This is a genomic window from Bradyrhizobium sp. USDA 4486, assembly GCF_054057995.1.
This window is the reverse complement of the sequence record NZ_JBSRZV010000001.1, coordinates 2256429-2310899: the sequence shown is the minus strand read 5'-3', so window position 1 is coordinate 2310899 and position 54471 is coordinate 2256429. Positions and strand designations below refer to the sequence as shown.

Here is a 54471-nt window from a genome sequence, read left to right as displayed (position 1 = left end):
CGAAATCTGAGCCGGCTTGAGCTTCGAGAGAACGATCGGGCCGAGGGCAGGGATTAGGTTTTGCTTCACGATGCCGGAATAGCGCTCGAAGGTCTTTGGTGAGACCTGCGTCTTTGCGTGACCTAGCCAGGCGGTCAGATAGACCTCCACGGTTTCGCGCGAGGGTTCGACATACTGCCCCTTGGCAAGGTCCGCGATAATCAGGGCGCATTTTTCCTGCGCCTCGCGCTTGCCCTTACAGCCCGGGAGGGAGTGCCATTTTTTCTTGCGCTTGCCCGTGACGGAATCCCGAATGTCAACGACGGCGTACCAGTGCCCCTTACCGCGTTCTCGAACGTGCCCCTTCATGACGTCACCGCCTTCTTTTGCTGATAGTGGAATTCGTTCCTGCAGGCATCGCTGCAAAATTTCGAGCCGACGCGCTTGGCGCCGCGCCGGCCGCCGACCTCAAACCAGTTTCCGCAGTTCTCACAGGCCTGCAGGCCTCGGCCGCCTGCGATCGATTGCGCGAGCTGTAGACGCATAGCGTCCAAAAGCACCCGCGGACGCAGCACCACTTTGGGCTCCGGCTTGCCGGGCAGCAGCATCACGCCCACGTCGGTTATGGCCGCGCCGGCTCGCGGGAGGGCATTTTCGTTCTTGGCACGGCGCAGCCCGTGCATTGTTTCGTTCATGAACTCGACGGCACTGCGCCAGCTCTCTAGCGTCTCAAACTCACCGTCGTACCCGTATGTTTGCACGAAGCCGTAATCGTGAGCGAACCGCAGACATGCCTCCGCGAAGGGCTTGCCTTCGGGGTAATTTTTTAGGGCCGCAAATCTCAAATATAGGTCAGCTGTCGTGGCCAGGGGCTGGCGTGGTTCGGACTTTCCGATTTGTTGGATGACCGGCTCGCGGATGGCCGCGAGCGCATTGCTTTTGTCGTCAGGTCCAGGCTCGACGAGCTCATAGCGCTCGGCCACCGGCCAAAGAAATTCGATGTTGATAGCTGACATTCTGGCCCCATAACGCGAGTTCAACGGATATTCGCGAATGTCAACGTAATACGTTTAATTTTCGAACGCAACAGGATACGTTGAGCCCTGTCGATAACCGATCAAGGAAATCGAGAGGCCATGACCCAAGACGTTGAATTGCCAGTGACTTTGCCGGTGCGCACGTTCTGCCGAGCCGCGTACGGAATCGGAGAAGTCGGCGCCTATGCTGCCGCGCGCAGCAACGAGGTTCCGACCATCCGCGTCGGCGGATTGATCAAGGTGCCGGTGCGCGTCGCTCTCGCGAAGATTGCAAACGGCGACCCTGAAATCCTCAGGGCAGTAACCGCCGACTTTGCCGCGAAGCTCTCCCAGATGAAGGCCGAGCAAGCAGCGTGACCGATCGCACCCGCTTCAACCGAAGCAGGGGCGACCGGTGGACGATATCGGAACGGACCTTTGGCAGGGGCCATCTGGATATCGCGCTCGCCCCCAAGCTCGCAACGTCCCCGCATCGACGCGCCCGCATTTGTGCGGCGATCAGCCGCGAACTGGCGATCGAGGAAATCAGCGGGGCCAATCTCAAGCGAGAGATTTGGGCCCGCATGGTTATCGGCCTGAAAGCGTTTCCGGCTCACCAGGAGGCGGTGCGGTGACAGCAAAATCCACAACGCTCGCTGAGCCGATCGAGATTGCCAAATTCTGGAAAAATCGCGCGCGCAACGAATCCCTGCGCGTCTCGCTGAGCGAGTACGAGGGCCACGCGCTAGTCAACGTCCGCGTTTACTCCACCGGCACCGACGGCGTCGACCGGCCAACGACCAAAGGCGTTGCCATGGGAATCCGTAAGCTGCCGGAGCTTGCCCGCGCGATTGCGAAAGCCGAGATCGAGGCTCGCCGGCTCGGCCTCCTCGACGGGGAGGGCACGCAATGAACGCGCACGTCAAAGCCGAACGCCTGGTGCTGGGCGACATCAACGATTTTGCCGAATGCTGCGGTTATCAGGCCTGGTTTCTGTCGAGGGGCTGGATCGATCTGCAAACCGCTGTCGACAACATGCAGCGGCTCGCCGAGCTGTGGGGTCTCGTCGACGAGGTCGGACAGGATCACGTCCAGGCGGCCATGGCCGCGCCGTTCGCGGCTTATGCTGCCGCTGAACTTGTGTCAGGAGCGCGCGCCTGATGGATGCCCTCACCGATAAGCCATGGCTGCAAGATCCGCTGTACGGCGGAATGTCGGCCGATGCCGCTGAGGCCAGCTGGCGTGCGGCGGAATCGCGCCGGGAAGCAGACGCAGAGTGGGACCGCCGATTTGGCCCACCGCCTGAAACCTATCCTGAGAGCGCCGACGGACAACCAGATATTCCCGTTTCGAGCACCGGCCCGCGGCTCGCTTACGAGGCGATCACGCCCGGGGCATGGAGAGGTACCGAGCTCGAGCAACAGCGCTGGCTGGCGTCCGCACGTATTCCCAGCGGGGATTTGACGATTGTGTCCGGCAACGGGGGCAGCGGCAAAACCGAGATATTGGTTCAGTTGCTGATCTATGTCGCTGCCGGCCTCGGCGATTGGCTCGGCTGCACCGTCGATGCCGGCGCCGCGCTATTACTGAGTTGCGAGGAGCCGGAGCATAACATCCGCGATCGCGTCGAGCGCATTTGCAAGCACCGCTGCATCGACCCCTACAATCTGCCTGACCTGCATATGCTGTTTCCCGACCTTGAAAGCACGTGGCTCGTGCACGCTGGCAAGGACGGTCGCCTATCGCGCGCGCCCCTCCTGGACTGGCTGGAGGCCTGGATCATCGAGCACAATCCGCGCCTGGTCGTGATCGACAACGTCGCGGCAGTGTTCGACGGCGAGGCCATTGCCCGCCGGCAGGTTCGCGCATTCCTCGCGATGCTGCGGAGGATCGCCCGCGAGCATGACACCGCGATCGTGCTGCTTGACCACCCCTCGGTCCGCGGCATGGCCGACGGCACCGGTACCGCAAACTCGGTGGACTGGCGCAACTCAGTGCGCTCAATGCTGCACCTGTCGGATCCGGAGAAGGACGATCCGGATGCGCGCACCCTCACCGTCACCAAATCAAACCGCGGCCGTACCGGCGAGAAGGTCACGATCCGCTGGGAAGGGCTGACATTTACCACCGCGTCAGCCGGCGAAGCCTCACCGTATCGTGCCGCGGCCGAACGCGACGTCGAGGAGGTATTCCTGCGACTGCTCGACCGACGCAACGCCCAGGGCCGGCCGGTTCACGGTAAGACCGCCAAGGGCAGCGCGCCGGCCGAGTTTGTGCTCGACCCCGAGGCGGCTGGCATCACCGCCGACGCGTTCCGCAAGGCGATGGAGCGGCTGTTCGCCCGCGGGGCAATCCGGAACGTCGAGACTGGCCCGCAGAGCAAGCGGCGCCAACATATCGAGCGGGTGACCCTGTGAGATTTGCCGTAGTTGTCCGGATACCAACGCCCCTACCAACGCTCCCGCAGCACTTCCAACGCCCATGGCAACGACGCTGTCAACACCATTCCAACGCCTTCCAACGCTACTGCCAACGCCTGTTCTCCAACCCCCCATACCCCCCTAGCGTTGGAAGCCCTCGCGCGCGGCTCCGGGCACCGCTCGTGCGGCACGCATTCGGACGCTGCTGCGCTGGCGCTCCGCTGCGTCCAAACGCTCGCACCGAATGTGCATCACATCGACAACGACCAGCCTGCATCACGCCAAAAGCGGTCACATCAGGCCGGTCTCACGTCACCACCGTGATCATCTGCTGCCAAGCAGCAATCCCATATTTTCCCGAGCAATCCCGCGGAGCAGGCATTGCGAGCACATCACGAATTGGCGGGTGGCACGTATCGGGCACCCGAGGACGAGCCCCGGAAAGCTCGGCAGCGCCGCAGCGGCGGCCCGTGCGCGCTGGCGCATCTCAACGGCGCACCCACAGCCGGCTAGCTCGGCCAAGCCTCTCAGCAGCCCGCGCTGTCGGTCCCGAGGCGGTGCCGGCATGGTTGCGGTTGCATGGGCGGTAGCAAAGCGGCGGTCATCGAACAAAACCGCAAGTGAATTCGAGAAGTTGCTGCGGTGTACGAAACGGTTCTGCAATCCGTCTCGCTCTCTCAACGGCTATTGCGCGGATAATCACGATCACTGTGCGGCAACCGTGCAAGATCGATTGCGAGCACGGCGCAAATCGCCACTGATGCACGGCGCAACGTCCTTCGCGATCGGAGAACCATTTTGCGCGCGGGTGCCAACTCAGTCTTTCACTCTGTTGAAGCAGACCAGGCGCGGCCGCACGCGCGCGAGGGGCGGGGGGCGGGGTCGCGATCTGGCGCGGGCCAGGGCCGGCACCCGGGGGGAAAGATTCGCCGCCGTCCTGCTACGCTCCTATTCCGCACACGCGCTTTTCCTCCCAAACCTCTCACCCCGTATTTTTCCCAGGTCCAAAAATCTTTGAGGTCGCCTGATGTCTGACCCCGCCGTTGCTCCGCCGTCAGCCTCGCCCTTTCACCAGCCGGCAGTGTCGAATGACGGCACGCCGCTGCAGCCGCTAGCGAGCCACACCCAGCGCGCCGACCCTCAGCAGCCGATGACGGCTGAGAGGCACCGGCTCGCCCAGATGTCCGCTGGGCAGCTCGCCGAGCTCGAGATGGCAGATGAAATCCGGGCCGCACAGTCCGTCGTCCACAAGCGGCTTCCTGACGGCTCTGTTGTCATTGAGCCTCGGAAGCCCGACAGTGGCCCGCAGGTCGGCCAAGAAGCGGCGGCCCCGCAGGCACAGCCGACGGACAAGGTCCGCGTGGGCCAATACGAGATCAGCGAGGCCGAGCTCGGCGATCTCCTCCAGCGGACCGGCCAGCAGGATCTTGGCGCTGCCACCGCGCCGGCGCGCGCGGAAGACTATCAGGCACGCTTGCCGGAAGGATTCAAACTGCCGGACGGCATCGAGTTCTCGATCGATGATGCATCGCCGCTGCTTGCGGATGCTCGCCAATTTGCCTTCGACTACAGACTTCCCCAGGCCGCTTTCGAACGTATGGTCGCAATGCATGCTGCTGCGATAGGTGCCGATGCCGCGCAGCTCAATGCCGCGAAGGCATCTGAGATATCGAAGCTGGGCGCTACCGCTAACCAACGTGTGACCGCGGTCAACACATGGCTCGAGGGCGTTCTCGGCACCGAGCTCGCGAAACCCATGAAGACCGTGATGGTCACCGCCGGCATCGTCGCGGGCTGGGAGCGGATCATGGCCAAATTCCAGAGCCAGGGTGCGGCCTCGTTCTCGCAGGCGCACCGGGAGCCGGGCAATGGCAGCAAGGTCACCGAGGAGCAGTGGGCCGGGATGAGCGAGGCGGCCCGGTTCGAATACGCACGATCACATAGCCAGGGAGCACGCTGATGGCGACGGGGTTAGACAGATTTGGCCGGCGGAACCCGAATCCCGGAGCAGCAAAGACTTGGGTCTGGGATTTTGGCCAAGTCCCGCCCAAAAAGGTGGAGATGTGGGCGACGGATTTGCGCGATGCGCTTGAGCGCAGCCCCGAGCTGTTCGCGTTCGCCAGCTTCGCGGAGACCGAGCCTCCGAGCGATGAGCAGCCGAAGCCCGAGCCGGAGGCCGGCGCGTGATGCCTGCGCTTCGGCCCATTGCCATCGCGCGAGACTACAGCGGCATTCACGCCGCCTTTCGCAGCTATGTCGAAGAAATCAACCTGTCTCGGCCTGCTTTGGATGACTTGGTCGGATGGGCCGCCGGATACAGTTCGAAGGTGCTCGCGCCGGAGCCGATGAAGTCGCTCACCAGCAGGACGCTCGGCGAGTTCATGCAGGCAACGGGTCTCGTCCTGGTGGTCGCGCAAGACGTCGAAGAATTCGCACGGCGGCAGAAGCGGTTCACCTCGCGCCAGAGCTATCAAGTGCGCTTGAACCATCGCAACTTCAAGGACCGTGGCGTCTATTCCGATCGAGAAATAGCAAGGATCTACGATGAGCACATTCGTTCTGACGGTTGACCTGCCTGGGCACGATCATTCGCCTCGCGCGCATCGGCATGAAATCGGCCAGTACCTCGACATGGTGAAGCAGCAGGTCGGCGCCACCGATCAGGCCGAGGGCATCATCACGCGAAGCGAGCCGTTCAAACAGACGCCGATCGGCTCCTGGTCATTTTTGAGCGACACGAGCGAGGAGAAGCGACCGTCGCATTGCCTCGCCCTAATTGTTACCAGATGCTGAGCCGTTGCCTCACGTAAATTGCTCCCTTGGATCGGGAGCGAGCGGGGGCGAAGATGGGCTGGCTAAGCATGGCAACGCGGAAGGAACTGACGGCGGCAGCAGGCGCGCGCTATCGGCGTTCGGATCGCGCGAAGAAGACGCGGATATTGGACGAGTTCGTCGACATCACCGGATTCCATCGCAAGCATGCGATGCGACTACTTCGAGGTCAGGAAGACGCGCGCCCAAGCCGAAGAGCGCGACGTCGAATGTATAATGAGGTAGAACACAACGCGCTCGTGCTCCTTTGGGAGGCGTCAGACCGGATCTGCGGGAAGCGGCTGAAGGCGTTAATGCCTGCGTTGATTGAGGCGATGGAACGGCATGGCCACCTCGACCTTACCCCCGAGATCCGCGACAAACTTTTGGCAATGAGCGCTGCGACGATCGACCGCGCATTGGTGGGGGTCCGAGAAGGATTAGGTCGCAAGCGTCGGCGGCACGCGACGCACTCGTTGCGTCGCAGTGTTCCAATAAGGACGTCGGCGGATTGGAATGATCCGGCGCCCGGATTCGTCGAGGCCGACCTTGTCGCGCATAGCGGTCCATCTGCGCGCGGCAGCTTCATCCAGACCCTCGTGCTCACCGACATTGCTACCGGCTGGACGGAGTGCGCTCCTCTGATCGTGCGCGAACAAACGCTGTTGAGCACGGTGCTGACGGAATTGCGCAAACAATTGCCGTTTGCGCTGCTCGGCTTCGATACTGACAATGATACGGTGTTCATAAACGAGACGCTGAAAGCCTACTGCGAGGCGGCCAACATCGTCTTCACGCGTTGCCGGCCCTACCGAAAAAATGACCAGGCGTTCGTCGAGCAGAAGAACGGCGCCGTCGTGCGCAGGATAGTCGGCTATCGTCGGTTCGAGGGCCTGGAAGCGGCCAAGCTGCTGGCTGAACTCTATCGATCGGCGCGGCTGTTCGTGAACTTCTTCCAACCCTCGTTCAAATTGATAGCCAAGCAGCGCGACGGTGCCCGTGTACGCAAGACATACAGCGCGCCGGCTACACCACACCAGCGCCTGGCAGCGGACGCCCGCACGCCTGACGCTGTCCGCCATCATCTCCAAGAAATCTATGCCGCTCTCGATCCAGTCGCGTTGTTGCGCGACATCCGCGACGTGCAGGAGCGCCTCGCGGCCCTCGCTGATACCCAACCAATCGGCCATCCTGCTGTGGCATCGCAACCGATCGATCGCTTCCTGGCAAGCTTGCGCACGGCCTGGAAGGACGGAGCCATGCGACCGACGGATCGGCCACTCGTGAAGGCGAAAAGAGGCCGACGTCGTCCCGACCCGCTCATCCGAGCAACGCCAGATTTGCGAAAATGGTTTGAAGCTGAGCCTTGGCGGACTGGCAGCGAACTGCTCTCGCGCTTGCAGATGGAATATCCTGGAGCCTATCCGAACAAGCTTCTTCGAACCCTTCAACGTCGGCTGAAATCCTGGCGCAGCGAGCAAGCGAATGCGCTGCTGTTCGCTCCTAGCGAGAAAATGCCGCCAGGGTACGAGGTCACAACACCCCAATGACGTGCGAGGTACCAGCGGAGGAGGCCGGGCGCTCCGAAACCCCGGCCATCTCCGCACCCGGCCTCCTCCTCAACTCAAGCCAGGAGCAAAATAAATGAGGCAACCGATCGCACCCGGGAGCATCAGTACATGAGGCAATACGCCGTGAGCGACAATCAGAACGTCAATCTCACCGGCTGGACCAGCAGCTACGGCACGATCTACGACACCGGCAATGGCAACGCACAGCTGCGCATGTACAGCGTCACCGCACGCGAGTTCATGGCTCGTGATGCGAGGTACGTCAGCGTTCGGCCTGCCGGCGCATTGGGCCCAGTAATCATCGTCGAGTGCGGGATGCTCACCTGATGGCGAACCAGCCAGCTCTCTGCTGCTGCATCTGCCTCGTGCGCAACGAGAGCGCGCCCGCGGTTGAGGGCTGGGACGGCGCGCCGATCTGTCGCCGGCATCTGATCGAATGCGGCGGCCCCGATCATCTGCGGCCGCCGCCGCCGCGCCTCACCCTGATAGAGGCTCAAGCAAGCCGATGACCGAAAGGCAAGCCAAGCCCAAGCGCATCAGCAAGAAGATCATGGCCGCGATCGATGCCATGGTGCACGGGGACGCCGGCACCATCACGGAAGCGGCCGAGAGCGCCGGATGCAGCCGCGAGTACCTGTCCCGGCAGCTTGGCAAACCGCACATTGCCAAGGCGCTGCACGACAAGACAGCCCGCAATATCGCCATCAACGCCGCGAAGGCCGGTGCCACGAAGGTAAAGCTGCTCGACAGCAGCAACGAGCTCGTCCGCGATCGCGCGAGCAGCTTCATTCTGGGCGTGGCGGGCATCAGCCCTGAGAATGCGCCCGAGGCTCCGGGGAGCCGCCGCATGCTGCCCGGCCTGCAGATCGTGATCCATACCAGCGACGGTGGCGCTCGCCTTGTGGCAGGCCCCAGCGGTCCGCAGGAGCCGCGGCTGATCGAGCACGAGCCCGTGCCTGCCTCTGCCAATCTCGAGTGACCGCCCAATGGCTGCGTTCATTCTTTCGTAACCTAAATCAGAGCTGATGCCCCGACAGGGGAGCCGGGGATGAGCGGATTTTCGATCTATCTGTTGTTTATCACGGCAGGCCTGATCGCCGCTCCACGCCGCGTGTCATGGTTCGCCGTGCTCGTGGCGATCACAGTTTCAGCCTATTCGTTCAATCGCGACATCGAGGGCCGACCGCCGATCCAAAACGTGGAAACCAGCGAGCGGGTGATGCCTGATCAAAAGCAGGCCGACCGGGCTGCACCCCTCAGCCCCGGCCGCAGTTGAAGCCGCGCCAGGGTGCGGCGCTGGTTTACATGGCCATGCACGCGAGCGGGCGCCGTTCTGAGGGGCAGTCGATCTTGCGGTGCTACATCTGATACGACTGCAGTAGCGTCGACAAACCGCCGCATACAACGCCGATGGCTGAGAAGATCGCTGCTCTTCTATTCAATCTTGCACTTTCCGTAGCCTGCGCGTCCAATCCTCCGACCGAAACAGGGCCACCGGGCGGAGGTGGAGGCATAGGTGGCAAGCCCTCTGGAGCTGTGGGCAGCGGCGTGACCTCCGGCCGTTTGACCAGTCCAGCTCTCAACCAATCCGTGGCGGAGCCCAGACCAAAAAGCACCGCGCCGATCGCGCAAATGGTGGAGAATTGCATTTTCAGATCCTTGATGCTGCGCTTTGGGCGATGGTCTTCAATGAGCCTGCGGAGCTATTTGGACGATTGTCTCCGCGTCTCCCGGTGTCACCGTGATGCTCTCTTCTGGGGGAGGAGAAAGGGTGCCTATGATATCGCGGTTTGTGATCTGGAAGCCGTGTGAGGTTAGGTAGTTCCCGTACTGCTCCGCGATCGCGTGATCGCTTGCCGAGCCGATGGAGCGCAGTCGTATCGGTTTACCTGGAGGCAGTTTTTCTAGGAGGCTTGAGGCAACTTCATTGGTAAAGCTCAAGCGTTGCGGCCCATTGAAGACGTTGTTGATCGTCCCGCTGTTTAGCGCTGCTCCACCGGGACCAACGTGGATTGGACCATTGAACACCGGACCAGTTGCTTGCGAACTAGCTTTCTCCGATTTGGGTTTGAATAGAGGGGGTAAGGCAACAGCCGCCATTCCACCTAGCAGAGCACCAACTGTAGCACCGGCAAGCCCGCGGACGATCCAAGTTTGCCCGCCAAGGCTGGTGAGCAAGCCCGTGAAGATGGTTTCCGATATGGACATCGCCAGCCCCCCCGTATTACACCTACAATAATTGCCACTGCTAACAGAACCAGCATGCAGATCAGCGTGCGATGGCCGATGCGGTTCATGGCCTAATATCGACGGCAGGACAGCTGGTAAGTCGACACGGCCAATTCGAAACTATCTTGAGCCGAGCGAAGGCGCCGAAACTCTGATGAGCAATCATCGTTGCCTTTACTGTAGCTGAGGCAATTCGTGTAACGGTTCAAATAGGTCTCGATCTCGCCAATCGCCAAGTTCAATGACGTGATTGCGAGATTGCAGTCAGCCCATGCCGAGCTTGTGCAGACAAAGACCGCGAAAGTTAGCACAATCGCTGTGGACGTCAGTTTGCGCATCTTTGTTTTCCCAACCCCTCGGCCATCCAACCGCAACCGGAGGGCGCGCGCGAGGAGTTCCTCCCACAAGTGGAGCGTACGCGTCAACGACAGCGGAAGGTGTATGTCTTAGTACGCTCTGCGAGCCCCTCGCGCGTCAATCGGTCAGGTTCGGGACCATTCACGAAATCAAATCCTTTTGGACACGTCTGCGCCGCAAAGGTCGTACCAAAGACCTGATTCCTTTGGCTCATAGATGTCTCGGTCTCTGCTAGTCCAGGCCGCACAGTAACCATCACCATGTGCGTGTTGGCACCTAAATCACGGTGGTCGAATACAATGTCGCCAGTACTGCCCACTTGGCTTCCAGGAGCAACTTGAGGGGCCGACGAGCTGTAAGAGCAGTTCGTGAGAGCGAGCAATAAAAAAACGAAACTTCGCGAACCATACCTCTGCATATCGATTTCCCCCAGCCAGCCGCACTCTTTCGCAACCTCAAGGCGCGCGCAACCACTTATCCCCCGGTGGGGGAAGTTAATTGACGGTTAGGGCAAATCATCTGATGATGTCCGTGGGCTTGGAAACCCGGACCAGAGCTATAGCCGCACATCCTTGGTCAGGATGACACCGATTGGCGTCGGTGGTGATGGCTGAATCGTGCGGCGGTGCCGCATGAACGGACGCACTTGGCGGTGCGGCTCCGAACCCTGCCTTTATGGCCGGGGTCGGGCGTGCTGTCCAGCCCTTACGGGTAAAAGCGCTCGGCGTGTCGCTCTGGCACGTTTCCAAACCCCGGCTGCAGTGGCCGTCCCGCTGCGCGGGCCTTGGAAAGCCCTTACTCAGAGCAACCACCATGACCATCGAAAGACCCATGTTTCCGCCGCGAGCGGAGTCCGTGGATTCGTTTTATGCTAGACCCGCTACCGGACAGCCCGAAACGGAAAAACGCACCAGCGACTCGCCTAAGCCCATCGGGAGGCTATCCAACGTCATCGACCTGTCCGCCCGGCGGGAGGCGCGAGCCCTGCCTTCCGAGAAAGTCAGGCCTGTCGAATTTCCGGTATCAGGCCGTCAACGCGCCGGCCGCAAGATGAACCCCCTGCGGCATCCTTGCAATAGGGTTTCCTCGGCCGTGATAGTCGCAGGCAAACTCCAGAGGGGCGAAGCGCTCCGGGTCGACCCCTACTTCGACGAGGGCGCCTTGCTCTGGAAGGGTGTGGAGGCCGCTCGCCTCCTCGTCGAGGAGCTATTCGAGCTCGCGGTGAAGCATGGCGGGAGGCCGCAGCAATGAAAAACGTTGTTGGATTTCCCGGTGAGCGAGCGGTGGCCGACGAGAACATGCGGCACGCCCAGGCCTTCCGTGATCTGGAGGGCGATATCTGCGATTGCCTTAAGATGATCCAGGTCACTACTCGCGTGATGCCAGACGAAACTGACGAGCACCTGGTGTTCACCGTGCTTCAGACCGTCGAAATGCTCGAGCGACTCAAGAAGCGATATTACGCCCTCTGGAAGGGCGAGGAGCGTCCGACATGAAGCGCCGGCGCCGATCGCACAGGAAGCGCGACCGGCAGCGGCTGCGGCGGTAACACACAGCAGGCGCGGGGGGCTCCGGCCCCGCGCGTTTGGCCGATCTCAGTTCACCAGCGTGAACTGCTGCTTCTCACACTCCTCGAGAATGACCGACAGCCTTGAGCTTACATAGTCGTCATTGAAGAACACGGAATATACGCGGAGTGGCTGGCCCGGAGGCGGATTGACCTCGCGAAGGCACACAAGGTAAGCGCCGGGACCGACACGGGCTTTGCGAACGTCTGATATCTCGACGGGCTTTGTCAGCTTCGTCTCAGCAATAGCCCTTGCGACGCCTTTTTGTATTGCGTCTTGGCTCGGTGGTCCCGCGGTCGCCGGAGCGGGCGGTGGAGTCGAAGATGTGTCCGGCCACAAACCAAAGCTTGAACACGCTGACAAGAGCAAGCCGAGGAGCACCGGCACAAAACGCATAAGCGGACCGTTCCGTCGGTTGGCGATCTTCGCACCCTGGGACGCCATTTGGAAGTGCTTCAGCTGGCCGCGTTTCATGGCTCTGTCATGGGAAAATTTACGGGTGCGCCGGTTCACGCTGGCGGGCCTGTACCCTGTTTGATCACGTGTATCGAAAATGGATACACACTCTGGTTTCTCTGCTTGTTCCGATTTTTCTTAGCGCAGGTTACTTTTCCCGCAGCCTATAACCTCGCTCCATCGCTGGATGATTGCGGTTCTACACCTTGATCCAAAACTTCTGTCGGCCGCCGCGGTACGGGCCTATCGCGATGCTTGGATACCAAGCCATCGAGGGCTGGCTATGTGGCGGGCCGCTGATGCGATAGCCGCCGGCCAACAGCCGGAATGCAGGCCACTGCCACTAATATTGTCGCGCTCGCTCCTGCAGGTTTCACGAACAGTATGCTTTCGCTTATGTTTGAAACTGCGAGATAGGTCGCTAGGGCAAGAGCTCCGGAAAAAGGCGCCGCTGGCATGCTGCCTTCGGATCGAACGGCTGCACGCATCACCACAACTAGCAGGGCGGTCATCAGAAGTGCGCCAATCACGCCAAAGTTAACCAGCATCTGCAAATAGCCGTTGTGAAATTGTGTCCGAGATTTCACCCCGCTCGACTGCGCGAAGAGCTCCGGCAGCCGAGAGGCATCGGGTCCCCATCCGAACAACGGCATCTGCCGGATCAGGTCTACCGCCAGACCGGCGAGGGCGAGCCGTTCCTGGTTGGACTCGCTGAACTCATCAAGCGGGCGCCCCGTCTCGATTGAAGCCGTTATAAGTCCACCAAAGCGTTGCGTCATTGTGGACCAATTCGTCACGCAAACGATCGCGATAGATGCGAAGAGGACAACGGCAGCATACCGATATCGACGGCCGCCCGCATCGCGGCCGAGTCCGTATTTAAGCTGCGCGCCGAACCAGACTGCCATGGCGATGCTGGTAGCTATAAGACCTGTTCTGCTTTGGAGAGAGATCAATAGAAGCTCAGAGAAGATAATTGCAGATCCGAGGGCGGCGGCTGAGCAAACCGTGAAGACAAGCCTCGACGGTTTCTGAAGCAGTACAAATCGGAGAAGGGTGGCTGCGGATATCATCAAGAGCCCGCAGGCTAGACTGGCAGAATTGCGGTTGATGTGTCCGAGAAATGTACGGTCTGCCACCCCTGGGTCTCCGGAGAGCATGGAAATCGCCCCATTGCGTAACAACAGAACCGTTGCACCAATCGCGAGGCCGCTGACGAAGGCGACAAAAATCGTTTCCCGGCGCAATCGCCAAAACGCAAAAGGGACCGCCAGGACAGGCCCAAGAGCGATCGGCAAATGTTTGCCCAGGGCCTTGAAGTGATCACCAGGCATACCTTCGGCAGAGGCGTATGTCGCGCTCAACAGGACGAAACCAATCCAGGCTAGGCTCAGGATCATAGGCGCCTCGCGGAGGGGATTGCGATCGCCGGTCAGTACGATGATTGCCACTATGACGAGAGCGGCCGTTATGATCTCGGCGACAGATGGCGCAATGCAGCACGCAATACCTAGTAGAAATACGGCCGAATTGATGAGGTGATTTGACCATAACCGTTTGATATTATTGACTATTATACTCATCAACTGCTGCTGGATATTGCGGCTGCTGCAACTTTTTGTTTTGCAACCGGCGGTTTGGTCCATTAGAATGTATTCCTATTGTGAAAAACAAATAATCGGGGCCGGGGGGCTCGCAATTGAGGGCTGTGCTAGCTGTGTTCCAGCTTGTCAAGCTGGGAGGCAAGGAGCGTGATTGTCTTGCTGTCGCTCGGTACTTGCTGGGCCGCGGTCATGTGGTCACAATCGTCACGACGGCGGTTGACGAGAGGCTTCCGGTGCCATGTCGGGTTGTGCTCCTGGATACGCCCGGACAATTCAACCACGTCAGATCTCGCGCATTCAGTCGGGCCGCTCTCGAGTGGTCAAAGGTTGCCGAAGCTGAGGTGTTCTTGGCTTTCGAACGTATACCCGGGGCCGACGCACATTTTGCGGCCGATGGTGTCGCCTGGCGCGGAGGCCCCCTGAGATGGCTCCCGCGGTACCGAACGCGCGGCGCTCTCGAGGAGGGTGTCTTCGGTCCGGACTCAAATACAAAACTTTTCTTCCTCACCGAACGCCAGCGGGACGAATATGCCAAAGCATATCGGTTCAACCGGAGCCGCGGCATCGTTCTGCCCCTTATTTTGCATGAGGAGCGGATAGAGGCTGCAAAGGTGAGGGTGGTTCGATCAGAAGTCCGTAACGCGCTGAACATTCCTTTGGGCGCAACTGCAGCGATCGCCGTGGCGGTCGATCCGTTTCTGAAAGGCGTCGATAGGGTCCTTGCCGCTGCGGCCCGCCATCCCGATCTTTATGTCGTGATTGTCGGCTCAGAAAAGAGATGGCTACAGCGTCAGATCAAAAGACTTGGGCTCCAGGACCGGGCTCGATTAGTGCCATACACCTCCGATGTCATGCGGTTGCTGCGCGCTGCCGACTTCCTGGTGCACCCTGCTCGTGTCGAGGCGGCTGGACAAGTGATCGTGGAGTCCTTGCTTGCCGGCGTTCCGGCTATCATCAGCGAGGTCTGCGGATATGCGACAGAAGTGGCGCGCTCAGGTGCCGGCCTCGTTATCGAAGAGCCTGTCACTGATGAGGCGCTTGTCAGTGCTATTCAGGATGCGATCGAAAGGTTGCCTGCGTTGCGCGCCGCAGCAGCCACGGAATCGAACCGCTTGAGAACGACCGGATGCAACTGGCTTGAGGTCATCGCTAAGGAGTTGGAAGCGCGCGAGCCGCCGCGGCAGGGCGCTGTACGGGCGACGGCGTATGAGGATGCTGGCTCCCCGGCCTCGACTTAGGCTAGAACACGAATGCTACCAATGCGAAGAAAACCCACCAAGCCCGCTGCGCGCGCAGCCGAAGAATTGGTGCTCCAATTTCGGATGGAACGAATGGCAAAGTGGGTTGGGAGGATCAGCGCTGTACTGTTTCCTCTTGTTATTATCTTCGCGGCCTTGATTTGGCGCCGCCCGCGATAGCCCGCGGGCCAGCAACGAATTCTGCATCCGCGGATAAAGTCGGCGTGCTCGTATCGCAACGTCCAGCCGAGAGCTTTGCCTTAGGTTGTAATCAGGCGATGCCGCGCAGGGGCACGGCGAGCTGCGCGTCAAAGCGCCGCGTCGCGTTGGCATTGATGAAGTCCTGCGAATGTTTCTGCAGTCGGCCTCGTCAACCCGTGCCCATCCGTGTCCGATCGAAATCCGGCCGGACGTCGGCGCCGCGGTTGCCGCAACTGGCGCAGACGAAGCGCGGCTCGATATCAGACAGGCGAACATCGTCTGACCAGCGATCCAGAGAGCGATCAAGGGCGCCGCTTATATCCAAAGGGATACAGACCCGATTGCCGAATCACCCTAGACCTCAGCTTGCCTCGGCGGCGCCCCATAACTATTGAGGCCTCCAACAGCGGCTCCGGCGGGTTGTGCCGGGGCCGTTTCTTTGCGACTGCAAGAATGAGCGCGCGAGCTACTGCGCGTCGTGGGTGTGAAAGCTACGTCCCGAGCCTGGTTGGCTTCTATATGCAACTGACCATGCCGAACATCGCGGCCAGGGACCTCCGGCTCGCGCATTACCTGTTTCTAGGCGGGTCGCGGACGGTAACGCCAGGTGGGGGTACATAGGGCGTTCTGACTTGCTCGGCAAACTCGTAAGTCATGAAGTGCGCCTTGAAGCGGATCAAATCGAACATCTTTGCAAAAGCAGGATCTGCAAACTGCTTCGTCGCGACGTAGGTGAGCACATCGGCGATCTGAAGACCCGGGTGATCAGCATCGTCCGCGAGAGTGATTTTTGGCCATATTGGAAGAGCTGCGTTCATCGCAAAACGTTCCAGAAGTCGGCTCGCTTGTGCGCGCTCGTTAAACCATCGAACCACAGATTTGTTCTCGTCGACCACAACTTGCGTGGCGGGGTAGCGAAGCGTGTCGCACGCACGCGTCGCAGCAGCGCCGTAGGCAAGATATTGCAGATGCTCGAGCTCAACTTTCATCTTGTGATAGGTGACCACATCGGGCTCGTCACTGATCATTGGAACGTGAAGAACCTTAGGCGCGTCGCCGCGGCTTAGGTGACCGAAGAAAAAGGTCGAAGTCATTGCGGCCACGCCAGCGATCAGATTGAGACATGCCGCATGGACATCTTGGCGCGTCGCGTTGGCAAAGGCAGACTTTTGTCGTCGATCTCGGTGGAACAGCACTTTGCAATGAAGCGGGGCGTCGGCCTTAGCTTTCAAAGTCGCCTTCGCTGTGGATACAAGCTGAGCGACCCTGGGCAGATCGGCTTCAAGGAATGCAATTAGCCCGTAAGTAGCAAGAGAGCTGGAAGAGCTTTCGTCACCAAACACCCAGACCTTCATGGCGCGTGCGACAGTCTATTCGCGGACGTCATAGCCAAATCGCCTTTGAGCGGCGAGTTCAACCCCGGGCGGAAGGCAGTCTGCCAATCTCGCCCAGTGTGTGACGATCGGCCGCTCACCATCCTCCAAGTGTCGAAAGCTGTCGCCAGTCCAAAAGCCAACTGTCACTTCGCTTTTGCCCAGCAGCCGGGCGTCGGGCGGCTGACCAGCCGCCGAGATGATCAACAACAACCGTTCCTTCATTGGCGGCTCTACGGTAGTCCTGTTCCATTTGAGCGATGCCAAGGAAACCTCCACAAGCTGCCCAGCCTCCCGAAGGCAACCACGCCGCAAGCTGAGTCTGCAACCAAGGCTTGTTCATTTTTGATCGGCGGGAGTCTGATCACCGGCATAAGGAAGCGGTCACAGCATATCGTCGATGAGCGCGCGCCACCTGGAGCGCGCCGGCCTGCTCGAGATGCCCGAGAACTATCGCGCCGCCTGCTACCGCGACTGCTACCAAAACCCTCATGGACGGCCATCGAAGGCGAGGGAATGGCAGCGCTGGCGAAGCCAAGAAACGCAGGGAAATAAAGAGGATTATCGAACCGCGGGGTCAAGCAGTGCGCCAATCAGCGCACTGCAAAACCGTGTACACCAGTTCAATTCTGGTCGTGGCCTCCATCACAAGCTTCTGATCTTCCAGGCATAAGTTGCATTTCGGCGCGAGTTCCGCCGTAGCCTGTCGGGGGAGGCGAGACGGCACCACCGGGTTCGCCCGGGGCTTGGCGAACACCCGGGATTCAGGCCCGATGGCATAGATTTCGCATCTGCGAAGTGATGCATCCCCATCACCAAGAGCTGGAGCAGCCGTGGGCGACATCGTCCGATTTGTCCCGAAATCCGAACTGGAGCGGGCCCGTCTCATCCGCGAGGCCCGCGCGATCTATGACAGCATCTTTCCGCCGGCTGTGCCCCACCCGGTGCCGCAGGACGGCGAGGAGCGCGTCAAGAGCTGATCGCGGCCGCGCCGGGTTCGGCGCATGGCCAAAAGCAAAACGCCCGCAGCTCGCGGGCGTATGGGCTCATCGGGAAAGTGGCCTCAGCCGGCCGCGTACCAGCCGTCCGGAAACGGGAGCAGGGGCCAGGCGCCCTCGTTGTCATTCGCAGCCTTGGGCGCCGCGTTCAAACTCCACGAGCGGGGCACGAATTCCTCCTCCGGCTCGGGCGCAAAATCCTGATGGACCATGGCGTCCCGGACGGCATCCAGCAGCAAGTTGAATTCGGCTTCGCTCATCGCACCCTCCGGCAATTCGGAGTGCGAATGTCGCAAAGCCGGTTTGTTTCCTAATTGAGCCGATCGTTCGAATTTTAACGATCCGACGATCGCGGCCCGATTGGTTAGCGATTCCTGAAAAATCCCCGGGCAAATCTAGGCAGGCTGGGCGCGCCGCCAGCGTGAAAGAGATCACATTCTCGGCCGCTTATTTCTCCTACGCCTTCACACACCGGCCAATGCAGGCCGGTCGGGCAGAGCGGGAGACTGGTCATGAAGGCGAGGTTCTTGCGGTTTGCGGGTGTGAAGAGCCGGGCGCGTCGCGCCTCGACCATCGGACTGTTTCTCACACTGTTTGCCTCCGCCGCCCAGGCTCAGGGCACGCCCGAGCAGCGCCGGGCCTGCACCCCCGACGTCTACCGGCTCTGCGCCGGCGAAATCCCCAACGTCCGCGCGATCACAGCCTGCCTGCGCCGTAACCGGTCAAGCTTGAGCGAAGCTTGTCGCACCGTGTTCGATCAGGCCGGCGGCTGAGCAGCCGCGTTGTGGATGTGTGCGCAGCAAGTGCGTCGACCGAGCTCGCGAATCCGCCACGGTCACCCTGTGGATATGCTGCGGACAGACTGTGGACGAGCGGTGATTTGCTGCGGATCCTAATCTGGATGCTTCGCTCCATCGTCGCATCTGGGTCGGGGCGTCATATCTCTGTCAAATGACTTCACCGAATGATTCGCCGTCCATCAGAATTGCAGCGCCGTCCGATAGCATTTGGTTTCTCAGAATCCATCGATGGTATGGCCGCGGAGGAGGATGGGCCGCCCGGCGGCCCGTCCCCGGGCGGGTTGCGGATGATGACGAATTCGTCCTTTGCAAGCGCAAGCGGCTTTGTTATACGCACCCCGCGCGAACGACTGGTTCGCCCTTTTCCTCGGTAGCTCAGCGGTAGAGCATCCGACTGTTAATCGGATGGTCGCTGGTTCGAATCCAGCCCGGGGAGCCAAATTTCATCGCATTTGTAATGTCTTACATCCGCATCGTGATGCGGCGGGCGACGTTGCTTCAGCGCGGTCTCAAGACCGATTGACGGCGTAGAATCGCTCAAGCTCTCGTGTGGACGCTCGCCGTCGCGCCACGGAGGCGGCGCCAAATCGACTTAATTCAAATCGAGGTTCCCAGGGCCGGACTCTTACGGAGCTGCTTCCCATGCCCGACATCGACCGAGCCCACATGGCCCCCTCGATTCTCCCGGCCGACCTTCCCGAGCTCAGCGACGATGAATGCCTTGCCCGCTTGGCCCGTGCAGTCGAGACCCCCGATTCGGCCCGGCTCGACGAGGTTGCCGCGCTGATCGGCCGGCTCGCGGTGACGATCGAATAGTCCAGCGTGCTCATGCCATGACTTGCGCAGCCCTGGCTCGCCGGGGCACACGGACGTGTTGCGTTTTCGCGGAGCCTGTTCCAAAGATGCCGCCAACTTCCGTCCGCGGCATCGTCCGCATTGCAGGGTCCGCAAATGTCCGGTTTTTCGACCGCGCGCCTCAAAATGGTCGATGGCCAGGTGCGCACCAATGACGTCACCGATCGCCGTGTCCTCGACGCCATGCTCACGGTTCCGCGCGAGGCGTTCGTGCCGCCGGCGCGGCAGGCGTTGGCCTATCTCGACCTCGATCTCGACGTGAGCGAGGGTGGCGCCAAGCGCTTCCTGATCAAGCCGGCGCTGACCGGCAAGCTGCTCCAGGCCGCCGAGATCGGCGAGGGCGACAACGTGCTCGTCGTCGGCTGCGCCACCGGATACCTCGCCGCGCTGGCCGCAAAGCTCGCCCGCCACGTCACCGCGACGGAATGCGATTCGGTCTTGGCCGCCAAGGCCAAGGAAGCCCTCTCCGGCATTACCAACATCACCTGCAAGGCTGCGGCTTGCACCGAGGGTGATGCGTCTGCCGCTCCTTACGACGTGATCATCCTCAATGGCGCCACCGAGGTGACGCCGGAAGGGCTGCTCGGGCAGCTCAGGGCGGGCGGACGACTGCTCGGCGTTTTCGCCAAGTCCAGGCCGCCGCGGGCCATGATCGTGACCCATACCCACGGTGAATTCGGCCATCGGGCGCTGTTCGATGCCGCAGCCCCGGTGCTTCCCGGGCTGGAGCGGGCCGCCAGCTTCGTCTTCTGACGGCCCAAGGCCCGTTAAAATACCGTTCCGAATCAGAAGTGTGGCCGGGATGCTGCACGTGAAGAGTTTCCGTCGGGAACCCCCTCTAGGTAGTTCCGTCGCGCCAATCCGCGTCCTATGTTGCGGCGGGGCAACGACTCCACTCGGTAGATGGTAACCCAGCTCGCGGGCACGAGTCGGGCGTTAAGATGAACGGAATTTTTGGGATGCATGGGGTGAAGCTCTTCACCGGAGCTGCGGTTTCGGTCCTGCTGCTGGCGCTCGCCGGGCCGGCGCCTGCGTTGGCGGACACGATCGAGGCGGCCTTGGTGCGCGCCTATCAGAACAACCCGCAGCTCAACGCACAACGCGCCCAGGTGCGCTCGACCGACGAGAACGTGCCGCAGGCCTTGTCGGGTTATCGCCCGAGGGTCGGGCTCAACCTCAGCACCGGTTATCAATATCAGGATATCCAGCAAGTGCAGAGGGGCCCGGGGATACACAGCGATCCGCCCCTTCAACCGAACAGCGCGAGCCTGACCGTCAGCCAGACCCTCTACAACGGCAACCAGACCGCCAACAGGACGCGCGCGGCGGAGAGCCAGGTCTCGGGGTCCCGCGAGGCGTTGCGTGTGCTCGAGCAGACGGTCCTGTTGCAGGCCGCCACGACTTACATGGACTACCTGCGTGATGCGGCAACGCTCGAAGTTCAGCGCAGCAACGTGCGCGTGCTCGAACAGACCCTCAAGCAAACGCGCGATCGTTTCAACGTCGGCGAGGTCACGCGCACCGACGTGGCGCAATCGGAAGCGCAACTGGCCGCCGGCAGGACGCAGGCCCTCACCGCCGAATCGAATCTGACGACGACGCGGGCGAACTTCCGCCGCATCATCGGAAACGAACCGACGAACCTGGCCCCTGGCTCCCCGGTCGATCGTTTCCTGCCGCCGACGATCGCCTCGGCGGTCAATCTCAGCCTGGTGGAGAACCCCAACGTCACGGCTTCGATGTACGGCATCGACGTCAACTATCTCCAGGTCAAGATCAACGAAGGCGCGCTGCTGCCCACGGTCACGCTCCAGGCCGCCGTCAGCACGGCGTATCAGCAGACCCTGACGGTCTTCCGGACCAATACGGCTTCCGCCATCGCGACGGCCTCTGTGCCGATCTATCAGGGCGGCGCAGAATATTCGCTGATCCGCCAGTCGAAAGAGAATCTGGCGCAGCAGCGCCTCAACCTTGAAACCACCCGCGATCAGACTCGCGCCAACGTCGTGCAGGCCTGGGGCCAGCTGGAAGCCGGCAAGGCGCAGGTGAAGTCCGCGCAGGCGCAGGTGACGGCGTCCGAGATCGCGCTGAACGGCGTGCGCGAAGAAGCAAAGGCCGGACAGCGCACCACGCTCGACGTGCTGAACGCGCAGCAAGCGCTGGTGAACGCGCGCGTTGCGCTCGTCACGGCCCAGCACGATCGCGTCGTGGCATCCTATTCGGTGCTCAACGCCGTTGGCCGTCTGTCGCCGCAGGTCCTCGGTCTTGCGACCACGGTCTATGATCCGAGCGTTCATTACCAGCAGGTCCGCGACAGCTGGGCCGGCGTGCGCACGCCTGACGGACGCTGAGTCCCGTAAGCATCCGGTCGGCCTCGCAAACAGTTGAGGCCGACCTGCGCTTTGCTTGCAATCATCAAAATCCCTGACATAGCCTTGCCAAGAAGATGCGGGTCGATTCGCCCGCACCGATGTCGTGTGCGTAAAGCTTGAGTGCCGAGGGCAGGGGCGCACCGTCGCACGTTGAGCCTTGAACTGGGGACAAGTCGGGCTCTCGCGACGAAAATGTCGGGCTGCCCGTCCGGAACCGGCCAATCCTGCCGTGCTTGGTGTAAAACAACGCATGCGAGGGCGTTGATGATGTGGAGTCGGAGATGACGCAGCCTGCAAAGGTCACAGAACCCTCGATGGAGGAGATTCTGGCCTCGATCCGGCGCATCATTGCCGACGATGAGGCGAAGCCGCCGCCCGCAGAAGCTGCAAAGCCCGAGAAGGCCGCAGCGCCCGCCGCGCCGCCGAAGCCGCAGGCGATGAACGACACTCCGCCCTCCAAGGTCGCGCCGGCAAAACCTGCTGCCGAGAAACCCGCGCCGGCGCCGGCCGCGAAGCCGGCTCCGGCACCGCCGCCACCCGCGCCTGCAGCCGATGCCGGACCGAACAGCCAGGACGATATCGACGCGCTGCTGGCGGGGCTCGATGCCGCGACGCCAGCGCCCGAAGTCCGCGCTCCGGAGCCAGAGCCTGAGCCCGACGTGCTCGAATTGACCGACGAGATGGCGGTCGAGCCGCCACCGCCGCCGACCTTGCGCAAGGTCGAGGCGCGCGGCGACGATCTCGAATTCGCCGAATCGCCACCGCCGCGCCCGGCGCCGTCCTACGCGTCGGTGGATTTCGACGCACCGCCGTTGCCGCCGCAGCAGCCGATCCTCGCGCAATCGACGGTCTCGGCGGTCGAGTCCGCCTTCAACTCCCTGGCCCACACGGTGCTGAGCAGCAATGCGCGGACGCTGGAGGATCTGGTCAAGGAGATGCTGCGTCCGATGCTGAAATCCTGGCTCGACGACAATCTGCCGGGCCTCGTTGAACGCATCGTGAAGGCCGAAATCGAGCGGGTGTCGCGCGGCGGCCGGTAGCAACCGGCCCATAGCCCTCATAAAGCCCCGCTTGCGCGCCATGTTCGGCCTGCCGACGGGCCGGGAGCCGCGTTGCCGCCCGCGCCCTCCCTGGACTTGTTTTCGTTGACTTGGCCCCCGCGCGCGGCTTTCTAGCAGCCCCATGATCGAGAAAAATTACCAGCCCGCCGATATCGAAGCCCGCATGTCCGTGGTGTGGGAGGACAGCCGTGCCTTCAAGGCCGGCCGTCCCGACCGCCGCGACGCCGCGCCCTTTACCATCGTGATCCCGCCGCCGAACGTGACGGGCTCGCTGCACATGGGCCATGCCCTCAACAACACGCTGCAGGACATCCTGTGCCGGTTCGAGCGCATGCGCGGCCGCGACGTGCTGTGGCAGCCGGGCACCGATCATGCCGGCATCGCCACCCAGATGGTGGTCGAGCGGCAGCTGATGGAGCGCCAGCAGCCCGGCCGGCGCGAGATGGGCCGCGAGAAGTTCCTGGAGCGGGTCTGGGAGTGGAAGGCCGAGAGCGGCGACACCATCATCAACCAGCTCAAGCGGCTCGGCGCCTCCTGCGACTGGTCGCGCGAGCGCTTCACCATGGACGAGGGCCTATCGAAGGCCGTGGTCAAGGTGTTCGTCGAGCTGCACCGCGAGGGGCTGATCTACAAGGACAAGCGGCTGGTGAACTGGGACACCAAGCTGCTCACCGCGATCTCCGATCTCGAAGTGCAGCAGACCGAGGTGAAGGGTCACCTCTGGTATCTACGCTATCCGATCGAGGGCAAGACATTCAGCCCCGAGGATCCCTCGACCTTCATCGTCGTCGCCACTACGCGGCCCGAGACCATGCTCGGCGACACCGGGGTTGCTGTGCATCCCGAGGACGTGCGCTATCAGAAGCTGATCGGCAAGAACGTCGTGCTCCCGCTGGTCGGCCGCAGGATCAAGATCGTGGCCGACGAGTACTCCGACCCCGAGAAGGGCTCGGGCGCGGTCAAGGTGACGCCGGCGCACGACTTCAACGATTTCGAGGTCGGCAATCGCCACGGCCTGCGCCGCATCAGCGTGCTCGACAAGGAAGGCTGCCTCGATCTCCTCGACAACGAGGATTATTTGAAGGACCTGCCGGAAGGCGCTTCGCAATTCGCCGAGGAGTTCAACAAGGTCGACCGCTTCGCCGCGCGCAAGCGCATCGTCGAGCGGCTGGAATCGCTCGGCTTCGTCGAGCGGATCGAGCCGCACACCCACATGGTGCCGCATGGCGACCGCTCGAACAGCGTGATCGAGCCGTATCTGACCGACCAGTGGTACGTCGACGCCAAGACGCTGGCGAAGCCCGCGATCGCGGCTGTGCGTTCGGGCGAGACGAGCTTTGTGCCGAAAAACTGGGAAAAGACCTATTTCGAGTGGATGGAGAACATCCAGCCCTGGTGCATCTCGCGCCAGCTCTGGTGGGGCCATCAGATCCCGGCCTGGTACGGCCCCGACGGCAAGGTGTTCGTCGCCGAGACCGAGGAGGAGGCCGTCAGCCACGCGCTCGGCTACTACGTCGAGCAGGAGGTCATCACGGCCGAGCAGGGCCGCGAAATGGCGCTGGACCGCAACAAGCGCGAAGGATTCATCACGCGCGACGAGGACGTGCTCGACACCTGGTTCTCCTCGGCGCTGTGGCCGTTCTCGACGCTCGGCTGGCCCGACGACGCGCCGGAGGTGAAGCGCTATTACCCGACCAATGCGCTGGTCACCGGCTTCGACATCATCTTCTTCTGGGTCGCCCGGATGATGATGATGGGCCTGCACTTCATGAAGGAGGTGCCGTTCTCGACGGTCTATATCCACGCCCTTGTCCGCGACGAGAAGGGCGCCAAGATGTCGAAGTCGAAGGGCAACGTCATCGACCCGCTCCACCTCATCGACGAATATGGCGCCGACGCGCTGCGCTTCACGCTGGCCGCGATGGCCGCCCAGGGACGCGACATCAAGCTCGCCACCAGCCGGGTCGAGGGCTACCGCAATTTCGCGACCAAACTCTGGAACGCCTCGCGCTTTGCGGAGATGAACCATTGCGCAGTGCCAGATGGTTTCGAGCCGGCCAAGGCCAAGGAGACGCTGAATCGCTGGATCGCGCATGAGAGCGCGCACACCGCGCGCGAGGTGACCGAGGCGATCGAAGCCTACCGCTTCAACGATGCCGCAGGCAGCATCTACCGCTTCGTCTGGAACGTCTATTGCGACTGGTATGTCGAGCTCGCAAAGCCCGTGTTGCTCGGTCCGGACAGCCCGGCCAAGGACGAGACTCGCGCCATGGTCGCCTGGGCGCGCGACGAGATCCTCAAGCTGCTGCATCCTTTCATGCCCTTCATCACCGAAGAGCTGTGGGAGGTGACGGCCAAGCGCGACGGCCTGCTGGCTCTCGCCCCATGGCCGCTGAAGCCGGCCGGCCCGACGCCCGAACAACTCGCGATGCTTGCCGCGGCGGCCGGACCGACCGATGCGCTGGCCTCGCCGGCGTTCGTGATGCCGATTTTCGATCATGCCGACTTCACCGATCCCAAGGCTGAAGCCGAGATCGGCTGGGTGATCGACCTTGTCACGCAGATCCGATCGGTGCGCGCCGAGATGAACATCCCGCCGGCAACGCTGACCGCGCTGGTGCTCGCGGGCGCCTCGGCCGAGACGAAGGAACGCGCGCCGCGTTGGACCGACGTCATCAAGCGCATGGCGCGGCTGTCCGAGATCTCCTTCGCCGACCGCGCGCCTGACGGCGCCGTCCAGCTGCTCGTGCGCGGCGAAGTCGCCGCGCTGCCGCTCAAGGGGGTCATCGACGTCGCCGCCGAGCGCGCGCGCCTCGACAAGGAGATCGGCAAGGCCGACGCCGACATCAAGCGCGCCGAATCGAAGCTCGCGAACGAAAAGTTCGTCGCCAACGCGGCCGAGGAGGTCGTCGAGGAAGAGCGCGAGAAGCGCGAGGCGGCGCTGGCCCGCAAGGCCAAGCTGCTGGAGGCGCTGGAGCGACTGAAGCAGGCGACGTGATCTCGTTGTCATTCCGGAGCGATGCGCAGCATCGAATCCGGAATCTCGAGATTCCGGGTCTGGTCCTTCGAACCATCTCGGGATGACGATCACTTCGGGAACGGCTTGCTCAAAAACTTCGAGCGCCTGATGCCGTAGCGCCAGGGCAGCTCGACGGCCTTGGTGATGCCGATCCGGATGCCGGTTGCGACCTCCACATCCTCCGTCCGTGCATGCAGCGCGATCGGCGGCCGGTCTAGCGGCAGGGTGTTGTGTGCAATGGTGATGCCGAGCGCCTCGGTCAGCTTGCCCGGGCCCGAGCACAGCGCGTGAACGTCCTGGAGATGGCGGCGACGGCGCATCGCGGCAAGGCCATGAGTCGGCTCCAGCGCGCGGATCAGCACGGCGCTGGCCGAGCCTTCCTCCTCGCACACGAAGTTGACGCACCAGTGGATGCCGTAGGAGCGGTAGACATAGGCAAAGCCGGGCGGGCCGAACATCACCTGGTTCCGGGGTGTCGGACCGTTGTAGGAGTGCGCCGCCGGTTCGGTATGATGATAGGCCTCGACCTCGACGATGATGCCGCCGACGCCGTCGACCAGCATGGTCGCGCCGATCAGGTCGGGCGCGACCTCGCGGACGTCGCGGTCGAAAAAGGCCCGCTTCAGGACTTTGCCGAGCCGGGGTGGAGAGGTCTTCGAGACTGGAGCCATTCGAGGTGAGAATCGCCTGAGAACAGAGCAGGATGTTGCCCATATCTGCCATGTTCCCTGAAGCAGGGCGAGCCGGGTTGCGGCAGGCGGCCAGACCGACTAGGTAGGACCTGAACAGACCGGACAGCCCATGGTCGTTATTGTCGACACTATCTCGAACCCGTTGCGCCCGCGTCACCCCGAAAAGGTGAATCGTCCTGACTCCGCTTCGCCGCCGAAGCCGGACTGGATTCGCGTGCGCGCGCCCAACACCCGCGGCTATGCCGACACCCGCAACATCGTGCGCGCCAACGGCCTGCACACGGTGTGCGAGGAGGCGGGCTGCCCGAATATCGGCGAGTGCTGGGACAAGAAGCACGCGACCTTCATGATCATGGGTGACACATGCACCCGGGCCTGCGCCTTCTGCAACGTCAAGACCGGCCTGCCCAATGCGCTGGATGCGGCCGAGCCGCAGAACGTCGCCGAGGCCGTGGCGAAGCTGGGCTTGGCTCACGTCGTCATCACCTCGGTCGACCGCGACGATCTCACTGACGGCGGCGCCGAGCATTTCGCCCAGACCATCCGCGCGATTCGCGCCGCGTGTCCCTCGACCACGATCGAGATTTTGACGCCGGACTTTCTGCGCAAGGAGGGGGCGCTCGAGATCGTGGTCGCGGCAAAGCCCGACGTGTTCAACCACAATCTGGAGACCGTGCCGTCGCGCTATCTCACGGTGCGGCCGGGCGCGCGCTATTTCCACTCGATCCGGCTGCTCCAGCGCGTCAAGGAGCTCGATCCAGCCATCTTTACCAAGTCCGGCATCATGGTCGGGCTTGGCGAAGAGCGCCACGAGGTACAGCAGGTGATGGATGATCTGCGTTCGGCTGATGTCGATTTCCTGACCATCGGGCAATATCTCCAGCCGACCCGCAAGCACCATGCCGTGATGCGCTACGTGCCGCCGGACGAATTCGCGTCGTACGAAAAGGTCGCCTACACCAAAGGCTTCCTGATGGTGTCGGCGAGCCCGCTCACCCGCTCGTCCCATCACGCCGGCGAGGACTTTGCGAAACTGAAGGCCGCGCGGGCAGCTAGCGCCCGCTGAAACCGCCATGCCCAAATTTTCGAGCAAGCGCCGTGTCAATCACAGCGCGTCCGAGATGTTTGATCTGGTCGCCGACGTCGAGCGCTACCCGGACTTCGTGCCGCTGTGCAGCGCTCTGAAGGTGCGCCAGCGCATCGCCAAGCCTGATGGCACCGAGGTCCTGGTCGCGGACATGACGGTGTCGTTCAAGCTGGTCAAGGAATCCTTCACCAGCCGCGTGACACTCGACCGCGCCAATCTGAAGATCCTGGTCGAATATCTGCAAGGTCCTTTCAGCAAGCTCGAAAACCGCTGGACGTTCGAGCCCAAAGCCCAGCAGGACGGCAAAGACGTCTGCGACGTCGGTTTCTTCCTCGCCTACGAGTTCAAGAGCCGCATGCTGGCGATGCTGATGGGCTCGATGTTCGACGCCGCCTTCGCTCGGTTTTCGACGGCGTTCGAAAAGCGCGCCGACGCGATTTACGGCCGGCCGAAGCTGGCGCCGACATAACTGTCGCAATCTCGTGTCCCAGATGCGCCGCAACGCGTAGCGTTGCTGCGCAGAGAGCCATCCTCAATCCACCGCCTTCACGACATCCGGCGGCTGCGAGGCGTAGTACGCAGCGGCCTGCTCGATCTCCTGCGCCGTCATCGCGCGCGCGATGTTGCGCATCTGCTGGCTGATGTCGTTGCGGCGCTCCCCGGAGGCGAAGGCCTGGAGCTGCGCCTTCATGTAGGCCTCGGACTGGCCCTCCAGCCACGGGCTCCCGGTCTTGTTGTCGAGGCTGCCGTGGCACGAGCCGCAGGGCGCAATGCCGCGCATCGGCGCTCCATAGATGATGATGTTCGGCTTCGGCAGTTGCGGCGTCGGATGATAGGCCGGCAGCCGCGGCAAGTACGCGTAGTAGTTCGAGAGATCGGCGATCTCCTGGTCGGTCAGGTTGACCGCGAACGGCGACATCACCGCATTAGCGCGCGCGCCCGAGCGGAAATCGTGCAGCTCCTTGTAGATCACCGCTGCGTACTGGCCGGCGAGGTTGGGCGAATCCGCACGGCTGATGCCGGTCGGGCCGTGGCAGATGGCGCAGCGCTGCGCCAGCGTGGCACCGCGGCCGATCGCCTCCTGGCTCGGACGCGCCAGGGTGTGCGACGTCAGCACGACCTCCGACAGGCGCTTTGCCTGTTCAGGTGCGGTGACGTTTGCCTTGCGCTGCGGGACACCGGCGGCACTGCAGATCGCGTCCCAGACATTGGCGAACTGCACCCACGGCTGCGCGAAAGGAAGCACGATGAAGCCGGCGATCGCCGTCACGACGAAAATAGCGGCGGTGGTGCCGACGCTTCTCGTGAAATGGCGGTTGCCGAAGGTGAAGAGGTCGCGCGCGCTCATCACTGCGCTCCCACATAGACAGCCGGCACCGACGTGCCCTCGGTCAGCGCCAGGTTGAGGATCGGGTAGCCGTAATTGGTGAGGGTGAGGCTGATCATCAGCGCCACCCAGAGCGCATGCGTGTTGAGCGCGATCGGCACGGTCACCGGCTGGTGCACAGCCAGCGCGAAGCGATAGGCGCCGGCGTCGGCCTGCGGCGCCCGCATGCCCCGCGCGAGGATGACCAGGAACAGGATGCCTGACGTGAGCAGGACGAGGCCGCCGATGGCGGAGAAGGTGACGGACAGCGCCTGCGGCGCGATCGCGGGATCGCCGAAATCGAAATAGGCCATGCGGCGCGGCATGCCCAAAATGCCGACCCAGTGCCACGGAAAGGTGGTGACGATCATGCCGATGAACCACAGCCAGAGCTGGGTGCGGATCAGGCGGACATCGATCAGCTCGCGGCCCGTCAGATGCGGCCACAGGTCATAGGCGATCGCAAAATACATGATCACGATGGCGCCGCCGAAGATCAGGTGGAAATGCCCGGTGATCCACTGAGTGTTGTGAATGGAGGCATCGAGCTGATAGCTCATGTTGATGAGCCCGCCGGCGCCGCCGAAGCCGAGCATGACGAAGGAGAATGCCAGCGCCAGCAGCATTGGATTGTCCCAGGGAAGGGCCCTGATCCAGCCGAACAGGCCGCGGCCGCCGCGCAGGCGTGCCGCGATCTCGACCGAGGCGCAGATCGTAAACACCGTCAGCAGCGTCGGCACTGCGACCAGCGCGGTGAAGGCCGAATGGATGAATTTGAAGCCGGCGCCGACTTGCGGGTCGGCGAAGGTGTGGTGCATGCCGATCGGCATCGCCACCACCAGGAACAGGATGAAGGAGATCCGCGCCATGGTGTCCGAATAGACGCGGCCGCCGATCGCGCGCGGCACGATGGTGTAGTAAGCGATGTAAGTCGGCACCAGCCAGAAATAGACGATGGCGTGCAGCGTCCAGGAGAAGAAGACGCGGGCGAGGCCCGCATCGATCGTGTTCTTCAACCCCGCCGCGACGGGGATGATCTGGAGCAGCAGCTCGAGCGCGGCGCCGACCGCGGTCCAGGCCCAGAGATATGAGCCTGCGACGTTGGCGAACATCGCCAGCGGCACCGGCGCGCCGGGATGGGTCTTGCGCCAGACGCGCAGGTTGATCGACATCAGCGCGACCCAGATCCACGAGCCGACCACGACCAGCACGACCCCGAGATAGTAGAAGACGTTGCCGATCAGCGGCGGATAGAACGTGTAGAGCACCGAGGCGCGGCCGAGCGCGATCGGGATCACCGCCATGATGCTTCCTGCGACGATTAGCCATAAGCCGGTCCAGGCCCAGCGCACGCCGACCAGGCGCTGCTCCAGCGCGGATTCGCTGATGGCATAGCCAAACCCCATCGCGACCAGGGTCGGGAAGACATAGCCCATCACCGTGCCGTGTGCGGTCAGCGAGCGGTAATAGAGCTCAGGGTTGGAGAGCCATGTCCCGATCGGGCTGCGGATGAACATCTGCCAGGCGCCGAGCGTGAGCGCGACGCCGAACACGCCGAAGGCCAGCCAGAAATGGGCGAGGATGAGCCTCCTATTGGCCAACACAGCTCAGCCTCCCGCCGCCCTTCGCACGATCAGCGAATTCGGTCTTGTCGATCACCCTGACCTTGCCCCACATGCCCTCGTGGCCGAAGGAGCAAAACTCCTGGCAGGGCATCAGATAGTCGCCAGTCCTCGTGAACCGCATCAGCTGCTCGGAGACATAACCCGGCACCAGCATGGTGTTGATATTGGTGCCCTGGACGAGGATACCGTGCACCACGTCGGCGCTGGTGGCGCGCAGCGTGATCGGCGTGTCCACGGGCACCACGATGCAGGCTGGCGTGAAGGAGTATTGCTGGCCGATCGCGCGCACGGTGACATTGCCATTGGCTTCCAGCACGCTGCCGAGATTGCTCTCGACGAATTCGCCGGACAGATGGATCCGCGAAGGATCGGTGGTCTCGACGCGCGGCTGCGGCATGGTCGCGCGATGGATGCCGGCGAACGCTGCGAGCAGCGCCATCGCCACGATGATGATCACCGCAACGGTGGCCCAGCGCCGCTCGACGCGGGCCGCGATCTCGGCGCTGGCGCTGCCGCTTCCATGGGTTTCCTCAATGCTCATTGCAGCGGCCCACGCGGCAGGAACACGAACAGGTAGAAGGCGAGCCACATCGCGACCACGCACGCGGTGGCGATTCCGGAAAGCAGAAGCGCGCCGGAGGGGCCTTGCGCCACGACCTCCTCGACGGCCTGGTCGGCGGCGGCTGGGCTGGTCGGCGGATCGGAGTTGATCATGACGGATCTCTGGCGCCTCTCAATTCAGCGGTGCGGAGCGCAGCTCGTTGGCCTCGCGTGCCGAGACCGGCGTGCCGCGGTTACCCCAGGCGGTGCGGATGTAGGAGACGACCGCGGCGACCTCGTTGTCAGAGAGCAGGCCCGCGAAGGGCGGCATGCCATACGGCATCGGATTGCCCTTGGTCCCGGGCGGATAGCCGCCGTTGAGCACCATGCGGATCGGATTGACCGCCGACTGCATCTCGATCGACTGATTGTTGGCGAGCGGCGGCCAATGCGGCGGCTTGCCTTCGCCCTGCGCACCGTGACAGCTCGCGCAGTTCTTGTCGTAGACGGTCTTGCCGAGGCTGATCAGCAGGCTGCTTTCCGTGGTCGGCAGCGCGGAGCTCGCCGGCGGCGGAGACGATCCCTCGGCAATGCCCTTCAGGTACACCGCCATGGCGCGCGTGTCCTCGTCATTGAGATATTGCAGGCTGTTGTGCACCACCTCGGCCATCGGTCCGTAGACCACGCCCCGCATCGAGACGCCGGTCTGGAGCAGGTCGGTAATGTCCTTGATGCTCCAGTCGCCGAGCCCCGCCTCGCGGTTGGAGGTGAGTGACGGCGCATACCAGTTCTGCATCGGGATCAGGCCGCCCTTGAAGGCGTCCGACTGCGAGGTGCCGCCGAGCGCGTTAATCGGCGAATGGCACATGCCGCAATGGCCGAGCCCTTCGACCAGGTAAGCGCCGCGATTCCATTCCGCCGATTTGCTCGGATCCGGCTTGAACTCGCCCTCGCTGAAGAACAGCGTGCGCCAGCCGAGGATGAGCTGGCGGTTGTCATAGGGGAAGCGCAGATCGTGCTCGCGGTTTCGTTGATTTACGGCCGGAATCGTCTTCAGATAGGCGAAAATCGCGTCGGTGTCGGCGCGTGTGACCTTGGTGTAGGACGCGAACGGCATTGCCGGATACATCAAACCGCCATCCGGAAAGCGGCCGTAATGCATCGACTTGTAAAAGTCCTGCGCGGTCCATTTGCCGATCCCGGTCTCCCGGTCCGGCGTGATGTTCGACGAATACAGAGTCCCGAACGGTGTCGGCATGGCGCGCCCGCCGGCGAACGTTCGGCCCTCCGGCGCAGTGTGGCAGGCGATACAATCGCCGGCGCGCGCCAGATATTCGCCGCGCGCGACGATGTTGCTGCCGGCAGGGCCGTCCTGCTGCGCCTCCACGATCGAACCGGTCAGGAGCAGCAGCCACACGCCAAGAATTGATGAGCACCGACGCATCCCCATCTGCTCAATCTCCCTCACTGCCGCAGGCGAACGGCAGCACGTAGGTGCCCTTTGGCACCGGAGCGAAGTTCACCGGAGCCTGACGGCTCGCGAGCCAAGCCGCGACTGCCGTGACGTCCTCCTCGGTCAGCCGGGCGGCGACCTGCTGCATGCAGTCCGGAGCCTTTGCTGTGCGGGTGCCATAGCGCCACGCCCCCAATTGCGCGCTGATATAGTTCGGTCGCAATCCGAGCAGGCCAGGAATCCCAGGCTCCATTCCGGTCAAGGCCGGCCCGTGGCAGCTGCCGCACGCCGGTATCTGACGCTGAGGATCGCCGCGCGACACCAGCAGCTGACCGCGCTGCAGCACCTCCTGGCTCGCATCGTTCGCTGCGACCGGCGGCAGAGGCGGATGCTGATCGGCAAAATACTCCGCCATTTGCTGCAAGTACGGATCGGTCAGGAACTCCAGCAGATAATTCATCGGCGGGTACTTGCGCCGGCCACTCTTGAAGGCAAGCAGTTGATTGTAGAGATAGCCAGCGGGCTTGCCCGCAAGGCGCGGGAAATAGACGTCGTTGGTGCCTTCACCCTTGTTGCCGTGACATGGCGTGCAAGCCTCCACGCGCGCCGCCATCGTGTCCGGCGGCTGGTTGGCCGTTTGCGCGGCCGCACCGTCAATCGTGGCCAAGGTGATCATCACGATGGCCGTAGCCGCGCCGCGAGCGAACACTTCCGTCGCCCTCCACAATGCTGGCCCGGTTGACCCGGATCACAAAGTACAGCGGCATTATTGCGCCGATATTCTTCAACGCAAGCTCAGACACGCGCGATGACGCTTCGTCGCGGCCTCTGCTTCGCAACCGTGATCGAAAAGAACATTTTCGTGCGTTTTGAAAACTAGACATAACGCGGCGACCTCGCGACAGTTCCTGTGCGAGTTTTGCTCCGCCTTCTCGCCCTCCTGTGTCAGAGGGCGCAGGGAAGACCAGGTGCCGGCTGGCACCTGCGGTCCACTGTGCGAAGGTTGCGCTACGAGAGGCTGCACAGCGGCATACAGGTGAAGTCGGAAACAACCCGGCCTTCCCTGCGCAGTGGGCTTACGGTTTATGCCGAGCTCTCCCCGGGGAGCGATGCACTATTGCCCCCGTCGCCTTGCAGATGGCTGACGCGGGCCCGGTTGGGCCGCATGCATCACCGCAAGACTTGACGCACAGCCTCCGGGCGTCAGGACGACACGGTTTTGCCGTACGCCAGCCGCATCGGTCGTTTGCGCGCCGCTCTCGCTCACGGTTGCCCGCCCTGCGATATTCCTCGCGCCGATGCAGTCGGCGTCCACCACGGCTCACCCCACGTTCGTGACGATCGCGATACGCCCCTCTGACTGGGATGAGGTGGCAGCCTTCTACTGTGAACCGGAAATTCGGTAAACAAGAATATTTTCACGCGCAGGAATTGACCGGCCGGTTGGGTGTTTTGCCTGCCGGGCAGCACAAGGGATTGTGGTGCGGCAAGCGGGTCGCGCTTCGCTCATCCGGCCTCCGAGAGCGTGTCCGTTCCCTTCAGGATCATTTCGCGCGGTCCTGCGTTCTCTTCCGTCCTGCCGGGTTGGAGCCGCCATGACCATCAATTTCGACACGCTGAAAGCGTCGCTTGTGCTCTATGGACTGAACGCGATCTACGCGATCCTGCTGCTGGCGCTCGGCTGGTATCTGTCAGGCGCGATGCAGCGTTTCGTCACGCGCTTGCTGGGCGTCACGCACCGCGTCGATCCGCTGGTGACCTTGTTCGTCGGCAGCCTTGCGCGCTATGGCGTGCTCGCGGTGGTCGGCATCGCCGTGCTGCAGTTGTTCGGCATCCAGACCGCGAGCCTCGTCGCCGTGCTGGGCGCGACGTCACTCGCTATTGGCTTGGCATTGCAGGGCACGCTGTCCAATCTCGCCGCCGGCGTGATGCTGCTGCTGTTTCGCCCGTTTCACGTCGGTGACGACGTCGAGGTTGTCGGCAAGGCCGGGAAGGTGAGGTCGCTATCGCTGTTCATGACCGAGCTGGTCGCAGCCGACAACACGCAGATCCTGTTGCCGAACGGGCAGGTGTGGGGCGCAGCGATCGTCAACCACAGCGCCTATCCCGGCACCGGCGAGGTCAAGGTGGCGTTTCCGGTCCCGGCAGGCGCTGCCAATACGCTGGCGGATCGGATTCTGGAGGAATTGCGCAACGATACGCGCATCGACGATCAGGCCGCGCCTGCCGTCTCCGTCACCAAGGTCCTCGATGTCGCCAATCCCGCGGCGCCGATCCTGGAACTGACGGTCAGCGCGAAGGCGAAACCGTCGGAGGCCGACGCCGTCAAGCAATGCGTGCTCGATCATGCGAGCGCGCTGCTTGCGGCAGCGTGAGGCGATCCATCAGCTTGGGGGACCGGTGCCTCAGCCTCTCGGCGACCGCGGCGGCCTGCGCTTCACCACATGACGTCGCGGTGAGCGGGTCACGCGGGGCCGCAGGCGGCTGGCGGCGGCACGTTGCGGCTTGGCTGCGACTTGCGGTCCGCGCGCGAGATCCATCAGCATGCGCAGGGCCTCGACCACCGAGCGCGCGCGCACCGCGCTGCGGCCGATCGCGCCGAAACGATGCTCACGGTGGATGATGCGGCCGTCGCGGGCGGCGGCGGCAAAGTGCACGAGGCCGACCGGCTTGCCCGGCGTGGCGCCGCCCGGGCCGGCGATGCCGGTGATGGCGACCGCGAGGTCGACATCGGCGCGCTCCAGCGCGCCGACCGCCATCGCGGTTGCGGTCTCCTTGCTGACGGCGCCGAAATTCGTCAGCGTGCTGGCTTCCACACCCAGCATCGCGCGCTTGGCATCGTTGGAATAGGTGACGAAGCCGCGGTCGATGACGTCAGACGAGCCGGGAATGTCGGTCAGCGCGCCGGCCACGAGGCCGCCGGTGCAGGACTCCGCCGTCGCGATCGTGAGCTTGCGCATCCGGCAGAGATCGAGCAGCGAGCGGGAGAGGGCGCGTGCGTCGCTGCCGGCCATGGCCTAGATGCTCCAGGGCAGGCGGATGGTGGCGCTCGCGGTGGCCGCGATGCCTTCCTCGCGGCCGGTGAAGCCGAGCCGCTCGCTGGTCGTCGCCTTCACCGCAACGCGCGAGATGTCGACGCCGGAGATCTCTGCGATGCGCGCGCGCATGGTGTCGCGAAGCGGGCCGATCTTCGGCCGCTCGCAGATCATGGTGACCTCGAGATTGGCGACGCGCCCGCCGCGCGCCGTGACGCGCTCGATGGCGTATTTCAGGAACTGGTCGGAGGAGGCGCCCTTCCATTTGGCATCGCTTGGCGGAAAGTGCGAGCCGATGTCGCCATCGGCAAGCGCGCCGAGGATGGCATCCACCAGTGCATGCAGCCCGACATCACCGTCGGAATGCGCCAGGAAACCCTTGCTGTGCGGCACGCGCACGCCGCAGAGCATGACGTGGTCGCCTTCGCCGAAGGCGTGCACGTCGTAGCCCGTGCCGCTCCTGATGTCGCCGAGCAGACTGGCGAGGCGCGCTTCCTCGCGCACGAAATCCTCGGGGGTGGTGAGCTTCATATTGGCAACATCGCCTTCAAAGGTTGCAACCGTCAATCCCGCCCATTCGGCAATCGCGGCATCGTCGGTGAAATCGCTACGTCCATCCTTTGCCGCGCGACGATGCGCTTCGAGGATGACATCGAAACGAAAGGATTGCGGCGTCTGCGCGATTCGCAACGAAGCCCGGTCCGGCGTGTCCTCGACATCGCCGCTCGCGCCGGTGACCTTGATGGTGTCGGTGACGGGAACGACGGGGATCGCCGCGCCGGTGCGGCTCGCCGCCTCGATCGCGCGCGAGATCACGCCGGCCGAAACGAAGGGCCGCGCGGCGTCGTGGATCAGCACGATGTCAGGCTCGTGCTTTGCCAGCGCTTCGAGCCCTGCGAGCACCGAGGCCTGCCGCGTTGCGCCGCCGTTGGTCGGCGGCTCATGCTTCAGTCCCGCGACCGCTGCCGTGAACATGGCGCTGTCATCGGGATTCACGACCGGCTGCACCACGACCACATCGGGATGGCGGCTGAAGGCTTCCATGGCGCGATGAATCACGGGCACGCCGCCGATGGTCCGATACTGCTTCGGCCCGCCGGCGCCTGCGCGCAGCCCACGTCCGGCGGCGACGAGGACGACTGCGGTGCGCTGTGGTTTCGCCATAGGACTCAAATACTCAGCTGCTAATGAATGGAGTCGGGGAAGGGTGATTGTTGGAATGCCTCTAGCACGGCAGGCCCGCAAAAAAAGGGGGTTTCCCGGGATTGTGGGAAACAGCATTTTGCTGCACCGCACTTGCAAGATTTGCAGAACTGTCTAAACTGTAGGCATGACGCTTGACTGCACAAGAATTGTGCGCAAGATAGGTCGCGGCAGGTGCGATGAGGCCCTGCCCAGCAACGAGACCCCAGTGACCGGCTCGGCAGTATCAGGCTCTAAGCCGTTGAAAATAGGCGATATCGACGTCGCCACCCCGGTCTTCCTGGCACCGATGTCGGGAGTGACCGACTCGCCCGTCCGCAAGCTGGCCGCCGAGCTGGGGGCCGGGCTCGTCGTCTCCGAAATGACCGCCAGCGATGAGCTCGCCAACGGCCACCGGATGTCCCGTTTGCGCTGCGAAGCGACGGGAATCGGCCCGCATGTGGTCCAGCTCGCCGGCTGCGAGGCGCATTGGATGGCGGAAGGCGCCCGCATTGCCGAAGCCGAAGGCGCCGACATCATCGACATCAATATGGGCTGCCCGGCCCGTCACGTCACCGGCGGCCAGTCCGGCTCGGCCCTGATGCGCGACATCGACCATGCCGTCAGCCTGATCGACGCGACCATCGCCGCGGTGAAGGTGCCGGTGACGCTGAAGATGCGGCTCGGCTGGGACGACCGCACCCGCAACGCGCCGGAGCTGGCGCGCCGCGCGGAGGCCGCCGGCGTCAAGCTCGTCACGGTGCATGGCCGCACCCGCTGCCAGTTCTACAAGGGCGAGGCGGATTGGGATGCGATCCGCGCCCTGCGCGATGTCATCTCCATTCCGCTCGTCGTCAACGGCGACATCACGACCTACGAGCAAGCGCGCGCCGCGCTCGAAGCCTCCGGCGCCGATGCCGTGATGATCGGCCGCGGCGCGAACGGCAAGCCCTGGCTGCCGGGCCAGATCGGCCGCCGCCTCAAGGGAGGGGCGGTCGAAGCCGCGCCGTCGCTCGCAACGCAGCTGCATTACGTCCGCATGCTCTACGAAGGCGTTTGCGCGCTCTACGGTCTGCGCGTCGGCCTCAGGCACGCGCGCAAGCATCTCGGCTGGGCACTCGATGTCGCCGCGGAAGCGAGCCGCGCCCCGGCGGAGAAGCTGAAGGCCTGGCGCCGGACAATCCTCACCTCGGAGGATCCGCGCCTGGTCCACCAGTCGCTGCAAGATGCCTTCGACGACTTCGCATGGAGCGCTGCTGCATGAGCTCAGCCGCCGACCATCGCCGGCCGCTTCCGTCCGACAGCGACGCGATCCTGGATGCCTTGCCCAACCCCGTGCTGTTGATTGGGCCGGACGGCAAGATCGTCGGCGCCAATATCGCGACTGAGGCCTTCTTCGAGATCTCGACGCAGTTCCTGAGGCGGCAGTCGCTGAAGGAGCTGGTGCCGTTTGGAAGCCCCTTGCTGGCGCTGATCGACCAGGTGCGCTCCTCCAATTCGCCGGTCAACGAATACAAGGTTGATCTCGGCACGCCGCGCATGGGCGGCGGCGACCGCCAGGTCGACCTGCATGTCGCGCCGCTGACGGAGCGGCCCGGCCATATCGTGGTGATGATCCAGGAGCGCACCATCGCCGACAAGATGGACCGCCAGCTCACCCATCGCAGCGCCGCGCGCTCGGTCATCGCGCTGGCGGCGATGCTGGCGCACGAGATCAAGAACCCGCTCTCCGGCATCCGCGGCGCGGCGCAGCTCCTGGAGCAGCAGGCCTCGTCCGAGGACCGCATGCTGACGCGCCTGATCTGCGACGAGGCCGACCGCATCGTGACGCTGGTCGACCGCATGGAGGTGTTCGGCGACGAGCGCCCCGTGGTGCGCGGCCCTGTCAACATCCATTCCGTGCTCGACCACGTGAAGCGGCTGGCGCAGTCCGGCTTTGCCCGCAACATCCGCTTCATCGAGGATTACGATCCCTCGCTGCCGCCGGTGCTGGCGAACCAGGACCAGCTGATCCAGGTGTTCCTCAACCTCGTGAAGAACGCCGCCGAAGCGCTGATCGACGTGCCCGACGCCGAGATCCAGCTCACCACCGCATTCCGTCCCGGCGTGCGCCTGTCAGTCCCCGGTCAAAAATCCCGGGTATCCCTGCCGCTTGAATTCTGCGTGAGGGACAATGGACCAGGCGTGCCGGACGATCTTCTGCCCAACCTGTTCGACCCCTTCGTGACCACCAAGCAGACCGGCTCGGGCCTGGGTCTTGCATTGGTTGCCAAGATCGTTGGCGATCACGGGGGCATCATCGAATGCGAATCTCAGCCGCGCAAGACCACCTTCCGCGTGCTGATGCCGATGTATTCCACATCGGTGAAACATGCCGATCACAGCAGTCGCGACGGCTCTGCCGGGAAGTCGTCGCCTGCGTCACAGGGGGCAAAATGAGGATCAACGATGCCCGTAGGTAGCATTCTCGTTGCTGATGACGACACCGCCATCCGCACGGTTCTCAACCAGGCACTATCCCGCGCCGGCTATGAAGTCAGGCTCACCGGCAACGCCGCAACCCTGTGGCGCTGGGTCAGCCAGGGGGAGGGCGATCTCGTCATTACCGACGTGGTGATGCCGGATGAAAACGCCTTCGACCTGTTGCCGCGGATCAAGAAGATGCGGCCCAATCTGCCCGTCATCGTCATGAGCGCGCAGAACACGTTCATGACGGCGATCCGCGCCTCCGAGCGCGGCGCCTATGAATATCTGCCAAAACCCTTCGACCTGAAGGAGCTGATCGCCATCGTCGGCCGCGCGCTGGCCGAGCCAAAGGAACGGGTCTCGACGCCGGACGAGGACGCCGAGATGGAAGCGATCCCGCTGGTCGGCCGCTCGCCGGCGATGCAGGAAATCTACCGCGTGCTGGCGCGGCTGATGCAGACCGATCTCACCGTGATGATCACGGGCGAGTCCGGCACCGGCAAGGAGCTGGTGGCGCGCGCGCTGCACGATTACGGCAAGCGCCGCAACGGCCCGTTCGTCGCCGTCAACATGGCCGCGATCCCGCGCGACCTCATCGAGTCCGAGCTGTTCGGCCATGAGCGCGGCGCCTTCACCGGCGCCAACACCCGCGCCTCCGGCCGGTTCGAGCAGGCCGAGGGCGGCACGCTGTTCCTGGACGAGATCGGCGACATGCCGATGGAGGCGCAGACCCGATTGCTGCGCGTGCTGCAGCAGGGCGAGTACACCACGGTCGGCGGCCGCACGCCGATCAAGACCGACGTGCGCATCGTCGCGGCCTCCAACAAGGATCTGCGCGTCCTGATCCAGCAGGGCCTGTTCCGCGAAGATTTGTTCTTCCGCCTCAACGTCGTGCCGCTGCGGCTACCGCCCTTGCGCGAGCGCATCGAGGACCTGCCGGATCTCGTGCGGCACTTCTTCACGCTGGCCGAGAAAGACGGCCTTCCGCCGAAGAAGCTGGACGCGCTGGCGCTGGAGCGCCTCAAGCAGCACCGCTGGCCCGGCAACGTGCGCGAACTGGAAAACCTCGCCCGGCGCCTCGCCGCGCTGTATCCGCAGGACGTCATCACCGCCTCCGTCATCGACGGCGAGCTGGCGCCGCCCGCGGTCAGTCCCGGAGCGGCGGTCCAGCAGGGCGTCGACAATCTCGGCGGCGCGGTGGAGGCATATCTGTCCTCGCACTTCCAGGGCTTTCCCAACGGCATGCCGCCGCCGGGCCTGTATCACCGCATTCTCAAGGAGATCGAGGTCCCGCTGCTCACGGCCGCGCTCGCCGCCACCCGCGGCAACCAGATCCGCGCCGCGGACCTGCTCGGCCTCAACCGCAACACGCTGCGCAAGAAGATCCGGGATCTCGATATCCAGGTCTACCGAAGCGGGGGCTAGTTCCGAACCAGTGGCTCAGCTCCCTCGACCAGAGCGGAGCTGAGCCTGTCCGGATCGCGCTGGGCGTTGTGGCTGACGCGGTGGCAGAAGTCCGGATCGGGCCGAAACGTTCCGCCGGAACGCAGAAATCGGTACATTGCCGGATCGGCGCGACGCCAAAAGCCTATCTGACGAGACGGCTCGAGACCGGCATCGCGGCGGCGATATTGCTTGTCGGCTCCTGGAGCCCGGGTCCGTTGACCAGCAAGTCAGCGGCCACGATCAGCACCAGAACGGCCGAGACCATCATGGCGAGAAAGAACCTATCCATGCCGGTCAAGCCGGAAGGGTGACCATACGTTCCGACCTTCTGGCGATAGGCCTGTGGATGCGCCGGTCCGCCGCGGGACAGGCGCCGCGGAATTGTCGCAATTCGGCAACAATGTGGTACGAATACATCAGTATCCGCCCCGCCGCGGACCCCGTTTTCAGCACCATTGCCGGAATGACCAGCCAAGAGACCTCGGCCGCACACTTTGACACGGCCTCACCGGAAGAGCCGCGCCGTTGGTCGGTACGCCGCTGGCTGGCCCCGCTGGCCGTGGCCATGGCACTGCTGTCGGCGCTTCTGACGTTCCTGGTCCTGACCGGCCTGACGCAGATCGAGCCGACGCCGGAGGTGGTCCGCTCGTTCTACCTGATCAACGCCGCCACGATCCTGCTCCTGGTCGGCATCATCGTCCGGGAACTCTGGCAGCTGATCCTGGCCCGCCGGCGCGGACGTGCGGCGGCGCGCCTTCATGTCCAGATCGTCAGCCTGTTCTCGATCGTGGCGGTGCTGCCGGCGGTGCTGGTCGCCGTCGTTGCCAATGTCACCATCGAGCGCGGTCTCGACCGGCTGTTCTCGGGTCCCACTAAGGAAGTGATCCAGAATTCGCTGACGATCGCGCGGGCCTACATGCAGGACCATGCGCAACTGATCCGCGGGGACATTCTCGGCATGGCCAACGACATCGCCCATGCAAGACCGCTCTATGACCAGGACCGCCGCTCGTTCCGCGAGCTGCTGACCGCGAGCGCCGGCTCCCGCAATTTGCCGGGCGCGATGATCATCGACAAGAACACCAACATCCTGGAATCCGCCGATACCGGCATGCGGCTGGCCTATTCGCCGCCGGCGCCGGACTTCCTCAGCAACGTCAACGAATCCGAGCCCGAGATCGCGGTGCTGCCGGATGCGAGCTTCGTTGCGGCGGTGATCCGCCTCCGCGCCTTCAACGATACCTTCCTCTACGTCGCGCGGCCGCTCGATCCCAACGTGGTCGCTCAGCTCAAGCAGACCGAGGTCAGCGTCGCCGAATACGCCCAGATCGAATCACGGCGACTCGGCATCCAGGTCGCCTTTGCGCTGATGTTCGCGGTGATCGCGCTGACGATCCTGATGGCCTCGGTACTGATCGGCCTCAACTTCGCCAACTCGCTGGTCTCGCCGATCCGGCGGCTGATGAACGCGGCCCACACCGTCTCGACCGGCGACCTGCACGTCCAGGTGCCCGTGCACCAGTCGGAGGGCGACCTCGCGCAGTTGGGCGAGACCTTCAACAAGATGACGCAGGAGCTGCGCAGCCAGCGCGACGAGCTCGTCAGCGCCAGCGACCTCATCGACAGCCGGCGCCGCTTCATCGAGGCCGTGCTGTCCTCGGCGAGCGCCGGCATCATCGGTGTCGACACCTCGGGCAGCGTCGGCATCCTCAACCGCTCTGCCGAGAAGCTGATCGGGCACTCCGAAGCGGAGACGCTCGGCCATCCGCTCTCCGACGTGCTGCCCGAGCTCGAGGAGATGATGAAGACCGCGCGGGAAGGGACCCAGCGCCTGGTGCAGGGCCAGATCACGATCACGCGCGACGGCACCGAGCGCAATCTGTCCGTGCGCGTCAGTGCCGAGAAGAACCAGCCGCACGACAGCTACATCATTACGCTCGACGACATCACCGAGCTGGTCTCGGCGCAGCGCACCTCGGCCTGGGGCGACGTGGCGCGCCGCATCGCCCACGAGATCAAGAACCCGCTGACGCCGATCCAGCTGTCGGCCGAGCGCATCCGCCGCAAGTTCGGCAAGACCATCACCGAGGACAAGGACAAGCAGATCTTCGACCAGTGCACCGACACCATCGTGCGCCAGGTCGACGACATCAGGCGCATGGTCGACGAGTTCTCGCGCTTCGCGCGGATGCCGAAGCCGGTGATGGAAGGTGAGGATGTCGCCGACACCGTCCGGCAGGCGGTGTTCCTGATGAAGGTCGCCCATCCCGAGCTCGATATCGAAGCCGAGTTCAAGGAGGATCCGTTACGCGCCCAGTTCGACCGGCGGCTGATCTCGCAGGCGGTCACCAACATCATCAAGAACGCCACCGAGGCGATCGAGCAGGTTCCGCCGGAGGAGCTCGGCAAGGACGGCGGAAAGGGCCGCATCGACGTCGTGGTCTCGCGCGAGGGCGCGGACGTGCTGATCGACGTCATCGATAACGGCATCGGCCTGCCCAAGGTCGCGCGCTCGCGGCTGCTTGAACCCTACGTGACCACGCGCGCCAAGGGCACCGGCCTTGGCCTTGCCATCGTCGGGCGCGTGCTGGAGGACCATGGCGGGCGCATCGAATTGAAGGACGCCTCTGACTTCCGCGAGGGCCAGCGTGGCGCCTGGATGCGCCTGCGCTTTGCGATCTCCGGCCAGCCGGCGAAGTCCGAAACGGCCGAAGCGGCACCGGCGGCCAAGGACGTGGCCGGCGCCGCTGTCAAGGATCAGGCGCAAGAAACAAAACGACTGTCGGCCGAAACCAAAGAGCCGGCAGAAGTGACCAATGATTCAACGAAAATCGAAGCCTCAACAGGCAGCTGAGAAGACAGGCGGCGACCCATGGCTAGTGAAATTCTGATTGTCGATGATGAGGCCGATATTCGGGATCTCGTTGCGGGTATTCTCGAAGACGAGGGTTTTGTCACGAGGACCGCGCGCGACAGCGATACGGCGCTCGCCGAGATCGCCAACCGGAGGCCGCATCTGGTCTTCCTCGACATCTGGCTCCAGGGCTCCAAGCTCGACGGCTTGCAGCTGCTCGAGCAGGTCAAGAAGGACAATGCCGATCTGCCCGTCGTGATGATCTCCGGCCACGGCAACATCGAGACCGCGGTCGCCGCGATCAAGCGCGGCGCCTACGACTTCATCGAGAAGCCGTTCAAGGCGGACCGGCTCATCCTGGTCGCAACCCGTGCGCTGGAGAACTCGCGGCTCAAGCGCGAGGTCAAGGAGCTGAAGCAGCTCGCGCCGAGCGCAAGCCAGCTGGTCGGCCGCTCGCCGAGCATGAACCAGCTGCGCCAGACCATCGAGCGCGCAGCAAAGGCCAACAGCCGCATCCTGATCGTCGGCCCCGCCGGCGCCGGCAAGGAATTGACCGCGCGCACGCTGCACACGGCCTCGGGCCGCGCCGACGGTCCCTTCGTCGTCATCAACGCCGCCGCGATCACGCCCGAGCGCATGGAGCACGAGCTGTTCGGCGTCGAGCAGACGAACGGCGAGCAGCCGCGCAAGCCCGGCGCACTCGAAGAGGCCCATGGCGGCACGCTGTTCATCGACGAGATTGCGGACATGCCGCGTGAGACCCAGAACAAGATCCTGCGCGTTCTGGTCGAGCAGTCGTTCCAGCGCGTCGGCGGCACCGCCAAGGTGCAGGTCGACGTGCGCATCATCTCCTCCACCGCGCGCAATCTCGAGGAGGAGATCGCGGCCGGCCGTTTCCGCGAGGACCTCTATCACCGCCTCTCGGTGGTGCCGATCCGCGTGCCCGCGCTCTCGGAGCGGCGCGAGGACATTCCGGAATTGATCGATTATTTCATGGAGCAGATCTCGGCCGGCAGCGGCCTGCCCAAGCGGCAGATCGGTCAGGATGCGATGGCGGTGCTGCAATCGCACGTCTGGCCCGGCAATGTGCGCCAGCTCCGCAACAACGTTGAGAGGGTCATGATTCTGGCCGCGGGCGGCCCGGAAGTGATCATCACGGCCGACATGCTGCCGCAGGACGTCGGCTCGATGGTGCCGGCGATGCCGACCAGCAACAATGGCGAACACATCATGGGCCTGCCGCTGCGCGAGGCGCGCGAAGTGTTCGAGCGCGACTATTTGATTGCACAGATCAGCCGTTTTTCAGGAAATATTTCTCGTACGGCCGAGTTCGTTGGCATGGAACGGTCGGCCTTGCACCGCAAGTTGAAGGCACTCGGGGTCGGCTGATGCGGTGACGCATCAGGGATAAGCGAGGAAAATCATCGATTTCCGTAGTTTTTCGGAGCAAACGGGCAGGCGCTGCCGCGTGAAGCGGCTTGCCTAATAACCCGTCCTGCCCTCTAATCGAACCGCTGTTCCTCCGAGGGGGATCTCATGAGGAGCGGCAACCGGATGAGACCCCATATTTTGAAAGCGGGGCGCAACCGGCGCAATAAAAAGAAACTCAAAGCGAGAAAAAAACAATGGCGGCAGACCGCGCACAAAACCTACAGGACACCTTCCTTAATCACGTTCGCAAAACCAAGACGCCACTAACGATCTTTCTGGTCAACGGAGTGAAGCTCCAGGGCATCGTGACCTGGTTCGACAATTTCTGTTTGCTGCTTCGGCGCGACGGTCACTCGCAGCTCGTCTACAAGCATGCGATCTCGACCATCATGCCGGGCGCTCCGATCCAGTTGTTCGAAGGCGGCGAGGATCAGCCGGCTTGAGAGTGATCTGATTGGAACCCCGGAATTTCGACGGGGGTGGCGACCGTCCGCGGTCGGCAGGGGCTAGGCAGACGGGGCGGGTGCTTGTCATCGGCCCCTATTTGCGAGCGCGCGCGGGAAGTGCTGACGCGCAATCGGAAAGCCATGTCCAACGCAATTCCGAGGCCCGGCTCGACGAAGCCGCGGGCCTCGCGCGTGCGATCGACCTCGTCATTGCCGATGCCATCATCGCGCCGATCAGCCAGATCCGGCCCGCAACCTATATCGGCAAGGGCAAGGTCGAGGAGATCGCCGCGCTGGCCAAGAGCCTCGACGTCGAGCTCGTGGTGATGGATTGCGCATTGGCACCGATCCAGCAGCGCAATCTCGAGAAGGAGCTGCACGCCAAGGTGCTCGACCGCACCGGGCTCATCCTCGAAATCTTCGGCCGCCGCGCCAAGACCAAGGAGGGCGCGCTCCAGGTCGAGCTGGCGCATCTCAACTACCAGCGCTCGCGCCTGGTTCGTTCATGGACGCATCTGGAGCGCCAGCGCGGCGGCTTCGGATTCATGGGCGGTCCGGGCGAGACCCAGATCGAGGCCGACCGCCGCCTGATCCAGGAGCGCATCACCAAGCTCGAAACCGAGCTGAAGAAGGTGCAGGCGACGCGGCGACTGCATCGCGCCGGGCGCCAGCGCGTGCCGTATCGCGTCGTCGCGCTGGTCGGCTACACCAATGCCGGCAAGTCGACGCTGTTCAACCGTTTGACGCGCGCCGACGTGCAAGCCGCCGACATGCTGTTCGCAACGCTCGACCCGACGTTGCGCGCGCTCAACCTGCCGCATGGCGGCAAGGCGATGCTGTCGGATACCGTCGGCTTCATCTCCAACCTGCCCACCCAGCTCGTCGCCGCCTTCCGCGCCACGCTGGAGGAGGTGCTGGAGGCTGACGTCATCCTGCATGTGCGCGACATCTCACACGAGGACGCCGAGGCGCAGCAGAGCGACGTCGACGCCGTGCTGCGCCAGCTCGGCATCAACCCCGACGACAGTGGCCGCATCATCGAGGTCTGGAACAAGATCGACCGTTACGATCCCGAGCAGCGCCAGGAGCTTCTGAACATCGCCGCGCGCCGGCCGGAGGATCATCCGGCGATGCTGGTGTCCGCCGTATCGGGCGAGGGCATCGACGCCCTGCTCGCCGCGATCGAGGAGCGCCTTGCCGCAAAGCGCACCACGCTCGATCTCTCCATCGACGCCGCCGACGGCGCCGGCATCAGCTGGCTGCACCGCAATGCCGAGGTGCTGGCGAAAGAGCTGCACGACGGCCGTTTCGACATGACCGTGCGGGTCGACGAGACCAAGCGGGACATCGTGGTGAACCGGTTCGACGCCGTGCCGCGTCTGTCGGCATAAACCGATGTTGTCTCGGACAAGCCAAGCGCAGAGCCGGGACCCATCACCACAGGACGTGGTTTGGTGCGCGGTGCTAGCCGCGCGGCGCTGCAGCGAAATCACGCGGTTTGGGTCGCTGCGCCCGTGCGCAATTGCGCACCAGGCAGGGACGACAGCGGAATTAGCGGCGCGCTTCCTTCCGTTCTTCTAACGCCGGCTTCTCGTCGCCCTTAGCCTTGTTCCACAACTCGTCCATCTCTTCCAGCGACGCCTGCTCCAGCGTGCGTCCCTGCGCCTCCAGCGCACGTTCGATGAACGCAAACCGCCGCTCGAATTTCGCATTCGTGGCGCGCAACGCGGCTTCCGGATCGGCGTCGACATGGCGGGCGAGGTTGACGAGGGCGAACATCAGGTCGCCGGTCTCCTCCGCGAGCTCCTGCTTGTCGTTGCGATCGAGCGCGGCTTCGATCTCGTCGGCTTCCTCGCGGATCTTTTGCAGCACCGCGCGCGGGTCGTTCCAGTCGAAGCCGACGGTGGAAGCCTTGCGTTGCAGCTCCATCGCGCGCGTCAGGGCCGGCTGCCCGGCCTTGACGCCTGACAGCAACGACTTGCGCGCAGGCATTTCTTCCGGCGGCCGGCGCGCGGCGCGCTCGGCTTTCTCCTCGGCCTTGATGCGGTCCCAGACTTCCTTGACGTGGTGTGGGGCGAGATTGCCGTCCTTGTCGGCAAAGACATGGGGATGGCGGCGGATCATCTTCCGCGTGATGGCTTCGACGACGTCACCAAACGCAAACGCGTTCTGCTCCGACGCCATCTGGGCGTGGAACACGACCTGGAGCAGCAGGTCGCCAAGCTCCTCCCTGAGATCATCGAGATCACCGCGGGTGATGGCGTCGACCACCTCATAGGCTTCCTCGATCGTGTAGGGCGCGATCGTCGAAAAATCCTGTTCGAGGTCCCAGGGGCAGCCGGTCACCGGCGTGCGCAGCGCCGCCATGATCTCGATCAGGCGGGAAATGTCGCGGGAAGGGGTCATTGCGGGCACTCTCCTGGCTCGAAAACCTTATGCCAAAAGCGGGCCGCCGTTCCCAGCGCCGGCATGCGGAACGGGCTGATTTCCACTGATTGGCGCGCAAGGCGCATGGTGCTAAAGCGCGGGCCATGAGTGACGCATTTTCATCACAAACCGCCTTGGTGCTGTTCTCGGGCGGCCAGGATTCCACCACCTGCCTTGCCTGGGCGCTGAGCCGCTTTGCGCGCGTGGAGACGCTGGGATTCGAGTACGGCCAGCGCCACGCCATTGAGCTCGCCTGCCGCGACCGGCTGCTCGAGGGCATCAAGGGCCTGCGCCCCGATTGGGCCGCAAAGCTCGGCGAGAGCCATACGCTGTCGATCCCGACGCTCGCCGCCGTGTCCGAGACCGCGCTGACGCGAGACGTCGCGATCGCGATGGGCGCCGACGGCCTGCCGAATACGTTTGTGCCCGGCCGCAACCTGGTGTTCCTGACCTTTGCGGCAGCGCTGGCCTATCGGCGCGGCATCACGCACATCGTCGGCGGCATGTGCGAGACCGACTATTCCGGCTATCCCGATTGCCGCGACGACACCATCCGCGCCATGCAGGCCGCGCTCTCACTCGGCATGGCCCGGCCATTCGAGCTGCACACGCCGCTGATGTGGATCGACAAGGCCGCGACGTGGAAGCTCGCGTATGATCTCGGCGGCGACGGTCTGGTCGACCTCATCCGCGAGCAATCGCACACCTGCTATCTCGGCGAACGCGGCGCGCAGCATGATTGGGGCTACGGCTGCGGCGAGTGCCCGGCGTGCAGCCTGCGGGCGAAGGGGTGGCGGGAGTTCGTGGCGGGGAGGTAGCCAAGGAAATGGTGTCATCGCCCGCGAAAGCGGGCGATCCAGTATTCCAGAGACCGTCCTTGAGCCGAGAGGCCGCGGCGCACTGGATTCCCCGCCTTCGCGGCGAGTGACAGCGGAGCGCTTGGCGCGAGCGTGCCAATCAACGGCCTACCCAAAATCCTCGTCCCGCAGCTCAATCGGCTTGCCGTGCGGGGTGCGATCCGCCGCGTGGTCCCAGGCCTCGCGATAGCGGTGCAGCGTCTCCATTGAGGCGACGCCCTTGCGCGCGACGAGGCCTTCCAGCGTGGCGAGCCAGTGCAAATAATACGTCTCGCCCGTATCGGGATCGCCGGCGGCCTGCGCGCGCTTGATCTCGTCGGCCAGTGCTGCGGCCCATTCGGGCCAGGTGAACACGCCGCGCTCGTGCAGCGTCAATGCCATCGCGAAGGCATGCGCCTCCCAGGGCGCGCGGAACACCGGGCCGTCGTCATCGCGCGGGATGCTCGGAATGGCCGCCGTCGCGGCGGCCGCGGCCGTGCTGCTCATCACGCCGGATCCAGATAAGGCTCGAACGCGTCGATCGACACCTTCAGTGTCGGATCGCCGTCCTCGCCCCAGAGATCGCTGCCTTCGAACACTACGGTGTAGAGCCATTGCGGATTCTCGCCGAGCTCCATCGCTGCCGAGTCCGGAAAGACATGGCAGCCGTGGTTGAGCTCGACGACACCGACATGGCCGCGCACATAGCGCGGCAGGCGTGTGTGCGTGGTCGGATGAATGTTCTTGGCGCGAACGCGATCGCCAATGTTGAACTTCGCCGGCGTCTGGGCAGGGCGGGCAAACTTGCCGCGCACCATCACGCGCTCGACATTGGCGAGATCGAACTTGCCGTGCTTGAGCGCCTTACCGGGCTGCAGCGCGTGGCCGGCCGCGACTTCCTCGCGGGTGAGGTAGCCCTTCTCGATCAGCATCTCCTCGAGCCCGAAGAACCACTTTTCGTAGTAGGAGCTCGACAGATATACGTGCGGCGGCAAGGTCTCGCGGTAGAAGCGCGAGGTGTCGATGTTGAAGGCTCCGGCCGCACCCATCGCGCGCACCATCGCCAGCACGCGGGATTCCCACTCCGCGTGGAACATCGGCTCGTTCGGCTCAGGCTCGACCTTGCCGAAACCGTCCATGCCGCCCATGTCGTGCACGCCGTTCACGACGGCGCTCCGGGCTTGGTCGGAAAGCCGGTGCCGATCATGGAATCGCGGGTCACGAGCTCTGCGAGCTGTTCCTCGCGCCAGCCTTCGGTGCCTTCGGGGCGCATCGGCAGCACCAGGAAGCGCGTTTCCGCCGTGGAATCCCACACACGGATTTCCACGTTCTTCGGCAGGCTGACGCCGAAATCGGCGAGCACGCCGCGCGGGTCCTTCACCGCGCGCGAGCGGTAGGGCGCGGCCTTGTACCAGACCGGCGGCAGCCCCAGCATTTCCCAGGGATAGCAGGAGCACAGCGTGCATACGACCATGTTGTGGCGCTCGGGCGTGTTCTCGACGACGACGAGATGATCGCCGACGCGGCTGACATGACCGAGCGTGCCGATCGCTTTGCTGCCGTCCTCCAGCAGCGCCTGCTTGAAGGCCGGATCGGTCCAGGCCTTGGCGACGACGCGCGCGCCGTTATGCGGACCGATCTTGGTCTCATAGGCCTGGATGATGGCATCGAGCGCCGCCGGCTCGACGTAGCCTTTTTCGGTCAGGATCGTTTCGAGGGCGCGCACGCGCAGCTCGGTCTCGGACAGCTCCGAATGATCGTGACCGTGATGATGATGGTCGTGATTTTGGCTCATGAGCCGAAGATAGGCGCAATGGTCCCCGCCTGTCGAGCCGTCCTTGCAGCGCAATCCGGCCACGTGTTCGTGACGCCGATTTGCGCGACGAGGCGCGACAGCGAGCACGCCGGAAACGGCCATTGATCGCCCCACGGCGTCTGCCGTATACGGCCTTGAAGGGACAATAACGGTCCGGCCAACGGGCTGCACCATGCAACGACAATCGAGGGGAGGGCTCATGGCCGCTGGTTCGCAGGCGCCTCAGGCAAAAGGATTTCACTGGAGGCTGGTCGCGCCGCTGGCGGTGTGGCTGGCGATCTATCTGTGGCCGGTCCCGCCGGGGCTCAACGCCAATCAGTGGCACTATTTCGCCGTGTTCGCGGCTGTGATCACCGGGCTCATCCTGGAATCGATGCCAGTCGGCGCTGTCGGCTTCATCGGCCTCACGGTCGCGGGCGTTGCCGGCTACATCGATCCCGATCCCGGCAAGTCGCTGCGCTGGATGCTGGCGGGCTTCGCCGAGAGCACGGTGTGGCTGATCGTCGGTGCCTTCGTGTTCTCGATCGGCTATCGCAAGAGCCAGCTCGGCCGGCGCATCGCGCTGGTGCTGGTGCAGCGGCTCGGCCGCAACACGCTCGGGCTCGGCTATGCCGTGGCGATGTCGGACTTCCTGCTGGCGCCGGCGACGCCGTCGAATACCGCGCGCAGCGGCGGCATCGTCTATCCCATCATCAGCAACATCCCGCGCATCTACGGCTCCGAGCCCGGGCCGACCGCCGGCAAGATCGGCACCTATGTGATGTGGACCGCGTTCGCGGCAACCGCGATCACCAGCTCGCTGTTCTTCACCGCGCTCGCGCCCAATGCGGCGGCATTGGCGATCGCCAAGAAGACCGCCGGCGTCGAGGTGAGCTGGGCGCAGTGGTTCATCGGCTTTGCGCCGCTCGGCATCCTGCTGATGGTGCTCGTGCCGCTGCTCAGCTATGCGGTGTGCCGCCCGGAGGTGAAGCGCAGCCCGGAGATCTCCGAATGGGCGGCGAAAGAGCTCGCCGAGATGGGCCCGATGTCGCGCAACGAGTGGATCATGCTGGTGCTGATCGTGCTCGCGATGTTCCTGTGGATCGCGGGCTCGAGCCCCGACATCCACATTCCCGGAATCGGCTCGAACTTCGTCAACGCCACCACCGTCGTGTTTATCGTGATCTCCCTGATGCTGGTGACGGGCGTGATCGAGTTTGCTGACATCGTCAGCGAGAAGAGCGCCTGGGAGGTGTTCTTCTATTTCACCTCGCTCTTGACGCTGGCCTCGGGCCTAAACGAGATCGGCTTCATCAAATGGTTCGCGACCGAATACGCCAAACCGCTCGCGGGGCTGTCGCCGTCCACCGCAATGCTCCTCCTGGTCGCGCTGTTCTTCTGGATCCACTATTTCTTCTCGAGCATCACTTCACATGCGGCGGCCGTGTTGCCGGTGGTGCTCGCGGTCGGCTCCGGCATCCCGGGCCTGCCAGTCGTGACGCTCGCCATGCTCTGCATGTATTCGCTCGGCCTGATGGGCGTGATCTCGCCGTATGCGACGGGCCCAGCGCCGATGTATTTCGGCAGCGGCTATATCGGGAAGGGCCAGTTCTGGGGCTTTGGCCTGATCTTCGGGTTGCTCTATTTCGCGGGCCTCCTGCTGATCGTGCTGCCATGGCTGCAGGTCTGATGAGCCGGGCTGGAGGCCGCCCCCGGCAGATGAATTTTCTCTTTGGGGAAGCGTTTTGGGAGAACTTCGCCTATCTCCCTGCAAATATCTGACATTGCAAGCAGGAGCGGAACGGGCGATGGTGCGTGCTGCGGTGCAGCGCGTTCCATCCCAGCGCTCGCTCGCGGTTCCATTCCTCGTCGCTCGCTGCGACCCGGCTTCCCGCACGTCTGAACGACCTGCGGGCAAGCGAATTATTGTGCATGAAGGCCGCTTCCATGAACGCCCACCAATCGCTTGCGATCGGACAACCTATCGCGCCGCCCGAAGCGATTTCATCCGCCGCCGCGCCGGACGCGATGGTCCGCTTCGAAAACATCTCGAAGACTTATCCGGCCTATCGCGGCAAGCCCGGCGTCAACGCCCTGCGCGACATCGACTTCGCGATCCCGCGCGGCTCCATCACCGGCGTGATCGGCCGCTCTGGTGCGGGCAAATCGAGCCTGGTGCGGCTGATCAACGGGCTGGAGAAACCGACCACGGGCCGCGTGATCGTGGACGGCCGCGATATCTCCGCGCTGGCGGGCCGCGCGCTGCGGCTGGCGCAGCGCTCGATCGGCATGATCTTCCAGCACTTCAACCTGCTGTCGTCGCGCACGGCGGCCGACAACATCGCGCTGCCGCTCGAGATCGCCGGCTGGGCCAAGGCCGACATCAGGGCCCGCGTCGCCGAGCTGCTCGCCCTCGTCGGCATCGCCGACAAGCACGACCGTTACCCGTCAGAGCTTTCCGGCGGCCAGAAGCAGCGCGTCGGCATCGCCCGGGCGCTGGCGACGCGCCCGAGCGTACTCTTGTCGGATGAGGCGACCTCGGCGCTGGATCCTCAGACCACGCGCGCGATCCTCGACCTGCTTGCCAACATCAACCGCGAGCTGGGCGTGACCATCGTGCTGATCACCCACGAGATGTCCGTGGTGCGCCAACTCGCCAAGGAAGTCGTGGTGCTCGATGCCGGCCATGTCGTCGAAAGCGGCCACGTCGCCGACATCTTCACCCATCCGAAGCATCCGATCACGCAATCCTTCCTCGCGGAGGTGATCGGCGACAGCCTTCCGGTCTCGCTGGCGAGCCGGATCGTGGCTGAGCCGTCTGCCGGTGGGCAGGCCGTGATCCGCGTCCAGGTGCGCGGGGCAGGGGCCGGCGACACCCTGGTGGCGCGGCTTGCGCGCGAGCTCGGCCTCGACGTGGCGTTGCTCTCCGCCCGCATCGACGAGATCGGCGGCCAGCATGTGGGCGCGCTGACACTTGGAATTCCCGGCGGCGAGCACGCGGTCGCGCGGACGCTCGCCTGGCTGTCTCAACATCAATTCGCAGCGGAGCGTCTCGGCTATGTCGCCTGAACTCCTCAATCTGATCCTGCAGGCCACCTTTGAGAGCCTGTACATGGTCGGCATCGCAGCGCTGCTCGGCACCTTCTTCGGCCTGCCGCTCGGCGTCTTCCTCGCGACCAGCCGGAAAGGGGAGCTGTTCGCGGCGCCCCTTGTCAACCGCGTGCTCGGCATCATCGTCAACGCGACGCGCTCGACGCCCTTCATCATCCTAGTCGTCGCCATCATCCCATTCACGCGCCTCGTTGCCGGCACCTCGATCGGCTCGACCGCGGCCATCGTGCCCTTGACCATCGCATCCGCGCCTTTCATCGCGCGCCTCGTGGAAGGCGCAATCCGCGAGGTCGATGGCGGCCTGATCGAGACCGCATCCTCGTTCGGCGCATCGCCGATCCAGATCGTGTTCAAGGTGCTGATCCCCGAAGCGCTGCCGGGCCTGCTGCTGGCGCTCACGCTCGCAGTGGTCAGCCTGCTCGGCTACTCCGCCATGGTCGGCGCGGTCGGCGGCGGCGGCTTAGGTGATCTCGGCATCCGCTACGGCTATCAGCGCTTCATGCCCGAGATGATGCTCGCCGTCGTCGTTGTACTGATCGCGCTGGTGCAGCTCGTGCAGAGCGCAGGCGATTATCTCGCGCGCCGGGTGAACCGCCGGCTGCGGCATCGCTGACGCGTTCCAAGCGAGAGAGGGTGCGCCACCTTCTCCGCTCGCACCGGATACCCTCGGCCTAAAGCCCGCTCCCACCCAAATTCCACCCGCGGCCGCCTTCGCCAAAAATCTCGTAGCCCGTCGGCGTGACCGCGACCG

At 63.8% G+C, this 54471-nt stretch carries 61 protein-coding genes, 1 tRNA gene and 1 pseudogene (2 of these 63 running past the window's edge); 41 read left to right on the top strand and 22 right to left on the bottom strand.

Annotated features, from left to right (window positions below; genetic code table 11):
- A protein-coding gene (locus ACVWY3_RS11340) for a tyrosine-type recombinase/integrase (RefSeq protein ID WP_456838511.1) crosses the window boundary here: on the bottom strand, positions 1–348 show its start. The gene continues 873 nt to the left of window position 1, outside the view; only the first 348 of its 1221 coding nucleotides appear in the window; the start codon lies at positions 346–348; the stop codon falls past the left edge of the window.
- A complete protein-coding gene (locus ACVWY3_RS11335; protein ID WP_456838510.1) occupies positions 345–995 on the bottom strand; it encodes a hypothetical protein in 651 nt (216 codons plus the stop codon). Before ACVWY3_RS11335 ends, ACVWY3_RS11340 begins: the two co-directional genes overlap by 4 nt.
- 120 nt (positions 996–1115) lie before the next feature.
- On the opposite strand from ACVWY3_RS11335, the gene ACVWY3_RS11330 reads away from it, so the two are divergent.
- From ACVWY3_RS11330 to ACVWY3_RS11265, 14 genes are all read left to right on the top strand, one after another.
- A complete protein-coding gene (locus tag ACVWY3_RS11330; RefSeq protein WP_456838509.1) occupies positions 1116–1373 on the top strand; it encodes a hypothetical protein in 258 nt (85 codons plus the stop codon).
- Positions 1370–1630 carry a hypothetical protein gene (locus ACVWY3_RS11325; protein WP_456838508.1) on the top strand — a complete coding sequence of 87 codons (261 nt, stop codon included), beginning with the start codon at positions 1370–1372 and terminating at the stop codon, positions 1628–1630. Before ACVWY3_RS11330 ends, ACVWY3_RS11325 begins: the two co-directional genes overlap by 4 nt.
- On the top strand, positions 1627–1908 hold the full coding sequence (locus tag ACVWY3_RS11320; protein ID WP_456838507.1) for a transcriptional coactivator p15/PC4 family protein: 282 nt from the start codon (positions 1627–1629) through the stop codon (positions 1906–1908). Before ACVWY3_RS11325 ends, ACVWY3_RS11320 begins: the two co-directional genes overlap by 4 nt.
- Entirely contained in the window at positions 1905–2156 is a 252-nt protein-coding gene (locus tag ACVWY3_RS11315) for a hypothetical protein (RefSeq protein WP_456838506.1), read from the top strand. The genes ACVWY3_RS11320 and ACVWY3_RS11315 overlap by 4 nt, the downstream gene beginning before the upstream one ends.
- Complete coding sequence (locus ACVWY3_RS11310; RefSeq protein WP_456838505.1) at positions 2156–3412, top strand: AAA family ATPase; 1257 nt, start codon at positions 2156–2158, stop codon at positions 3410–3412. Before ACVWY3_RS11315 ends, ACVWY3_RS11310 begins: the two co-directional genes overlap by 1 nt.
- A gap of 1084 nt (positions 3413–4496) precedes the next feature.
- Positions 4497–5375 carry a hypothetical protein gene (locus ACVWY3_RS11305; protein WP_456838504.1) on the top strand — a complete coding sequence of 293 codons (879 nt, stop codon included), beginning with the start codon at positions 4497–4499 and terminating at the stop codon, positions 5373–5375.
- Positions 5376–5476: 101 nt separating this feature from the next.
- Positions 5477–5602 carry a hypothetical protein gene (locus tag ACVWY3_RS11300; protein WP_456838503.1) on the top strand — a complete coding sequence of 42 codons (126 nt, stop codon included), beginning with the start codon at positions 5477–5479 and terminating at the stop codon, positions 5600–5602.
- Complete coding sequence (locus ACVWY3_RS11295) at positions 5599–5985, top strand: hypothetical protein (protein WP_456838502.1); 387 nt, start codon at positions 5599–5601, stop codon at positions 5983–5985. Before ACVWY3_RS11300 ends, ACVWY3_RS11295 begins: the two co-directional genes overlap by 4 nt.
- On the top strand, positions 5960–6208 hold the full coding sequence (locus ACVWY3_RS11290; RefSeq protein WP_456838501.1) for a hypothetical protein: 249 nt from the start codon (positions 5960–5962) through the stop codon (positions 6206–6208). The genes ACVWY3_RS11295 and ACVWY3_RS11290 overlap by 26 nt, the downstream gene beginning before the upstream one ends.
- Positions 6209–6261: 53 nt before the next feature.
- The gene (locus ACVWY3_RS11285) at positions 6262–7776 is read left to right on the top strand and encodes an ISNCY family transposase (protein WP_456837153.1); all 1515 of its coding nucleotides are present in this window, start codon (positions 6262–6264) and stop codon (positions 7774–7776) included.
- 129 nt (positions 7777–7905) lie between these two features.
- Complete coding sequence (locus ACVWY3_RS11280) at positions 7906–8124, top strand: hypothetical protein (RefSeq protein ID WP_456838500.1); 219 nt, start codon at positions 7906–7908, stop codon at positions 8122–8124.
- Positions 8124–8306 carry a hypothetical protein gene (locus ACVWY3_RS11275; RefSeq protein ID WP_456838499.1) on the top strand — a complete coding sequence of 61 codons (183 nt, stop codon included), beginning with the start codon at positions 8124–8126 and terminating at the stop codon, positions 8304–8306. Before ACVWY3_RS11280 ends, ACVWY3_RS11275 begins: the two co-directional genes overlap by 1 nt.
- A gap of 41 nt (positions 8307–8347) precedes the next feature.
- Complete coding sequence (locus ACVWY3_RS11270) at positions 8348–8776, top strand: hypothetical protein (RefSeq protein ID WP_456838498.1); 429 nt, start codon at positions 8348–8350, stop codon at positions 8774–8776.
- 69 nt (positions 8777–8845) lie between these two features.
- A complete protein-coding gene (locus ACVWY3_RS11265; protein ID WP_456838497.1) occupies positions 8846–9073 on the top strand; it encodes a hypothetical protein in 228 nt (75 codons plus the stop codon).
- Positions 9074–9483: 410 nt separating this feature from the next.
- Here ACVWY3_RS11265 and ACVWY3_RS11260 read toward each other — a convergent pair whose 3' ends face one another.
- Positions 9484–10005, bottom strand: coding sequence for a hypothetical protein (locus ACVWY3_RS11260; RefSeq protein ID WP_456838496.1), 522 nt, complete (start codon positions 10003–10005; stop codon positions 9484–9486).
- A 1191-nt stretch (positions 10006–11196) separates the two neighbouring features.
- Between ACVWY3_RS11260 and ACVWY3_RS11255 the strand changes: the two genes are divergently transcribed.
- Both ACVWY3_RS11255 and ACVWY3_RS11250 read left to right on the top strand, forming a co-directional pair.
- Complete coding sequence (locus ACVWY3_RS11255; protein WP_456838495.1) at positions 11197–11634, top strand: hypothetical protein; 438 nt, start codon at positions 11197–11199, stop codon at positions 11632–11634.
- On the top strand, positions 11631–11879 hold the full coding sequence (locus ACVWY3_RS11250; RefSeq protein ID WP_456838494.1) for a hypothetical protein: 249 nt from the start codon (positions 11631–11633) through the stop codon (positions 11877–11879). Before ACVWY3_RS11255 ends, ACVWY3_RS11250 begins: the two co-directional genes overlap by 4 nt.
- Positions 11880–12688: 809 nt before the next feature.
- Here the strand turns inward: ACVWY3_RS11250 and ACVWY3_RS11245 are convergent.
- Positions 12689–14053, bottom strand: a complete 1365-nt coding sequence (locus tag ACVWY3_RS11245; protein WP_456838493.1) for an O-antigen ligase family protein — start codon at positions 14051–14053, stop codon at positions 12689–12691.
- Positions 14054–14358: 305 nt separating this feature from the next.
- Between ACVWY3_RS11245 and ACVWY3_RS11240 the strand changes: the two genes are divergently transcribed.
- Positions 14359–15249 carry a glycosyltransferase gene (locus ACVWY3_RS11240; protein WP_456838492.1) on the top strand — a complete coding sequence of 297 codons (891 nt, stop codon included), beginning with the start codon at positions 14359–14361 and terminating at the stop codon, positions 15247–15249.
- A 770-nt stretch (positions 15250–16019) separates the two neighbouring features.
- On the opposite strand, the gene ACVWY3_RS11235 is transcribed toward ACVWY3_RS11240, so the two are convergent.
- The gene (locus ACVWY3_RS11235) at positions 16020–16805 is read right to left on the bottom strand and encodes a hypothetical protein (protein ID WP_456838491.1); all 786 of its coding nucleotides are present in this window, start codon (positions 16803–16805) and stop codon (positions 16020–16022) included.
- 15 nt (positions 16806–16820) lie between these two features.
- Complete coding sequence (locus ACVWY3_RS11230) at positions 16821–17048, bottom strand: hypothetical protein (RefSeq protein ID WP_456838490.1); 228 nt, start codon at positions 17046–17048, stop codon at positions 16821–16823.
- 175 nt (positions 17049–17223) lie between these two features.
- Here ACVWY3_RS11230 and ACVWY3_RS11225 point away from each other — a divergent pair, with 175 nt between their 5' ends.
- Complete coding sequence (locus ACVWY3_RS11225; protein WP_456838489.1) at positions 17224–17496, top strand: hypothetical protein; 273 nt, start codon at positions 17224–17226, stop codon at positions 17494–17496.
- Positions 17497–17656: 160 nt separating this feature from the next.
- Positions 17657–17803, top strand: coding sequence for a hypothetical protein (locus tag ACVWY3_RS11220; RefSeq protein WP_456838488.1), 147 nt, complete (start codon positions 17657–17659; stop codon positions 17801–17803).
- 83 nt (positions 17804–17886) lie between these two features.
- Here the strand turns inward: ACVWY3_RS11220 and ACVWY3_RS11215 are convergent, their stop codons facing one another.
- Positions 17887–18081 carry a hypothetical protein gene (locus ACVWY3_RS11215; RefSeq protein ID WP_456838487.1) on the bottom strand — a complete coding sequence of 65 codons (195 nt, stop codon included), beginning with the start codon at positions 18079–18081 and terminating at the stop codon, positions 17887–17889.
- A 252-nt stretch (positions 18082–18333) separates the two neighbouring features.
- Here ACVWY3_RS11215 and ACVWY3_RS11210 point away from each other — a divergent pair, with 252 nt between their 5' ends.
- The 7 genes from ACVWY3_RS11210 to ACVWY3_RS11180 all read left to right on the top strand — a co-directional run bounded on the left by ACVWY3_RS11210 (position 18334) and on the right by ACVWY3_RS11180 (position 25907).
- A complete protein-coding gene (locus tag ACVWY3_RS11210) occupies positions 18334–18594 on the top strand; it encodes a hypothetical protein (protein ID WP_456838486.1) in 261 nt (86 codons plus the stop codon).
- 391 nt (positions 18595–18985) lie between these two features.
- Positions 18986–19060 (top strand) — tRNA-Asn (locus ACVWY3_RS11205).
- A 203-nt stretch (positions 19061–19263) separates the two neighbouring features.
- Complete coding sequence (locus ACVWY3_RS11200) at positions 19264–19437, top strand: hypothetical protein (protein WP_456838485.1); 174 nt, start codon at positions 19264–19266, stop codon at positions 19435–19437.
- Between the two features lie 135 nt (positions 19438–19572).
- The gene (locus tag ACVWY3_RS11195; protein ID WP_456838484.1) at positions 19573–20229 is read left to right on the top strand and encodes a protein-L-isoaspartate O-methyltransferase family protein; all 657 of its coding nucleotides are present in this window, start codon (positions 19573–19575) and stop codon (positions 20227–20229) included.
- Positions 20230–20435: 206 nt separating this feature from the next.
- Entirely contained in the window at positions 20436–21827 is a 1392-nt protein-coding gene (locus tag ACVWY3_RS11190) for a TolC family outer membrane protein (RefSeq protein ID WP_456838483.1), read from the top strand.
- Positions 21828–22129: 302 nt separating this feature from the next.
- Positions 22130–22888 (top strand): DUF2497 domain-containing protein, encoded by a 759-nt coding sequence (locus ACVWY3_RS11185; RefSeq protein WP_456838482.1) that lies wholly within the window; start codon positions 22130–22132, stop codon positions 22886–22888.
- A 142-nt stretch (positions 22889–23030) separates the two neighbouring features.
- Positions 23031–25907, top strand: a complete 2877-nt coding sequence (locus ACVWY3_RS11180; RefSeq protein ID WP_456838481.1) for a valine--tRNA ligase — start codon at positions 23031–23033, stop codon at positions 25905–25907.
- 89 nt (positions 25908–25996) lie between these two features.
- Here the strand turns inward: ACVWY3_RS11180 and ACVWY3_RS11175 are convergent, their stop codons facing one another.
- Entirely contained in the window at positions 25997–26599 is a 603-nt protein-coding gene (locus ACVWY3_RS11175; RefSeq protein ID WP_456838480.1) for a DNA-3-methyladenine glycosylase, read from the bottom strand.
- 130 nt (positions 26600–26729) lie between these two features.
- On the opposite strand from ACVWY3_RS11175, the gene lipA reads away from it, so the two are divergent.
- Together lipA and ACVWY3_RS11165 are read left to right on the top strand one after the other, a co-directional pair.
- Positions 26730–27686, top strand: coding sequence for a lipoyl synthase (gene lipA / locus ACVWY3_RS11170; RefSeq protein ID WP_456838479.1), 957 nt, complete (start codon positions 26730–26732; stop codon positions 27684–27686).
- Between the two features lie 7 nt (positions 27687–27693).
- Positions 27694–28176: a type II toxin-antitoxin system RatA family toxin gene (locus ACVWY3_RS11165; protein ID WP_456838478.1), complete on the top strand. Its 483-nt coding sequence runs from the start codon at positions 27694–27696 to the stop codon at positions 28174–28176.
- Positions 28177–28239: 63 nt separating this feature from the next.
- Here the strand turns inward: ACVWY3_RS11165 and ACVWY3_RS11160 are convergent, their stop codons facing one another.
- The 6 genes from ACVWY3_RS11160 to ACVWY3_RS11135 are packed head-to-tail and all read right to left on the bottom strand — an operon-like array spanning position 28240 to position 33400.
- Entirely contained in the window at positions 28240–29055 is an 816-nt protein-coding gene (locus tag ACVWY3_RS11160; RefSeq protein WP_456838477.1) for a c-type cytochrome, read from the bottom strand.
- The gene (locus ACVWY3_RS11155) at positions 29055–30677 is read right to left on the bottom strand and encodes a b(o/a)3-type cytochrome-c oxidase subunit 1 (RefSeq protein ID WP_456838476.1); all 1623 of its coding nucleotides are present in this window, start codon (positions 30675–30677) and stop codon (positions 29055–29057) included. Before ACVWY3_RS11155 ends, ACVWY3_RS11160 begins: the two co-directional genes overlap by 1 nt.
- Entirely contained in the window at positions 30664–31239 is a 576-nt protein-coding gene (locus ACVWY3_RS11150) for a cytochrome C oxidase subunit II (RefSeq protein WP_456838475.1), read from the bottom strand. The genes ACVWY3_RS11155 and ACVWY3_RS11150 overlap by 14 nt, the downstream gene beginning before the upstream one ends.
- Positions 31236–31412 carry a hypothetical protein gene (locus tag ACVWY3_RS11145; protein WP_456838474.1) on the bottom strand — a complete coding sequence of 59 codons (177 nt, stop codon included), beginning with the start codon at positions 31410–31412 and terminating at the stop codon, positions 31236–31238. The genes ACVWY3_RS11150 and ACVWY3_RS11145 overlap by 4 nt, the downstream gene beginning before the upstream one ends.
- A 19-nt stretch (positions 31413–31431) precedes the next feature.
- Positions 31432–32688 (bottom strand): cytochrome c, encoded by a 1257-nt coding sequence (locus tag ACVWY3_RS11140; RefSeq protein ID WP_456838473.1) that lies wholly within the window; start codon positions 32686–32688, stop codon positions 31432–31434.
- 4 nt (positions 32689–32692) lie between these two features.
- Entirely contained in the window at positions 32693–33400 is a 708-nt protein-coding gene (locus tag ACVWY3_RS11135) for a c-type cytochrome (protein ID WP_456838472.1), read from the bottom strand.
- Positions 33401–34286: 886 nt separating this feature from the next.
- Here ACVWY3_RS11135 and ACVWY3_RS11130 point away from each other — a divergent pair.
- A complete protein-coding gene (locus tag ACVWY3_RS11130; protein ID WP_456838471.1) occupies positions 34287–35066 on the top strand; it encodes a mechanosensitive ion channel family protein in 780 nt (259 codons plus the stop codon).
- A 30-nt stretch (positions 35067–35096) separates the two neighbouring features.
- Here the strand turns inward: ACVWY3_RS11130 and ACVWY3_RS11125 are convergent, their stop codons facing one another.
- Both ACVWY3_RS11125 and ACVWY3_RS11120 read right to left on the bottom strand, forming a co-directional pair.
- On the bottom strand, positions 35097–35705 hold the full coding sequence (locus ACVWY3_RS11125) for a CinA family protein (protein ID WP_456838470.1): 609 nt from the start codon (positions 35703–35705) through the stop codon (positions 35097–35099).
- 3 nt (positions 35706–35708) lie between these two features.
- Entirely contained in the window at positions 35709–36890 is a 1182-nt protein-coding gene (locus ACVWY3_RS11120; RefSeq protein ID WP_456838469.1) for a bifunctional 2-C-methyl-D-erythritol 4-phosphate cytidylyltransferase/2-C-methyl-D-erythritol 2,4-cyclodiphosphate synthase, read from the bottom strand.
- Between the two features lie 280 nt (positions 36891–37170).
- Here ACVWY3_RS11120 and dusB point away from each other — a divergent pair, with 280 nt between their 5' ends.
- The 3 genes from dusB to ntrC are packed head-to-tail and all read left to right on the top strand — an operon-like array spanning position 37171 to position 40799.
- Entirely contained in the window at positions 37171–38172 is a 1002-nt protein-coding gene (gene dusB, locus ACVWY3_RS11115) for a tRNA dihydrouridine synthase DusB (protein ID WP_456843340.1), read from the top strand.
- On the top strand, positions 38169–39347 hold the full coding sequence (locus tag ACVWY3_RS11110) for a two-component system sensor histidine kinase NtrB (RefSeq protein WP_456838468.1): 1179 nt from the start codon (positions 38169–38171) through the stop codon (positions 39345–39347). Before dusB ends, ACVWY3_RS11110 begins: the two co-directional genes overlap by 4 nt.
- A gap of 9 nt (positions 39348–39356) precedes the next feature.
- Entirely contained in the window at positions 39357–40799 is a 1443-nt protein-coding gene (gene ntrC / locus ACVWY3_RS11105) for a nitrogen regulation protein NR(I) (protein WP_456838467.1), read from the top strand.
- Positions 40800–40962: 163 nt separating this feature from the next.
- On the opposite strand, the gene ACVWY3_RS11100 is transcribed toward ntrC, so the two are convergent.
- Positions 40963–41109 (bottom strand): hypothetical protein, encoded by a 147-nt coding sequence (locus tag ACVWY3_RS11100; RefSeq protein ID WP_456838466.1) that lies wholly within the window; start codon positions 41107–41109, stop codon positions 40963–40965.
- 174 nt (positions 41110–41283) lie between these two features.
- Here ACVWY3_RS11100 and ACVWY3_RS11095 point away from each other — a divergent pair, with 174 nt between their 5' ends.
- From ACVWY3_RS11095 to hflX, 4 genes are all read left to right on the top strand, one after another.
- Positions 41284–43674, top strand: a complete 2391-nt coding sequence (locus ACVWY3_RS11095; protein WP_456838465.1) for an ATP-binding protein — start codon at positions 41284–41286, stop codon at positions 43672–43674.
- Positions 43675–43692: 18 nt separating this feature from the next.
- Positions 43693–45063 carry a nitrogen assimilation response regulator NtrX gene (ntrX, locus tag ACVWY3_RS11090; RefSeq protein WP_456838464.1) on the top strand — a complete coding sequence of 457 codons (1371 nt, stop codon included), beginning with the start codon at positions 43693–43695 and terminating at the stop codon, positions 45061–45063.
- Positions 45064–45299: 236 nt separating this feature from the next.
- Positions 45300–45548, top strand: coding sequence for an RNA chaperone Hfq (gene hfq, locus ACVWY3_RS11085; protein ID WP_007591126.1), 249 nt, complete (start codon positions 45300–45302; stop codon positions 45546–45548).
- Positions 45549–45559: 11 nt separating this feature from the next.
- Entirely contained in the window at positions 45560–46942 is a 1383-nt protein-coding gene (hflX, locus tag ACVWY3_RS11080; RefSeq protein WP_456838463.1) for a GTPase HflX, read from the top strand.
- 160 nt (positions 46943–47102) lie between these two features.
- Here hflX and mazG read toward each other — a convergent pair whose 3' ends face one another.
- Positions 47103–47957, bottom strand: a complete 855-nt coding sequence (gene mazG / locus ACVWY3_RS11075) for a nucleoside triphosphate pyrophosphohydrolase (protein ID WP_456838462.1) — start codon at positions 47955–47957, stop codon at positions 47103–47105.
- A gap of 125 nt (positions 47958–48082) precedes the next feature.
- Between mazG and queC the strand changes: the two genes are divergently transcribed.
- Entirely contained in the window at positions 48083–48796 is a 714-nt protein-coding gene (gene queC / locus ACVWY3_RS11070; protein WP_456838461.1) for a 7-cyano-7-deazaguanine synthase QueC, read from the top strand.
- A 147-nt stretch (positions 48797–48943) separates the two neighbouring features.
- Here the strand turns inward: queC and ACVWY3_RS11065 are convergent, their stop codons facing one another.
- From ACVWY3_RS11065 to nthA, 3 genes are read right to left on the bottom strand one after another with little or no spacing between them, the layout of a single operon-like run.
- Complete coding sequence (locus tag ACVWY3_RS11065) at positions 48944–49321, bottom strand: nitrile hydratase accessory protein (RefSeq protein ID WP_456838460.1); 378 nt, start codon at positions 49319–49321, stop codon at positions 48944–48946.
- Positions 49321–49980 carry a nitrile hydratase subunit beta gene (gene nthB / locus ACVWY3_RS11060; RefSeq protein ID WP_456838459.1) on the bottom strand — a complete coding sequence of 220 codons (660 nt, stop codon included), beginning with the start codon at positions 49978–49980 and terminating at the stop codon, positions 49321–49323. Before nthB ends, ACVWY3_RS11065 begins: the two co-directional genes overlap by 1 nt.
- On the bottom strand, positions 49977–50609 hold the full coding sequence (gene nthA, locus ACVWY3_RS11055) for a nitrile hydratase subunit alpha (RefSeq protein ID WP_456838458.1): 633 nt from the start codon (positions 50607–50609) through the stop codon (positions 49977–49979). Before nthA ends, nthB begins: the two co-directional genes overlap by 4 nt.
- Between nthA and ACVWY3_RS11050 the strand changes: the two genes are divergently transcribed.
- The 4 genes from ACVWY3_RS11050 to ACVWY3_RS11035 all read left to right on the top strand — a co-directional run bounded on the left by ACVWY3_RS11050 (position 50568) and on the right by ACVWY3_RS11035 (position 54333).
- A complete protein-coding gene (locus ACVWY3_RS11050) occupies positions 50568–50735 on the top strand; it encodes a hypothetical protein (RefSeq protein ID WP_456843574.1) in 168 nt (55 codons plus the stop codon). The two genes, nthA and ACVWY3_RS11050, sit on opposite strands and share 42 nt — an antisense overlap.
- Positions 50736–50829: 94 nt before the next feature.
- Positions 50830–52299 carry a DASS family sodium-coupled anion symporter gene (locus ACVWY3_RS11045; protein WP_456838457.1) on the top strand — a complete coding sequence of 490 codons (1470 nt, stop codon included), beginning with the start codon at positions 50830–50832 and terminating at the stop codon, positions 52297–52299.
- A gap of 242 nt (positions 52300–52541) precedes the next feature.
- Entirely contained in the window at positions 52542–53678 is a 1137-nt protein-coding gene (locus ACVWY3_RS11040; protein ID WP_456838456.1) for a methionine ABC transporter ATP-binding protein, read from the top strand.
- Positions 53668–54333, top strand: a complete 666-nt coding sequence (locus tag ACVWY3_RS11035; protein ID WP_456838455.1) for a methionine ABC transporter permease — start codon at positions 53668–53670, stop codon at positions 54331–54333. The genes ACVWY3_RS11040 and ACVWY3_RS11035 overlap by 11 nt, the downstream gene beginning before the upstream one ends.
- 58 nt (positions 54334–54391) lie before the next feature.
- Here ACVWY3_RS11035 and ACVWY3_RS11030 read toward each other — a convergent pair.
- Positions 54392–54471 (bottom strand): annotated as a pseudogene (locus ACVWY3_RS11030) (M24 family metallopeptidase); it runs 1116 nt beyond the window's last position.

Coding starts and splice junctions, on each gene's coding strand:
- ACVWY3_RS11335 (WP_456838510.1), bottom strand. CDS start 995: ATGTCAGCTATCAACATCGAATTTCTTTGGCCGGTGGCCGAGCGCTAT.
- ACVWY3_RS11330 (WP_456838509.1), top strand. CDS start 1,116: ATGACCCAAGACGTTGAATTGCCAGTGACTTTGCCGGTGCGCACGTTC.
- ACVWY3_RS11315 (WP_456838506.1), top strand. CDS start 1,905: ATGAACGCGCACGTCAAAGCCGAACGCCTGGTGCTGGGCGACATCAAC.
- ACVWY3_RS11310 (WP_456838505.1), top strand. CDS start 2,156: ATGGATGCCCTCACCGATAAGCCATGGCTGCAAGATCCGCTGTACGGC.
- ACVWY3_RS11300 (WP_456838503.1), top strand. CDS start 5,477: ATGTGGGCGACGGATTTGCGCGATGCGCTTGAGCGCAGCCCCGAGCTG.
- ACVWY3_RS11290 (WP_456838501.1), top strand. CDS start 5,960: ATGAGCACATTCGTTCTGACGGTTGACCTGCCTGGGCACGATCATTCG.
- ACVWY3_RS11285 (WP_456837153.1), top strand. CDS start 6,262: ATGGGCTGGCTAAGCATGGCAACGCGGAAGGAACTGACGGCGGCAGCA.
- ACVWY3_RS11280 (WP_456838500.1), top strand. CDS start 7,906: ATGAGGCAATACGCCGTGAGCGACAATCAGAACGTCAATCTCACCGGC.
- ACVWY3_RS11275 (WP_456838499.1), top strand. CDS start 8,124: ATGGCGAACCAGCCAGCTCTCTGCTGCTGCATCTGCCTCGTGCGCAAC.
- ACVWY3_RS11270 (WP_456838498.1), top strand. CDS start 8,348: ATGGCCGCGATCGATGCCATGGTGCACGGGGACGCCGGCACCATCACG.
- ACVWY3_RS11265 (WP_456838497.1), top strand. CDS start 8,846: ATGAGCGGATTTTCGATCTATCTGTTGTTTATCACGGCAGGCCTGATC.
- ACVWY3_RS11260 (WP_456838496.1), bottom strand. CDS start 10,005: ATGTCCATATCGGAAACCATCTTCACGGGCTTGCTCACCAGCCTTGGC.
- ACVWY3_RS11255 (WP_456838495.1), top strand. CDS start 11,197: ATGACCATCGAAAGACCCATGTTTCCGCCGCGAGCGGAGTCCGTGGAT.
- ACVWY3_RS11250 (WP_456838494.1), top strand. CDS start 11,631: ATGAAAAACGTTGTTGGATTTCCCGGTGAGCGAGCGGTGGCCGACGAG.
- ACVWY3_RS11245 (WP_456838493.1), bottom strand. CDS start 14,053: ATGGACCAAACCGCCGGTTGCAAAACAAAAAGTTGCAGCAGCCGCAAT.
- ACVWY3_RS11235 (WP_456838491.1), bottom strand. CDS start 16,805: ATGAAGGTCTGGGTGTTTGGTGACGAAAGCTCTTCCAGCTCTCTTGCT.
- ACVWY3_RS11230 (WP_456838490.1), bottom strand. CDS start 17,048: ATGAAGGAACGGTTGTTGTTGATCATCTCGGCGGCTGGTCAGCCGCCC.
- ACVWY3_RS11225 (WP_456838489.1), top strand. CDS start 17,224: ATGAGCGCGCGCCACCTGGAGCGCGCCGGCCTGCTCGAGATGCCCGAG.
- ACVWY3_RS11215 (WP_456838487.1), bottom strand. CDS start 18,081: ATGAGCGAAGCCGAATTCAACTTGCTGCTGGATGCCGTCCGGGACGCC.
- ACVWY3_RS11210 (WP_456838486.1), top strand. CDS start 18,334: ATGAAGGCGAGGTTCTTGCGGTTTGCGGGTGTGAAGAGCCGGGCGCGT.
- ACVWY3_RS11200 (WP_456838485.1), top strand. CDS start 19,264: ATGCCCGACATCGACCGAGCCCACATGGCCCCCTCGATTCTCCCGGCC.
- ACVWY3_RS11195 (WP_456838484.1), top strand. CDS start 19,573: ATGTCCGGTTTTTCGACCGCGCGCCTCAAAATGGTCGATGGCCAGGTG.
- ACVWY3_RS11190 (WP_456838483.1), top strand. CDS start 20,436: ATGCATGGGGTGAAGCTCTTCACCGGAGCTGCGGTTTCGGTCCTGCTG.
- ACVWY3_RS11185 (WP_456838482.1), top strand. CDS start 22,130: ATGACGCAGCCTGCAAAGGTCACAGAACCCTCGATGGAGGAGATTCTG.
- ACVWY3_RS11180 (WP_456838481.1), top strand. CDS start 23,031: ATGATCGAGAAAAATTACCAGCCCGCCGATATCGAAGCCCGCATGTCC.
- ACVWY3_RS11175 (WP_456838480.1), bottom strand. CDS start 26,599: ATGGCTCCAGTCTCGAAGACCTCTCCACCCCGGCTCGGCAAAGTCCTG.
- lipA (WP_456838479.1), top strand. CDS start 26,730: ATGGTCGTTATTGTCGACACTATCTCGAACCCGTTGCGCCCGCGTCAC.
- ACVWY3_RS11165 (WP_456838478.1), top strand. CDS start 27,694: ATGCCCAAATTTTCGAGCAAGCGCCGTGTCAATCACAGCGCGTCCGAG.
- ACVWY3_RS11160 (WP_456838477.1), bottom strand. CDS start 29,055: ATGAGCGCGCGCGACCTCTTCACCTTCGGCAACCGCCATTTCACGAGA.
- ACVWY3_RS11150 (WP_456838475.1), bottom strand. CDS start 31,239: ATGAGCATTGAGGAAACCCATGGAAGCGGCAGCGCCAGCGCCGAGATC.
- ACVWY3_RS11145 (WP_456838474.1), bottom strand. CDS start 31,412: ATGATCAACTCCGATCCGCCGACCAGCCCAGCCGCCGCCGACCAGGCC.
- ACVWY3_RS11140 (WP_456838473.1), bottom strand. CDS start 32,688: ATGGGGATGCGTCGGTGCTCATCAATTCTTGGCGTGTGGCTGCTGCTC.
- ACVWY3_RS11130 (WP_456838471.1), top strand. CDS start 34,287: ATGACCATCAATTTCGACACGCTGAAAGCGTCGCTTGTGCTCTATGGA.
- ACVWY3_RS11125 (WP_456838470.1), bottom strand. CDS start 35,705: ATGGCCGGCAGCGACGCACGCGCCCTCTCCCGCTCGCTGCTCGATCTC.
- ACVWY3_RS11120 (WP_456838469.1), bottom strand. CDS start 36,890: ATGGCGAAACCACAGCGCACCGCAGTCGTCCTCGTCGCCGCCGGACGT.
- ACVWY3_RS11110 (WP_456838468.1), top strand. CDS start 38,169: ATGAGCTCAGCCGCCGACCATCGCCGGCCGCTTCCGTCCGACAGCGAC.
- ntrC (WP_456838467.1), top strand. CDS start 39,357: ATGCCCGTAGGTAGCATTCTCGTTGCTGATGACGACACCGCCATCCGC.
- ACVWY3_RS11100 (WP_456838466.1), bottom strand. CDS start 41,109: ATGGATAGGTTCTTTCTCGCCATGATGGTCTCGGCCGTTCTGGTGCTG.
- ACVWY3_RS11095 (WP_456838465.1), top strand. CDS start 41,284: ATGACCAGCCAAGAGACCTCGGCCGCACACTTTGACACGGCCTCACCG.
- ntrX (WP_456838464.1), top strand. CDS start 43,693: ATGGCTAGTGAAATTCTGATTGTCGATGATGAGGCCGATATTCGGGAT.
- hfq (WP_007591126.1), top strand. CDS start 45,300: ATGGCGGCAGACCGCGCACAAAACCTACAGGACACCTTCCTTAATCAC.
- mazG (WP_456838462.1), bottom strand. CDS start 47,957: ATGACCCCTTCCCGCGACATTTCCCGCCTGATCGAGATCATGGCGGCG.
- queC (WP_456838461.1), top strand. CDS start 48,083: ATGAGTGACGCATTTTCATCACAAACCGCCTTGGTGCTGTTCTCGGGC.
- ACVWY3_RS11065 (WP_456838460.1), bottom strand. CDS start 49,321: ATGAGCAGCACGGCCGCGGCCGCCGCGACGGCGGCCATTCCGAGCATC.
- ACVWY3_RS11050 (WP_456843574.1), top strand. CDS start 50,568: ATGATCGTGACCGTGATGATGATGGTCGTGATTTTGGCTCATGAGCCG.
- nthA (WP_456838458.1), bottom strand. CDS start 50,609: ATGAGCCAAAATCACGACCATCATCATCACGGTCACGATCATTCGGAG.
- ACVWY3_RS11045 (WP_456838457.1), top strand. CDS start 50,830: ATGGCCGCTGGTTCGCAGGCGCCTCAGGCAAAAGGATTTCACTGGAGG.
- ACVWY3_RS11040 (WP_456838456.1), top strand. CDS start 52,542: ATGAAGGCCGCTTCCATGAACGCCCACCAATCGCTTGCGATCGGACAA.
- ACVWY3_RS11035 (WP_456838455.1), top strand. CDS start 53,668: ATGTCGCCTGAACTCCTCAATCTGATCCTGCAGGCCACCTTTGAGAGC.